The sequence below is a fragment of the Methanolacinia paynteri genome, from assembly GCF_000784355.1.
Lineage (GTDB): Archaea > Halobacteriota > Methanomicrobia > Methanomicrobiales > Methanomicrobiaceae > Methanolacinia > Methanolacinia paynteri.
On the sequence record NZ_AXDV01000001.1, the window covers coordinates 1 to 56925 of the forward strand.

Consider the following 56925-nt stretch of genomic DNA (forward strand, 5'->3'; position numbering starts at 1 on the left):
TTCATTATATTCTTTGTCTGTATGTGTGGCTGTACCGAAACCGGCGAACCCGTGCAGCCGGTAAATACAACCGTCTCAGTCGAAGATGCATGGGATCAGGCGGCGGTTGATGTTCTTGTAAATGAGATGGTGTTCGAATTTGAAAACGAGCAGTCTGCCGATTTCAATAATTCTGTGGTTCTTATGAAACCGGCAGTAATAATCTGCGATCCCGATGGAAACCCTCTGCATTATCTTTTTTTTGTTGGGAAAAACGGTGAAACCGTTTCTACTGTTCGGGTGAGTGCCAATAAGTCGCTTGGTAGAACCATAACCGGCATCGGTGATCTTGTTTACTACTGCGGCAATGAAACACTTAATCTGTCTGCGGAACTGGCAGGTTCCAAAACCGAATATTTCGTCTGCGGCACTCCGGTACCGGAATATGGCGAAGATTATAACGAAATGATGGTTGATGCCTGGGAAGTCTGGAACCAGTACTCTATAAACGTTCTCAACGACCTGAAAGATGCCGGGATAAATATTTCGGAACCAATTCCCGTTGATGAACGCGAAACTGTCCGTGAAATTATTTATAATAACATCTGGAAGAGGGAAGAGAGTATAGAGGAGTTCGAAAATAAATACCAGGTTGACTGGGCTTTTTGATATTAAATATTAAACTCAATCCCATTTATTTTTCAAATCGCTGAAAAAAGAACTGTCAACCGATTCCTTCAAAAGACCGTAAAGCAGCTGGTCATGATAATCCCCGCGTGCGTGCCAGTACTTCTTCCTCCGTCCTTCAAATTCAAAACCGCTTTTTTCCATGATCTTTTGTGATGCAAAATTTCCTTCGGCGGTATCTCCGTTGAGACGATAGGCGTCAGTGAATGTGAATACATAGTATACAAGGAATTCACATGCCTCTGTTCCAAAACCCTTCCCATGATATTTATCGTCAATCTGGTAGCCGATCAGGAATGCACCGGGAGAATATTCAACGGGAAGGATAGCACACTGGCCGGCGAATTCCCCGGTTTCTTTTGAACGGATTGTGAAAACAGGTGCTTCAGGAATCTTTTCATTCAGCAGGGCGGCTGAAACCGATTCGATCAACGGAGTGAAATATGCTGTTGTTGCTTCAGGAGTGTTCGGTCCGAAGAAGAGCCATCTGCAGACTGTTTCCTTTGCAAGCATCCTGCAGATGTTGTCAATGTCGTCGTGTCTTATGTATGAGACGGAGATCTTCTCCCCGGACCATTCTGTTTTCATATCCTAAAAAATGGAAATTACCTTCCAAGCTGCTTGTGAGCTCTTGCAAGATGCCCTGCACCAAGAGCACCTATGAGATTAAGTTCTCCTGCAAGAACAGCGGCAGCGATTATCTCCGCAAACTTCCTTGAATTTGCACCTGATGTTTCCCCTCCGCCTGCACACCCTAGAAGACTCAGGGCTTCCCTCTGGGTATCTAATCCTGTTCCCCCGCCGACAGTTCCTACCTGAAGCGAGGGAATCGTCACCGAAACATACACCCCTCCTTCAGCCTGTTCTACGGTTGTTATTGTATTCGAACCCTCGACGACATGGGCGGGGTCCTGCCCGCATGCAAGAAAGATTGCTGCGATAATATTTGCCGCATGAGAGTTGAAGCCGAGCGAGACAGCCCTTGCAGACCCGATGAGGTTCTTTCTCATATTGACCTCGGTCATCGTCCTGGAATCAGTCTTTAAGGTTGATTTTATCAGGTCATCAGGGAGGAAGACTCCTGCAACAACAGTCTTTCCCCTTCCTAGTATGACATTTATTGCTGAAGGCTTCTTGTCAGTACACATATTTCCTGAAAGAGCAACGAGCACAACCCCTGTCTCCTCCTGTATCTTCGCCGCTACTTTCTCGCTTGCGATTGTGACCATGTTCATGCCCATTGCATCGCCGGTAAAGAACTCGATCCTGGCATGTAAGTTTGTCCCTGTCACAAAACAGCGGATATCAAGGAGTTTTCCATGCGACGTGGTAGTCTCTGCAATCTCTTTCAGGAGAGGGATATTCTCCTCGATCCACCTTGCCGCTTCTGTAGCGTGAATGACGTTCTTCGCAGCAAAAACCGGTGCTCTCGTCATACCGTCACGCTGTATTCTGACATCCGCTCCGCCTGCGAGTGTTACTACCTTGCATCCCCTGTTTATCGATGCGATAAGTGCTCCTTCCGTTGTTGCAAGCGGGATATAAAATTCATCATCTGCATATTCTCCGTTGACCTTCAGTTTTCCTGCAACACCGACTGGAACCTGCACCGCACCTATCATATTTTCGCAGTTTTTCTCGGCGGCCCTGTCAATATTTATCGTGAAATCGCCGATCTTATCGAGTTTCTTTCCGCTCTCCATCTCTATAAAGGCCCTTCTTACCGCTACTGCGTCTTTCGGGGGCATCTCTTTCTCGAGCGAATGGAGCTTCAGCTTTCCTTCCTTCAGTCCAGAGAGATAATCATTCATATTGATTACTTATTGGTGAGGAGTATACATATTATAATGGTCTTATGGCAAAGGAAAGCCGCTGTATAAAAATTTTAAAAAATGAAGGTGAGATGACAAGAAGGAAGCTCATCGAAGAGGGGCTCCTCGACAACTCCTTAAAACCGTTTTCGGACGAGTGTCACCTCTACATTCCTGTCACGGGCGATATTCCGGGAGCAGCGACTGAAATATTTGAAGAACGGGATATTTCCGCTCCTCTCCCGCGGCATGAACTTATCGGCGGAATAGCGATTATACAGGACTGCGACAGGGATGGGGCCCGAAGACTTCTCGATTCGCGCCCTGTGATACATACGGTGCTGTATTCGGAAGGGCCTGTTACAGGGGAGTACCGGACGAAGGATTATATCGTTCTTGCCGGAAAAAATACAACGAAAACCGATTACACAGAATACGGGCAGAGGTTTTTAATAGATCTCTCAGCCGCATATTTTTCCGCCCGCCTCGCAAATGAAAGGCAGAGGATTGCTGCGATGATGAAAGACGGCGAGAGGCTTTTGGACATGTTTGCAGGTGTCGGGCCGTTTGCGATAACACTTTCAGGCAAATGTTCGGTGGTATATGCAAACGACATCAACCCTGCCGCGGTGAGTCTTCTTTACGATAACATCCGGCTCAATAAAAAGAAGAACATCCTTCCTGTGCTTGCCGATGCACGGTGTTTGGGGGGTATTTTCCCCCCGGGAAGTTTTGACCGGATAATTATGAATCTTCCAATGAAATCTTCTGAATTTATTGATATTGCCTTCAGGCTCTGCAGACCCGGCGGGATGATCCATTTCTATACTCTTCAGTCGGAGCCCGGGGAGATGGAGGAGGAGCTGGGAAAATATGAATGCGGCAAGATTTCGGAGAGGGTTGTTCGCTCCTACTCACCGTCCCAGCATCATGCAGTATATGATATCAGGGTAATTTAAGCGGATCAGGAATTCGTAAATGCATTATATCATAACCGAGAAAGTACCCCTAATGGTGATCCCAAATGGCAGATCTTGATCTTTCAGCTACAGGTTTGGATGCCTCAACGCTTGAGAGCAATTTTGAAACATTGTCTTCAGTAACTATAGAGGAGATCATCTTTGCTTTAATTGTTCTGGCCGTTGGATATATTATTGCGAAGATAATCGTAAACAGGATCGAACATTATTTTACTAAAAGTACAAAGATGCCCAAGCTGATGGCCATCAATATCGTGAAGGCCATAAAGGTATTTTTATACATTCTCGTAATCCTTTGTGCGCTCCAGGCATTAGGAATCGAAGTAAGCGTATTTATTGTCAGTATCTTTGCTTTCATCTCGATTATCATGAGTTTTGGTATGAAGGATACCATAAACAACCTTGCATCGGGCGTATGGATAGCCGCCTCGCGTGCATATGATATCGATGATGAAGTCGAGATCTCGGGAAAGCATGGCACCGTGATGGATATGAATGTCATGGCTACAGAGATCAAACAGCTCGACAATACAAGAATTATTATTCCCAACGGAACCGTGTGGAACAGCCCAATTATCAATGTCACACGCATGCCGAAAAGGCTGATTGCGGTTGAGTACGGTGTTGCGTATAATACCGTAATACAGGACGCTATCGACGTCGCCCTCAAGGTTGCGGACGACCACCCAAAGCTCCACAAAGAACCGAAACCCATCGTCCGCTTCAGGGAGATGGCCGATTCTGCCGTTGTCCTTCAGCTCAGGGTGTGGGTTGATACCGATGACTACTACCAGGCCAAGTCAGATGTTTTGACAGGAATATACAACGGCCTCAACAAGGCAGGCATCGGAATTCCGTTCCCGCAGGTGGATGTCCATATGAAAAAAGATTAATTTTTTTTAAATTTTTTTAAGCTATTACCCAACTGGTTAATGATTATTTACCCTTCTGGCACCTGCCTGAAACAACATAGATTTTTCAGGTAAAATCAGGAGAGGGAATTAAATAATTATTTTTCAGTGAGAAACTGTAGACGCTGGTGGCATAAATTATTTAATATATTATACAAAATGCCTACTTGTGAGTAAGGGGGGGCAATACCTTTCCTCAAAGGAGATGGATAGTTCATTACCGGAATTAAAATAGCCTCTAATCTCTTATCCTGCCTTCTGAAGTCTCCAATGATTGGCGCTTAGCCTGCAAAACCGTACATGGAACGGATATTAAAAAAATGTTTCAGTTTTGGGAGTTCTGGAACGTTTTTCAGCATTAAGACTCCCTTAAGCGGTCCGTATAGTTGCGCCTGTTCAATCGGATTGATCTTGCCCTTCTAAAATTAAAAATTTGCATAGGGTAAGTGCCCGGTGCTTATTTGGAAAAAAATCCCTGAGGGATTTCAATAGTCAAAATTTGAGCAGGTAAAGTAATATGCAGAATATATATTGGGTAAGAATATTTCTTGTAATCATTCTCGCTTCAGGAGTTATTTCCGGTATTTCTTTAAAAACTTATTATTTGGAAATTTTACATGATTTGCCCGAATTTGGGAATTCTGCAACATATGATCAAAACGGCTCTTATGAAAACGGATTATTTAAAATGAAGATTATATTCCAGATTCAAGAAAGCAACCAGATTCGATTTAATACTTTTTGTTTAAACTCCATTTTGAATTTTTTCCCGGATTTTGCATTTAAATCAAAGTTTTTTATTCCGTTTATCAAATTTCCATTCCTGATATTTATTGCAGTAGATCGGAAAAAAATTCTTGAAAATAAAAGACGATTTGAGATTTATACTCTCATAAAAGAAAATCCCGGTATGTATTTTAGTGAAATTTCAAGAGAAACAAATTTTAAAAAAGGAACAGTTGAGTATCATCTTAAAATGATGGAATCCGGAGGAATTATTAAGCCTTTTCCTGAAAGTGGGAAACTATATTATTTTATAAAAAACTCCCCGTATTCAAAGGAAGAAAAACAGTTAATTTTAATTTTACGTGATGAAACTCTCAAAAAAGTCATTATGGAGATTTACGAAAATCCAAAAAACAACAACAAAAAAATTGCTGAAACAATTGGTTATTCTGAATCTACGGCAAGCAAACATCTTAAATTTCTTAAAAATCATGGCATTATTGAATCAAGAACCCAAGGATGGTATACAATGTATGATATTAGTGACGAATTTCATGATTTGCTTGAGAAATATATTTATCCCGGACGCTGGGAAAAATAAATACTATAGGAAATTTCAAGTGCGCATGAGCATGGGGCAAAATATCTTCACCATACTTGACTCATTTACTATGATGAAAATCATTTAATTCCCGGAAAATATTAAATGATCTATTTTTTTTGGTTTATGATTTTGATAAAAGAACACGTCCTTTTTTTAAAGATAATACTTGTGGGACAAACTGTGAATTAGTTTGCATTTTGTCTTAGAAATAATATATACCCCTAAATTATATTGCTGAATGAGGATGGCGGAGAAGAATTTCCGGGGCTTAAAGAAGTATTCTTACAAGTGTTTTTCCTTTGATCTCCGAGTTATCAGAATTCGTTCTTATCCTCAGGAAGTAAAAGGTGAAAAAAATGAAACATTTCGGCTTAGGAAAAATTGCCCTGGTGGCCTTTATGGTCCTTGTGGCAGGAGCGGTTCTTGCAACACCTGTAAGTGCAGGTACAAATGTTGAGTTGTTAGGCTCGTTTGATTCATGGGGATATTACGTAGCTTCAACCGGAGAATGGATTGATGACTCGGGTTATGATCAGTTCAGGGCCCGTGCAGATGTCTCGGAAGTACATGGGTACGACACTACAGGCTATATGTACATTGGACTGTATGTGTCCGGTCCTGGTGGATATGGTAATATGATAAGAGTAGATAACACTTATCGGGGAAGCACAGGCTGGATAGGGACTTTAGGAGATTCATCTCAGCTCCGACAAGAGCATGATATAGAGAGCGTGCTTACGGCTTCAGGCGGAGGGACATCCGGAAGTTCAATATATACACTGACTCCTTAATCTTTATTCGTGAATGAGATATATATCTGAATCAGGGATATATCCGGTACAGGTAAAAAACTCTGAAATCAAACCATTTTTTTCAGAAAATATCTTATGGCATGAATATATTCCGATCGATTTGCACTTTGTCTGAGAAATGGCATATAATGTCGGATTATAAATTGTCCTTAAGGCGGCAACAGCCGGAATCTGAAGTGGTAATATTATGAAAAAAATGAAATTGGTCCTTTGCCTTTTACTAGTACTGATTCTTGCGGTCACGACTTCAGGATGTACTCTCGAATCAGAAGGACCGCTGGTCACGGAAACACCGGCGTCTCAAAATATACACCAACAAACCACTGTCGGAACTTTTTCACCTGAGAACTCTTCGATTAAGGTGTCATGGCCTCAAGAAGAAAATCCCGTTCCTCCTTACAGAGAGGAAGAGATGGCAAAAATTGTAGAGGAGGCAAAACAGGAAATAATCAGGCTTTTTCCTAATGTTGAAAAGAATACACTCGACAACTTTTCATGGGGCTCTCAATTTTATGGTGGCTATAGAGCGCCTGCAATAGTTTTTTCAGACGTTTTAGAATCTTCTGATAGCGATCAAAGAATTTTAAATATAAAGTATGACCCGGAAAGGAGCACAATATGTACCTATGTACCTAATGTCACCAACTTTTACCTGGATGATGAAATTGTTATATCTGCTGAAGAGGCGAAAGAACGTGCACTTGAGTTCTACAAAAATGCAATGGGCGATGACTATGAGATTCATAAGGACAACCTCATAGTCCTAAGAGACGACGGGGAGGTCTTGAATTCGGTTTTTCTTAACATGGAGGTTTATACTACCTATAAAGGAGTAGTTTATAATTATGATCATGCCCGGATAGTGTATGATATGCGGTTTGATAGAGTAAGGGATTACCTCAATTATCAAAGAGATCCCGAAATCCTGTCCCGGATCACCACATTGTCACCGACTCCGGATATCTCTCTTGATGAAGCAAAAGAGATACTTGAAGAGCGTTTAAAGGAGAACAGGAGTGGCAGCAAGGTTAACATTGAATACTGCCAACGTTATGGTTACTATGAGTTTCCATACCTTCAGTGGCATGATCAACCCTACTTTATGGATATAGAAGGCGGTTCTGTTACAAGTCCGTTAAATCTAATTTGGGAACTTCCTTTCACCACAGAGGATGGAAAAATGTATTATGGAATTATCGATGCACATACCGGGGACATTATAGATGTCCGGGAGCAGTCCTAAACCATATATAATCTTTTTGAAAACCAAATCTATTCCTACTTTGTCAGAGAAATCAGATATAATATCACCAGCTTATTTTGAATAACAAATTCTTCAAATCAGTTTGGTAGGTAGAATCCAGCGCTGGCAACAAATCTGTACCTGAATATCCTTTTTATTCCTCGGGGTGAGGAAAATCAAAGCGTAAATTTTGCCGGTCATCATTTCCATTTAAAATAAATTTTATTGCCTTGGCTGATCAGAGATCGCATGGGAGATTAATATTCAAAATAAGCCTGTAAATATCAGAATAATAGACGAGGGATAAGGAATTGAAGTATACAAAATATTGAACAAAATTTCGCCGAGGACGGTTTGGGAGGTATTCCCTGAGTCTGTGAAGCGAACTTGCGCAAGGGTTGCCTTAAAAAAGAGAAGTCTCAAATGAAAAATGAATTTCATATTTTTTAATTCAAAACAAGAATCTGCAAGTTAAGGAAGGCGGCGAAAGTCACCCAGATGATGTATGGCACCAGAAGATATGATGCGTTTTTGTCGACCCTGTAAGAGGAGACGATCGTCAGAAGAATGAAAATCCATAGTAGTATTATGCATATGAACCCTGCAAACGGATTTTCAAACCCGAAGAAGAGATACGACCAGCCGAAGTTCAATACAAGCTGAATAAGGAAGATCGAAACTGCGATTCTTACTTCCTTTAATTTCAGGTCTCTGGCGAGAAGGAGGTACAGTGATATGCCCATCAGGATATACAGGATAGTCCATACGATACCGAAAACAAATCCCGGCGGTGTTAGGTCCGGTTTAATAAGTTCTTCCGCGTACCAGGTTCCCTGTCCGGTTTTGGTAAAAATAGATCCAAGCCCGCCTGTTGCCAGGCAGACGAGGACAGACCCTGTAAACAGGAGGCCCTTTTTTATTTTTTCATCGTTCGGATTTGGTACTGCTGAATGATCTTCCATATCGCCCTCTCTCCTAGGAGGGGATATGTTCAATATTAATATTTTATTTTAACGGGACAAATTTCGTCCCATATACTATCATGCCCGAGTCGCCGTCTGCAACAATCTTCCTGAACGTTGCCCTGACCGGCATCCCGATCTCCATATCCTCGATGTCGCACACGACCGGGGCTGTCATCCTGGTGCCTTCCTCAAGCTCGATTATTGCGATTGGATATGGTGTTTCGTAATCGTAGGGTGCACTTGCAGTCCTGATGATCGAAAAGGTTACAACCTTCCCCGTGCCCTTGAACTTGTGCTCCACCATCTTTCCGTCTCTCCTGCACTGCGGACAGACAGTCCGGGGTGGATAGTAGTAAGTGCCGCATGTCTCGCATTTCGATCCGATGAGATTATATCTCTGCGGCTGTTTTCTCCAGAAACGTGGGACTGACATTAGTTTACCCTCCTGAATATGTTTGTAACGACCGTAGCACCCGTTCCGCCTACGTTATGTGTCATTCCGATCTCGGCTCCTTCAACCTGCCTTCCTGTGGCTTCCCCGCGAAGTTGTTCGACGACTTCGCAGACCTGCTTGATTCCTGTTGCGCCGACCGGGTGTCCGCATGCCTTCAGGCCGCCGCTCGGGTTTATCGGAAGTCTTCCGCCGAGTGCCGTTTCGCCTTCTTCGGTCATGATTCCCGCCTTTCCTTTCTCGCAGAAGCCGAGGTCTTCGATTGCACAAAGTTCCGCTATAGTGAAGCAGTCATGGACCTCTACGAGATCGATATCCTTCCTTTCGAGTTTTGCCATCTCAAAGGCACGGTTTCCTGCCGCGACCGTTGCATCGAGTGTGCTGATGTCGCGGCGGTCGTGAAGTGCGATCGTGTCCGTAGCCTGTGTCGATGCAAGCACCTTGACAGGAGAATCGGTGAACTCCTTTGCTCTTTCAAGCGGACAGAGGATAACCGCTGCCGCACCGTCGGTAACCGGTGAGCAGTCCATAAGGCGAATCGGATCTGCCACAAGCGTTGAGTTCAGAACCGTATCGATAGTGATCTCTTTTCTGAACTGCGCGATAGGATTCCTTGCACCGTTGTAATGGTTCTTTACGGCAACCTGTGCGAGTTGTTCGCGTGTCAGGCCGTAGCGGTTCATGTAGTCCCTTGCGATCATTGCGTAGAGCGACGGGAACGTAACCCCGTAGATGCCCTCCCACTCGCGGTCGGCCGCACCGGCAAGAGCATCTGTCGTAACTCCTCCGTCGACATCTGTCATCTTCTCGACTCCCGCTGCAATTACTATATCGGACATGCCGGATGCAACCGAGGTGTATGCCTGCCTGAATGCAAGTCCGCCGGATGCACAGGCCGCTTCGGTCCTTGTTGCGGGAATGTGCCTTGTAGATGCAAGACCTACCGCATCTGCGATGAGGGCCGAGATATGCTCCTGGAGGATAAACCTGCCGCCGCTCATGTTCCCGACGAACATCTCGTCGATCTGGTTTCCGTCGACGTTTGCGTCTTCAAGTGATTTTATACCAGCCTCAACGCACATCTGCCTGAACGACGAATCCCATTTCTCACCGAAAGTAGTGAGACCTACTCCGATTACTGCTACTTCTCTCATGCTGCCCTCACGATCTTGCCTTTGTGTTTTGCATAAACTGCATAGTCGACATACTTTTTGTGGTTGAGCAGATCCTCTACCGAGGGAGCTGCCTTCCTGTTGATGAGCGTCTCGATTTTATCTGTCACTGTTATATCGAATGCATCGCTGCCGGAACCGGATCCGTATGATGTGACGAATATCTTGTCACCCGGTTTTGCGATATCGAGCGTTGCCGAGAGTCCTACCGGTACTGCTCCCGAATAGGTGTTTCCGAGTCTCGGGACGGCGAGGCCGGGTTTGATCTGTTCGGATGTAAAGCCGAGCATTGCCGATACATTTCTCGGGAACTTTGCGTTGGGCTGATGGAACACCGCATAATCGTAATCCGACGGTTTTGTTCCCATGTGTTCCAGCATCATCTTTGCAGCACCTTGGATGTGCTTGAAGTATGCCGGCTCTCCGGAGAACCTTCCTCCGTGGCGGGGGTAACCCTGTCCTTCACGTCTCCAGAAGTCCGGAGTATCAGTTGTAAAAGAGCATGTGTGGTTAATCTCTGCAATCGGGTCCTTTTCACCGATTACAAATGCGGCTCCTCCTGCCGCAGCCGTATACTCCAGTGCATCTCCGGGGGCACCCTGGGCGACGTCGGCTCCGATTGCGATGCCGTATTTTATCATGCCGCTCTTTACAAGGCCCATGCATGTCTGGATGCCTGCCGTTCCCGCTTTGCACGCGAATTCGTAGTCCGCCGCTGTCATGACCGGCGTTGCGCCGATCGCCTCGCCGACTGTTGCAGCGGTCGGCTTTACCGCATATGGATGCGATTCGCTGCCGACATATATCGCTCCGATCTCGTCGGGGTTTACGCTTCTTCTTTCAAGGGCGAATCTTGCCGCATTGACTGAAATCGTAAGCGTATCCTCGTCAAGATCCGGGACAGCCTTCTCCTTAACGCCGAGACCTGCTGCGATCTCGGCTCCGTTTGCTCCCCATACCCTCGCGATCTCTTCGGTTTTAATCCTGAATCGCGGGATATAGGCACCGTATGTAATAATTCCTACCATGGTTCATCTCTTAGTATTTTAATAATCTCGTCAATTCCGTTTTCAGTACACAAAAGGGTGATCCTGTCCTTTTTTGCAAGTTCGGGGACAAGAGGATTGATTTTTTCCGGAGTAATTCCCTGGAGTATGACGCATCTCGGCTTAAACGGTGTCACCCTGATTGCAATCATGGGGGACTTTCCGGTAGATACGTTGGTGAAAATCAGGGCTCGTTCTGTACTCCACCCGTAAATTTTGTTGAATTCGCTCGAAGACAACTGAATAATTGCGTTAAGACTGTTGACAATCGTGTAACCGTAGATCTGGTGGTCAAGATCCCCGTTGATAAGTGTGCACCCGATGGAATCGCAGAATTTGTCGAGCTTTATCGGGGTGTCGTAATCATGCATATCGTAGATTACATCATCGTCAAAGTCGGAATAGAGGATGTTGGCGTACTTTTTCATGAACTTTCCGCCTGAATCCTCATCGATCGAGAGAATTGTCTCGACAATCTTTCCGACGACTGCGGTACCGGGGCTTTTTCTTCTTCCTCCTTCATAATCGGAGATTACGGAAGGCGATACTTCCAGCCTCTCGGCAAGAAGCCCGGGGGGGATATTGAAATTCATCCTCCATTTTTTAAGAGCCTCGCCGGGAGAATCCGAAAGGGTGATCTCACCCGCCATCTTTTCCGCAAGACGGTTCCGCAGCACGGATTTCATAGGTATTATGGTGATCTTTTCATTAATATAATTAGCGAATGCCAATTCGTCGATTCACGAAATCATATGAACTCATGAAAACTCATATATGGTATGCATATCAATTTTGATATTGCAATGATAAGTAACGACGACCTGATGACATTGAAAAAGATCGCTCTCATGGGCGGTCTGAAATCCCAGGTCTGCCTCTCTTCCCAGGCCATGGGGGAACGGCTTGAGATCAGCCCGCAGACGGCTTCAAGGCGCCTGATAAGTCTGGAAAAAGAGAAATTAATCTCAAGAACGATCCGTCCCGACGGCCAGTATATAAGGATAAATGAATCCGGCGAAAAGATCCTCAGTGGTGAGTATTTTGACTATTGCAGGATCTTCGAGAAGACAGACGTAAGCTATCTGCTCCGGGGCGAAGTCATTAGCGGGCTTGGCGAGGGGCGCTATTATGTCAGTATTCCTCATTACATGAAGCAGTTCAGGGACAAACTCGGCTTTGAGCCTTTCCCCGGCACGCTAAATCTCCGGCTGGATTCTGCCAGTCTTGAGACGAGAAAGGAGCTTGAGAAACTGGAATGGGTGGAAATTGAGGGATTTGTCGACAACGACCGGACATTCGGGAGCGCAAAATGCCTCCCGTGCCGCATAGAAGGATCGGCATCGGCGATAATTGTTCCCGGAAGAACCCATTACCCCGACGATATCATAGAACTGCTCTGCGAACACGGCCTGAGATCAAAACTCGGACTGAAAGATGGCGACAGAATAAAGGTTGAGATAACAAATGATTGAAAAGGCAATAGAAGCGATGAAAAACGGGGAGATTATCCTCATATACGATTTTGACAGCCGCGAAGGCGAAACAGACTTTGCAATAAGATCGGACGCCCTGACAAGAGAGGACATCTGCAGGATGAGAAAAGATGCCGGCGGTCTGATCTGTACGGCAATTCACCCGGAAGCTGCGGAGAAGATCGGGCTTCCTTTTGCAAGCGACGCCCTGAAGGAAACAGGCTTTGCCGAGAGGGATGGTGATATCCCTTACGATCCGAAGAACCATTCGTCATTCTCGATATGGGTCAATCATAAGGATACCTTCACCGGAATAACCGACAACGACAGGACTCTTACTGCAAACCGTCTCTCGGACCATGTAAAGAGTGCAATGAACGGCGGTAAACTGAATTTCTCTTCAGAGTTCAGGACTCCCGGCCACATGGCTCTTCTCCGGGCAAATGAGAAGCTGCTTGACCAGAGACGCGGACAGACCGAATTGTCAATTGCCATTGCTGAATTCGCAGGAGTCACACCCTGTGTAACAATCTGCGAGATGCTCGATGATAAAACCGGTAAGGCTCTCTCGAAAAAGGATGCTATGGAGTATGGCAAAAAACACAATCTGGTCTTTGTAAGCGGCGATGAAGTCCTGGAATACTGGAATAATAATCATTAAATATAATCAGTCCAAACAACTATCCTATAATTTTTGGAAAAGGGGGATTTTGTTGTCGGAAATGCAAAATAACAATCAATACAATCTTATTTTTAATTGTCAAGTGTTACTATGACATTATCTTCTCCCGGGGACTTTATGGATTCTGCAGATCGGGTGGTGTCGATTTTTTCCGGCCTCAGGGAAGAGATTGTAGTTGTTGTCGATCTTTCTTCCATGAAGATTGAAGGAGCCAACGACAAAGCTCAAAATTTGCTTGGATACGATTTGCAGGAACTTTCCTGCCTGAAGCTGTCCGATATAATAGCATGCTTCGGCACTCCTGATGTCGCAGGCCGGGAAGAGGAGTTGTTTTCAGGCAGAAGCTATTTTTCGGAATTTATATCAAGTAACTCAGGGAAGATCCCGGTATCCTTCTCCTTAAACAGGATTGAGACAGGCATTAAGGAATACGGGGTAATTATCGGCCGGAAGATGCCTGTTGGTTTGGAAACGCCGGGGGACACGGATTTTTCGCTCGCCAGTTTTATGAAGGTTCTTGACTCAATCAAGGAAGCCATTGTTGTTGTCGACCGGAATATGAAGATCAGGCTCTACAATGCTCCTTTCAGGTTCATGGCCGAAAAGTTTGACTACAGGAATGAACTTATAGGGGCCTCGCTTCACGATGCTGCGGATTTCCTGACCGGAAAGCTGTCCCTCGAATATAAATATGTATTCAAGTCCGGGAAAAGACTTGATACGTCTGTAAAGAAAAAATTCTCTTCCAAGATGCTGTGGTATGAAGTGGTGAAGTCGCCGTTCATAGTCGACGGTGAGGTCACCCATGTAATTTCAGTTATAAGGGATATTACAAAGCAGCAGGAACTTGAAGAGATGAAAAAGGAGTCCATATTCCAGATTGAAAAGAATATGGAGCAGTTTGCCATATTAAATGATCATATCAGAAATCCGCTTCAGGCCATAGTAGGCCTTGCTGAACTGGATGGCGGAAGCAACTCCGAAAAGATAATTGAGAATGCCCTTCAAATCGATGCTATTGTAAAGGAGCTGGATTCCGGGTGGATTGAATCGGATAAAATCCGGGAGATGCTACTCCGCCATTATGGTCTGAAGATTAAGAGAAGGCCGAATGTCAGCAGTCCTATCGGGATGCTGACCGTAGTCGGAAAAAAACGGAATGAAAAGTCTGATAACGATTAAATGAAGCATTACCCTTTTGAAATCATAATAAATCACAGGGAGGTTAATAGCAGCAGGATTCGTATAAGCCCCGACTGCAGGGTATATGTAACCGCTCCCCGGGGTGCCGATATTGAGGCATTGATCGATTCAAAAGTTGAATGGATTATGAAAAAGATCGGCGAACTGGATCGGCTGGCTTCCGAATATCAGACGGGTGACGGTAGTTTCATCTACAACGGCAGAATGTGGCACCCGGTCTTCTCCGAATCACGTCCTGTCACTTTCAGCTGGCCTAATATCCATTATCCTTCTGTAGAAAAACTTCGAAAAGCTGTTTCGCAGGAACTGAAAGAGGATATTATCCATCGCCTCGATCACTATTCAAAAAAGATGGATGTCGAATATTCAAGGGTTTCGATAAGGAACCAGAGAACAAGGTGGGGTAGTTGTTCAGGGAAGGGGAACCTGAATTTTAACATCCGCTCGATGGCGCTCCCGGAGACTATAAGGGATTATCTTGTCGTCCATGAGCTTTCACACAGGATTGAGATGAACCATTCTCCTGCTTTCTGGAAGAAGGTCTCGGAGTATTACCCGGGATTCCGGCAGGCTGAAAAAGAATTAAAGGCCTATTGGATTATAATTGCAAGGAGCAGAATATGGGGTTCGCTTCTTGGCTCTCAGGATATCTGAGACTTGGCAACTCCATTAACTTAATCTATTAATCTTGCAGTAATCAATCATATTGAAAGGGGATTGTAATGACGGGGTACAACAGAGACGTAAGGAAATTCGTTTCACCGGAGTTTATTACCGGTATCGGAGCAAGGAAGTTCGCAGGAAGATATTCCTCTAATTTTAACCTGAAAAAAGTACTCATTGTAACGGACTCCTGTGTCAGAAGATGCGAATGGATCTCCCCGGTTATGGATTCTTTATGCGATAATGGAATTGATTATGAGGTCTTTTCATCGATAACCGAAAACCCCAGCGTTGATGAAGTCATGGACGGTTCCCGTGCCTTTAGAGATTCCGGCTGCGAAGGGATTGTCGCTGTCGGCGGAGGGAGCGTTCTGGACTGTGCCAAGGGAATAGGCATCATTGCCGAGAACAGCGGGCATATATCCGAATATATCGGCATCGATATGATCCGAAATCCGATGCCCCCGCTAATCTGTATTCCTTCTACAGCCGGAAGTTCGGCTGATGTCTCGCAGTATGCGGTTATATCGGACCGGGAGCAGCGAACAAAGAACCTTATAATCTCCAAATCTCTTGTCCCTGATCTCTCTCTTCTCGATCCTGAGCCGCTATCGACTCTTCCCGGGGATATTGCAAGAAGCAGTGCGATGGATGCGCTGATTCATGCAATGGAAGGTTACTGTTCAAACGGTTCATCTCCCGTTACCGATATGTTTGCTATGAATTCGATCGAAATGATCGCAGAAAACATAGCTCCTGATTACTGGAATGATCCGGACAGGCGTTTTAAAATTATGATCGCGAGTCTCTATGCAGGCCTGTGCTTTTCCAATGCCGGTTTAGGCCTGGTACATTCCATGGCTCATGCATTAGGCGGATGGACCGGGATGAATCACGGATTAGCATCGTTCATTGTGGTACGTGATGTGATTAAGTACAATATGGAGGCAGCACCTGACAGATACCGTAAAATCGCCGGTTATTTTGGGACAGATACGGAGAGACCACCCGGTGATTCATCTGTTCCGGATATTATCGTAGACGGGATGATGGAGATGTTCGGTTATGATGAAAGACCGCCGCTGTCCGGTCTCGGTGTCTTAAAGGAAGACATCCCCGAACTTGTTCAAAGGACAATGAACGATCCCTGTATTGCGACCAATCCCCGGATACCACGTAAAAATGATGTAGAAGAGTTATATCTCAATCTTTTGTAAAAGAAGCCTGAATTAAAGCAGATCAAATTTTTTAATCAATTGAGATCTTTTTTATCAACAATACACATATAGTCATATATGCAGCCCTGCATGCCGGGATGAGATACCATGAGTGATCCTGAATACGATCAGTATGACGATTTAAGGAAGAAGATCCTCGGTCTTGGAGATTCATCTTTCAGGAAAACATATTATCCTGTCCTGAGGCACAAGCAGATGGAGCTTGAGCGTTTCCGTATAATTCTCGATCATGTAAATGACATGGTGTTTCTTATATCATTTCCCGAATGCAAAGTCGTCGATTTTAGCCTCAGGGTGGCTGAAAAGCTTGGGTTCCGGCCCGAGGAGATCACGGGAAGTGAGATTTCGCGATTTCTTCATTATGATTCAGGAAAACCCGTTTCGCTGCATGAAATGAAAGACAAGGCCGAAAGAGTACTTATCAGGGCTGAGATCGAGTGCAAACAGGGCGAAAGGATTCCTGTCGAGGCAGACCTGAGTTTTACAAGTTATGGAGATGAGGTCTATTGTGCGGTGATTTGCAGGGATATTTCCGAGCGCATCCAGATGGAGAAGATGATCTTCGAATCGGAATCCCAGTACCGGACGACAATAGAGGCGATCACCGACGGTATTCTTGTTGTAAACTCCTCGGGGCGATCGATAATCTGCAACAGGGCCTTTAGGGATCAGTACCTGCGTTTTGCAGGCAGGGTCTTTTCACCTAAAATAAATGCAAAGGATTTTTTCAGGAATATCGGGCTTTTTAAGGATGACGAACTGGATTCATTCATGAGTTCGCGTGATTTTGAAGAAAAAACCGGCAAGATCCTCATGGGTGATAAAATGGCGGTGCTGAAGGTCCGGAAGATGCCGATATCCCATGAATTCAGGCACGGGCTCTCTGTTCTGATCCTGAGTGACATTACCCAGAGCACAGTTCTTGATGAGATCAGGAGGGACGTATTCCATCAGCTGAATCACAATATGGAGCAGTTTGCCATACTTAACGATGAGATAAGAAATCCCCTTCAGGCACTCCTTGGAACAATAGAATTAGAAAATCCAATGCTTGCCGCTGCAATTCATCCCTTCATCAGCGAGATAAATACAATTGTTCGAAGACTTGATATCGGCTGGCTCGAGTCCGAGAAGGTACGCGGAATGATAAAAAAGCATTACGGGGTTTCTGTTCTGGACAAGGAGGAGATCGGGGACGCGGTATTATACCTGAAAGAGTTCGGGCATGATGAGGGAATGATCCTTTGATCCTTTAATCCGTCGAATCATCCTGGGGCTCTTTGCATCTCCTGATAAGTATCTGTTTCATAATATTTCTCGAACTGCAGAAGCCTTCTCCCGAATATCCTTCTATTCTGACAACTTCTGCGAAGATGCCGTTCTCTTCGAGATCGCATTTGAGTTTGTCTTCTTTGAAGAACTGGTTGAAGCCGAGGGTTATGATATCCGGCTGAATCTCCCGGATAGGCTCGAAGATGTCCGTAGTCGATCCAAGCCTCGCGTAATCGACCGGCTTTAAAGACTGCACCATACGGAGGCGCTGCTGTTCGGGGATTACCGGCTTCGGTTTGTGCCTGACGTTTTCATCCCTTGCAACAATCACATGAAGCTCATTGCCAAGTTTACGCGATTCTTCGAGATAGTGGATATGCCCCGGGTGCAGGATATCGAATGTCCCGGTGGCGACGACTCTCTTCAATCTACCACTTCCACGCTGCAGAGGCTCCCGTTCGCAAAGAAGCACCTCCAGTCATCTTCAGTATATGGGGCTCCGATTATGATATGATATTTCCCTACTGCAGGGAAGAACCTGAGGTCGGCATCCGAAGGCCTTATCGCACCGCTTGGGTGGGAATGTGCGCTTCCGGCGATTCCAGTGCCAAGTGGCATCATGTCGGGCTGATATCTTGCACTGCTGCTGCCTGTGATCGTGCCCGGTGCGAGTTCAAATTCGTCTATAGTATCCCCGTTTTTTATCAGCAGGGCTAAAAATTCGGAAGGGTGACTGCTTTTGCCGAGTTCGAGTAGTATCATGAGCAGTTCTCGCTTTATTTTTATGTTGGGCATCTGTCTATTGATATAGACTATCAGGAAAGATAATTCTTTCAGATCGAAGGCCGGCGGAATCAAAATGTTTATCCCCTGAACTGGTGAGGATAGTTCATGTACTCTAAAATTCTGGTGGCAATCGACGGGTCGAAGCCTTCTCTCAAAGCTCTCGGGAGAGCAATTGAGATCGGGAAGTGCTGGAACTCCGAGATTCATGCCGTATATGCAGTAAATCCCGGAATATACGGAACAACTGTTGTGGACCCGGCGATAGGAGTGTCCGATCCGGGTTCTGAAAGAATATTCAACATGCTCCAGGAAGAGAGCAAAAAAATTATTGAAGATGCAAAAGGCTTCACGGGGGATCAGGGTTACGATGTAAAATACCACGAAAAGCTCGGCGATGCAAGAAATGTCATACTGGATACAGCGAAGGAGCTGGGTGTCGATCTGATCGTCCTCGGTTCGACCGGTAAGGGAATGGCGAAACGGCTTGTTCTCGGCAGCGTCAGCTCATCAGTGGTCTTTCACAGCCCTGTATCAACCCTTGTTGTCCGTGATTCCGGGGAAAAGAAACAAAAAAGTAACTGAACTGGAACTAAAATGGTCCGTCCTGTTCATAACTCCTGTTGAATTTCAGTGCGAGCTCCGCTTTGTAGAGCTCCTTCCCAAGATACGCGGCATGGTCCATGAGAGAAACCCTCTCCTCTTTCAGGAGCATGTGAAATATCTCTTCCCATTTTTTTCCTTTAACCGCTCTTCCTTTGTGGACTGCAAAGATAAACCCGTCCTCTATTCCTATTCTTATATTCCCGGCAGGATCGAATACGAGTTCGTCTGTGATCCCGCCTGCTTTGTTACAGGTTGTATATGAAAGGGGCAATTCATGACGTCTTCTTTTCTCTTTTATACAGAACAGATCGATCCCGAGGTCCTTCGGGTACGGCCTGTTCGATGCGAGAACCATCATCTCGCATGCACGCCTCATCTCCCTGACCGAACCTTTTGTCTTGTCCGAGTGCTCGCTTGTGAATACGATCGATGCTCCTGCCTCCATCGCAAGTGCGGCCAGAAGTGCGTTTGCACCAGGGGAGTCGGCATCTATCAGCTCCACGACATTTCCCGCACCGAAAAATATTGGGTGCCCGCATGGGACAAAACCTGATAGTGACTGAAGAAGTCCGGACCCTGCAGGCTGCAGGAGAGGATCGGCGACGATCCTTTTGATCCCTGCTGCCCCGGCCATCTTTATATTCTCTTCAAGAGTGTTTTCATTCGGGACGATCACCGCGGCAGCACCGGCTTCTGCGACCTCTTTTCCTACAACGGGAATATTTCCATCGTGAAGCGAGAGTATCAAATCCGCATGGCCCAGTGCGGCTCTTATCAGTTCGGGATCCTGTGTGTCTGCGGCAAAGATGGTATGTATCCCGGATACTTCCTCAAATACCCTCAGGACATCCTCCGGTGTTGCATCGAACCCGAACCCGAGATCGATGATGTCGGCACCGGATTCAATGAATTCAAAGACTATGTCGCGGAGATTATCTGTCTTATGCGCATCCATGATCTCGGCGAGAACTTTCATTCTCGATCCCCCGCCGATCCGTAAATTGCCTATATAAAAATCAGGTTGGGACCTCTCTTCTGTCTCACTGATCTTCGAATATGCCTCCTCTTTCTTTTTTGAAGCGATCAGTTCGTCGGCAGGTATCGTTCGTGAGAGTTCAAGTTCGTCGATATGGCCCAGGATCAGTTCGAGATCTGCGGCGTGCCGGGGTCCGAGGTATACAGGGGTGCCGAATTCATCCTCTACCCCTGAAAAATCCGCCGTGCACATGCCGGAAACAATCACCATATCGTATTTTACTTTACTTCCTGACAGGATTCCTGAAAGTTTTTTAGGTGCGAGGAATGCGGCGATCTTTCCTGCAACGGCTACATCGGCCCCAAATCTTTCCGCGGCTTTTTTTACCACCGGATATGCAATCTCGCCTGTCGGGAGGAGTATGCGCATACCCCTTGAATTAATATGGCAAGGGAGAAAAATACTACTATCCGATGCTGAAATGCGACCTTCATGTGCATACGAAATATTCCCGCGACGGCGAGAGCAGTGTTGAGGATATTATCCGGATGGCGGAGAAACGCGGTCTTGATGTAATTGCCATTACGGATCACGACACTGTCGGGGGAGCGAAGTACGCACAGACAATAAAAACCGATATTCTGGTAATCCCCGGGGTCGAGATCTCGACAAAATCGGGTCATCTAATTGCGCTCGGCATAACCGAAACCGTTCCTGCGGGTCTTGATTTTTATGAAACCGTCGACCGTGCAAGGGCAATGGGAGCGTTTTTGATCCTCCCGCATCCTTTCCACCAGTTCAGGCATGGTGTGGGCACCAGGCTGAAGGATGCCATCGGAGCCGTTGATGCAGTCGAATCATTCAACAGCCGCTATATTATAGGATCTGCAAACAGGAAGGCGGAGAAGAAAGCAAAAAAGTTCAAAAAGCCGTGTGTTGCAGGAAGTGACGCCCATAATGCGAGGTTTATTGGGTACGGTGTGACGGTTGTAGATTCGGAGAAGGATATGCAGTCGATATTCGATGCAATATCCGCCGGCAGGATCTGCATTATCGGGAAGATGACTCCGCTTAAAAGCTATACCGGGCAATCTTTAAAGAACACCAAGCGAAAGATCGTCAGGAAAGTCAGGCATAAATGAGAATTGCATTTCTTGTATCGTATATAGGAACGAATTTTTACGGTTCCCAGCAGCAGCCGGGGATAAGGACGGTCGAAGGGGAATTTATCGGAGCATGTATCGATCTGGGGCTTTTTTCCGGCTGGAGAGATGCACGCTTCCAGTTTTCAGGAAGGACCGATGCAGGTGTGCACGCAAGATCCCAGATCTGCGCTTTTGATACAGATTATCCCGAGAGAGCAGTTTCGGCAATAAACAGGAAACTTCCCGGGGACATCAGGTGCAGGGGATGGGCCGGGGTTCCGGAAGGATTCAATCCGCGTTTTGAGGTTTCGGAGAGAGTCTACAGGTATTTTTTCCCTGATGGGAATCTTGACCGGGGTAAGATGTCGCTTGCTGCCGCATGTCTCCCCGGAGTACATGATTTCTCCCGTTTCGCCCGTGTCGAGGGGAAAAACCCCGAGAGGAAAATATTCTCGGCAGAGTTAATCCCGGATAAGGAAGGGGTAATCTTCGAGATTCGCGGGGAGAGTTTTCTCTGGAATATGGTCCGGTGCATATCACATGCCCTTTGGCTGGTGGGAAGCGGTTCCGAGCCTTCGGATATAATTTCAGACGCACTATCAAATACGGGAGGGCCCCGTTTTCCCGCTGCACCTCCTGAAGGTCTTGTCCTTTGGGACTTAGTTACGGATCTGGAATTCGCTCCAATGGAAGGTCTTGAGAAGAGCGACAAATTCCTTGGCGATTTCAGGTGCAGGCATCACCAGCTTTTGAAGGCCGCTGAGTTTTTGGGAGAGTGAATATTTTTTTTGGAGCGAGAGAGGACGCTTGCCCTTCGTTTGTCTGGCCGGGAGAGAGTAAATTAGGATATTTTTAATCAATGAACAAAACTGTTTCAATAATTTAGGTGGGAACGGGTTTCAGGAGCAAAAGGGGATGCTCGTCCATCCCCCTCCCTTTTGAATCACAGTGAATATTTTTCCAGTGACAACCCTTGCGCAAGTTCGCTTCGCGAACACGCCCTGACCTCAGGGCTTTGCGCTATTGCGATAACCCGGCCTGGATGCTACCCATCCGGGAACTCTAAAGATAATTTTCATGAAATGAACCGGTGACCGAAGGTCGCCGTAGGTTTCGAAAGGGCGAGAGCCCTTCGGTTGCCTCGGCCGGGGGAAAATAATTCCAAAATGCATATGGTGACCAAAGTTCGCCAGCTCTCTCTGGAGCAAAAGGGGGATGCTCGTTCATCCCTTTTGCGACTTATCGCCATGAGGGGGAGGGTAACAGGGAGGGGGAAACCTCACTCTCCCTTAAAATTTTATTTTAAAACTCATGACGAATACAAACTCAATAAAAAAAAGAAAATAAAAGGTTAAGTCGTGATGATATCCACTCCGGAAGGCTTCATAATGGATATAAGCCATCCGGGGATCGCCTGTGATGTCTTCAGGACTACCTTGAAATCATCCCTGTTTGTTACGACGCCAATATATGTTGCAGTGACTTCGTAATCGGCATCATAGATAGGCATTCCGAACATCGTGATTATTACATGTTTTGCCGGGAAAGTCGTCGATTCACCCAGAGAGATAGTCCGCCTGTCGTTGTTGATGGAAAGGGTTACTGCATTTCCGCTGCTGATCGCCTGGACGGGAATGGGGCCGAAGTCGATCTTCTGGCTGTCGGGAATGAGTACATCATATGTCCCGGTATATGAGAGCGGGTAACCGTATGCATCGAGAACACTGTTTCCGGTAATCAGGCTGACGTATCCTCCCGCTGCGATTAGAATCACAATAATAATAATCCCGAGAGCGATCTTTCCTCCGTGGCCCTTTTTCGGAGCTTCAGCCTTCTGCTGGGCGCGAACCTCTTTTTCGATCTGGGCTCTTTTTCTCTCGTCTTCGAGCCGGTTTCTCTCTTCCTCGCGGGCCCATTCGTCCTTTTCCTTCTTCTTCCTGGCTTCCTCGGCAAGACATTCTTTTTCGGCCTGCTTTTCTGCTTCTATCTTCTCGTATTCCTTAGCTTTTTCAGCGTTTTCCTTCTCGCGCTTCTCTCTTTCGATCCTTTCGCGTTCGTCTTTCCTTATCTTTTCTTCGTCAGCCTGGGAGAGTCCCGGTTTCGGTTCTTTCTCCTCCGGTGTGTCCGGGAGCTTGACCGCCTCTCCCACCTTCTTTGTAAAACCTTCAAGTGATTTTTTGTCAGGTAGTTTAACCATGTTGTATCACCTCGATGATATTGCTCTATATGTCGAATTAGCTATATTTAAATTGCGAAAAAAGTAGTTATTCCTCATCACTTTTTCTGACGAGAAATGGTTTTCCATCTATGACTACATATTCGTCCCCTTTTTGAATGAAATGATCTGCATTCCTAAGTACTTTTTCTGCACCGTCTACAAGATATCTTTCCGGCCCTTCAACCTTAAATGATAATTTCCCGCCGATATCGATCAGGCCGTCGTCGTAGACGATATACTCCCTCTCCCCCATTATGAGGTGGCGGGCGCCGGTCATAGCAACTTCAGCACCGTCGATCAAAAAATGCTCTTCCTTTTCGCAGGTATATTCATAATCGGCCATCAGGGAATATTCGTCCTTTTTTGGGAGTTCCTCCTCTTTGGATGGTTCATTCAGTTCCCTGTCATAGGCGCTTCTCTTTTCGGGGTCCGATAGCACCGAATAGGCGGCAGATATTTTTTCGAAAAGCTGTTTTGCATTCGGGTGCGTCGCCGTGTCCGGATGATATACCTTTGCAAGGCTGCGATATGCTTTTATTATCTCATCAGATTCTGCGTTTGCATCAAGACCCAGCACTTCGTAGTAATTCTGCGCCATCTGATTACAGGTATGTCTGCTATGAATTATTTAACAGGGTGCTGATATCAAAAGCCAAAATATCATTATAAATAGTGACAGATTATTACAGAGGTTTTTTAATTGGCAGAGATACCGGATGATGAGTATATTTTAAAGACCACGTCCGCCTGTGCCGGGTGCAGTATCCCTCTCTGTCTCCGGTATATCACAAAGGCGGCCGGTCCCGATACGGTACTGGTGATTCCTGCATGCTGTACAAGTGTTATACAGGGTTTGTATCCTAATACCGCGGTTAACATTCCCGTATACAATGTTGCTTTCGCCTCGGCGGCAGCAGTTGCATCAGGAATGAGCGAGGCTTTCCGTGCGGCAGGAAAGAAGACAAACGTCATCTGTTTCGCAGGAGACGGCGGGACGGTGGATATCGGTATCCAGGCCCTCTCCGGCGCACTTGAGCGTGGAACGGATTTCTTATACGTGTGCTACGACAACGAGGCATACTCAAATACCGGTATGCAGAGATCGGGTGCGACTCCGCTCGGTGCGGCAACGACAACGACGCCGGCGGGAAAGAAAGAGTTCAAGAAGGACCTTGACGCGATTGTAAACGCACACAACCCGGTATATATGGCGACCGCGTGCAGTGCATATCCGCTCGACCTTTACAACAAGGTGGAAAAGGCACTCTCGATCACCGGGCCGAAGTTCATACACATTCTTGCACCGTGTCCGCCGGGATGGAGATACCAGTCCGATAAGACGATCTCTGTCGGAAAACTTGCAGTGCAGTCGGGCATGTGGGTTCTCTATGAGCGTGAGAACGGAAAGATAAGCCTGACCGGGGCATCGAAGGCTGCTGCAAAGAAGAGAATCCCCGTGGAAGACTACCTTAAGGCACAGGGAAGATTCAAGACCGCCTCAAAAGAGGAGATCTCCGAACTTCAGCAGGCGGTCGAAAATAATTTCAAAAGGATCGAAAAGGAGGTTGACGGGACATGCTGAATGTAGGAACAGGCAATAAGGCAGTGGCACTTGCGGTTAGAGATGCAAAACCCGGTGTAGTCGCTGCGTACCCGATCACCCCTCAGACCGAGATAGTCGAAGAGATTGCGAACCAGGTGAGTTCCGGAAAGCTGGGTGCGAGGTATATCCCCGTTGAGTCCGAGCACTCTGCAATGGCCGCCTGCATCGGTGTTGCCGCGACCGGCACAAGAACATTTACCGCAACAAGTTCGCACGGTCTTGTCTACATGTGCGAGATGCTCCACTGGGCGGCCGGTGCACGCCTCCCGATCGTTATGGCGAATGCGAACCGTGCTCTCGGTCCCGGCTGGAATATCGGCGCCGAACATTCGGACTCCATGTCCATGAGGGACTCCGGGTGGCTCCAGGTATATGCGTCGACCGTACAGGAGGCATACGATGCGACGATAATCGCGTTCAGGATTGCAGAGAATGAAAACGTTCTGCTCCCTGTGATGATCAACCTCGACGGTTTCCTCCTGACCCACGTCACGCAGGGATTCGAGACTGTCGATCCATCCGGGTTCCTGCCCCCCACAAACACCCCACACGCCATCGATATCAATAATCCTGGCGGCTACGGGACGCTCACCGCAAACACCGACCACTACAAGTTCCGCCACGACATCATGGTCGGAATGAAGAACTCCGTAGCAGTTATAGAAGATGCCCAGAAGGAATTTGAGAAACATTTCGGCAGGAAATACGAGATGTACGAGGAGTACATGACAGAGGATGCCGAAGTCCTTGTAATTGCGATGGGAACAATAGGCAAGGAGATGGAGGTCGCGGTCGACAAACTTCGTGAAGAAGGAGTTAAGGCGGGTTCAATCCGGGTTCGCTGGTTCAGGCCGTTCCCTGACCTGAGGGAAAAATTCGAAGGGAAAGAGATCGTCGTAATCGACCGCGATTACTCGTTCGGCTTCGGCGGAATTCTTGCCAATGAACTCCGTGCGAAGACCTGCTGCAACCCTTACAGCGTCATCGCCGGCCTCGGCGGCCAGGATGTCACATATGACGATATCGCCGGGTTTGTCCGGGACAGGAAACCTGGCGAAGAGTTCTGGTTCGGGGTGAGCGAATAATGTACGAGATAAGGCTTCATTCAAGGGGCGGGCAGGGTGGTGTAACAGCCGCAAAGATCCTTGCTCATGCTGCATTCCTCGACGGTAAATATGCAACTGCAACTCCTCTCTATGGTGCAGAGAGGCGCGGTGCACCTGTGGTTTCGTTCATCAGGATCGATGACAAGCCTATAAAGGTCTATTCGCAGGTAAGAAACCCCGATCTTGTAATTGTTCTCGATCCGGGAATCATGAACATGGTCGATGTTATGCAGGGCATCCACAAAGACGGCAAAGTCCTGATCAACAGCCCGCATAAACCGGAGATGGATGGTCACAAGGTCTACAACATCGATCTTACGGGGATCGCATTATCTCTCGATCTCGTCGTGGCAGGAAACCCGATCCTCAACACCCCTCTTCTCGGGGCTCTTGCAAAGATCGGCCTGGTATCGAGGGAATCTGTCAGGAAGGCGATATCCGAGGCGTTCTCGGACGAGAGGAACGGGACAGCAGCCCTTAAGGCGTACGAGGAGCTGGTAATATGAGTGCAAAACTTGCAATATCGAGACCTAAAGAGGGAGCCGCAGGAAAGACCGGCACCTGGAGAACTTTCAAGCCAGTAGTCGACAGGGAACTCTGCAACAAGTGCGGAAACTGCGAGAGGTTCTGCCCCGACGGAACTATCTCAAAAGAGTTCGAGATCGATCTCGAGTTCTGCAAAGGCTGCGGAATCTGTGCCGATGTCTGCCCCAAGAAGGCCATAAAGATGGTCAGGGAAGAATAGGCAAAAAAATCCTGGAATTAAATTATAATCAATATTTTTTCGTGAAAGCTGTGGCGGCTAATTCTGCTCTCCCAGCTGTTTTTCTATATCGTTGCGGATTTTTTGGATATCTTCGAGAAGGAGGCGGAGTTTTACAGGATCGTTGACTTTCTCCCTTGACAATCCTTCACCGACAACTTCGTCATCAAGATACCTTATACCCCAGAACCCAAGTACCTTTAAAACGATAACCAGTTTATCACCCGCTTCCGTAAGCGAATATTCGACCTTCGGAGGAACTACCGGATATACTGTTCTTGTAATAATGCCGTCACGTTCGAGTTCGCGAAGCTGCTTTACCAGCATCTTCTCGCTGATCGAGGGCAGTTTGTGTAATATTTCACTATAACGCAGTTTTCCGTCTCTTAATACAAGAACGATCAACAGTTTCCATTTTCCCCCGATTACATTGACTGCCGCTTCGACCCACGACCAGTATTCCTTGTTCTTTGCCATTTCTGACTTTCATTTTGGTTAGTATGTGATAAAATGGTGCGTATGGTGTATTAATCCGGAGAAGTCGATCTGTATAACGCATCCGGCTTGACAGTCTGAAATGTCTGCCGGGCGGAAGGAATACAGGATGAATACAAAATCTACAAATAATCAGCAAAATTCCAACTTTGCCGAAGGGGGCGGCAGGAGGGGTATACAATATAAATGGGTCGCACTCTCGAATACGACCATCGCAATGTTCATGGCAGCGGTGAACGGGAGCATCCTCCTGATCTCCCTGCCGGCGATCTTCAACGGCATCAATATAAATCCCCTCACTTCGTTCCAGTACCTTCTCTGGATTCTGATGGGATATGGTGTGGTGACGGCGACGCTGCTCCTTAGTTTCGGGCGTCTCTCCGATATGTACGGACGTGTCAGGCTTTACAACATAGGCTTTGCAATATTTACGGTGGGTTCGGTCCTCCTCTTTTTTACACCGGATACGGGTGACGCCGGGGCGATTGAACTGATTGTCTTCAGGTTAATACAGGCGATAGGTGCGGCGTTTATATTCTCGAACAGTGCCGCGATACTCACCGATGCATTTCCGCCTGACGAGCGCGGGAAAGCGCTCGGCCTCAACCAGGTGGCAGCTATCGCCGGCCAGTTTATCGGCCTCATTATCGGCGGGCTGCTGGCTGTGTTCAACTGGAGGTATGTCTTCCTGATAAGTGTGCCGTTCGGGGTGATCGGTACGATCTGGGCATTTTTAAAACTCAAAGAGACTGACTGCCGGGAAAAGAGGCCCCAGAAGATCGATATATGGGGAAATCTGGTATTTATCGGAGGTCTGACGATTTTCCTGATCGGCATAACCTACGCCCTGATACCATACGGGGATTCGCCGATGGGCTGGGGAAGTCCGTTCGTGATCGCCTCTCTTGTCGCGGGCTTCCTGCTGCTTGTCGCATTTCCGTTTATCGAGATGAGGGTGGAAGATCCGATGTTCAGGATAGATCTCTTCAGGGTCAGGAATTTTGCATTCGGCAATGCCGCCGGTTTTCTCTCCGCCCTTGCCCGCGGCGGAGTGATGATAATTCTGATCCTGCTTCTTCAGGGTATCTGGCTGCCACTGCACGGTTACAGTTTCGAATCTACTCCGTTCTGGGCGGGAATATACATGCTGCCGCTCACGATCGGTTTTGTTGTGATGGGGCCGATCTCAGGCATTCTCTCCGACAGGTACGGTGCACGCTGGCTGAGTACAGCGGGAATGGTGCTGGTCGGGATCTCGTTCCTGGTTCTTGCAGCACTCCCGTATGACTTCGATTACCTGCCCTTTGCTCTGGCTCTGCTTATTATGGGTCTTGGAAACGGACTGTTCGCATCCCCCAATTCGGCGGCCATCATGAATTCGGTAGGACCCGGCGAGCGTGGTGTCGCTTCCGGAATGATGGCAACCCTGATGAATTCGGGCTTCGTTCTCTCGATGGGAATGTTCTTCACGATCATAGTTGTGGAGCTTACCAAGGCGTTTCCCCCGGTGCTGACATCAGCTCTTACAGCCGCCAATGCAACATCGCTCATCGCCGACATGAGTGCGATACCACCGACAGGAGCCCTTTTCGCTGCGTTCCTGGGATATAATCCGGTGGAGATGATCATTGACGGGCTATCGCCTGCACTGGTTGCAAACATAGCGCCTGCAACGATTGCTACCCTGACAAATACGGTCTGGTTCCCGACGACTCTCGCGGAGGCGTTCATGCCGTCGCTCGGTTTGTCGTTCTATATCGGGGCAGCACTTTCGTTTGTCGCCGCAGTCCTGTGTGCGATGAGGGGCAACAAATACATCGAGGAGCTCGACAACGCACCGGGGAAAGACTGATGTCTTCAATCCGCAAGGCGTATCTGATGAGAAGATAAATCAGGATTAAGACCGGGTAATGAAGGAGATATAAAAATGGCAGGTAAGTTGTTTGGCAAAGTTCTGATTGCAACGGACGGTTCGGAGAACAACAGGAGTGCTCTTGAGGAGGGCATAAAAGTCGTTCGTGAATGCGGGGGTGCCGGTTACGCGGTTTATGTTATCGACTCCCACACGCTGTCCACGTCCTCGGCCGAGATCCCTGTAGGCGATGCCTGCGAGGTTTCGATGGACGAGGCGAAGAAAGCGTTCGATCTGCTGAAGTCCCTGTCTGGAGATGTTAAGTTTGAGACGAAGATCCTTGACGGCAGACCGGGAATGGAGATCGTGAAGTTTGCCGAAAAAGAAGGAATAGACCTGATTGTTATCGGCACGAAGGGAAAGAAGGGGCTTGAGCGGCTGCTTTTGGGAAGCGTCGCGGAAGAAGTGATCCGCTCTGCTACCTGCAAAGTGCTTGTCGTGAAATGATTTTTTCTTTTTTTGGGCCTTGGAGAAATCCTCTAAGGAAATAGCGACTGAAAGATCGATCATATAGGAACTTAATTTTATTTTACCACAAATCTGACAATTGTAAAATGCTGCGGAGATACAACTGTCCAGATGGTCCTGACCAGGATTACCGCCTCGCAATTTCTGAAGTAGTTTGCAACTTTGCACACGTTTGTACAAACTTTGCACAAAGATTTTGCAAACCAAATAACTGCAATAAAGAGATTTTTCGAATAATTACTCAAATATCTCTATTTTATCATTTAGTTTGCAAAAAAACTGAAACCACACAGAAGCCGACAGCAGGATCTATGCAAAAAGCGTCCTGTGTGTGTACCGGTATTTTTGTGCAAACTAGAGCAATAATAATAAAAAAAATTATTATATGTACAATAATTTGAAAAATATCTTAGAATTTCGTTTTTTTAATTTGCAAAACTTTTTGCAAATTGTGCGCAACGTTGTGCAAAGTTGCAAAAATAGATCCTTTAGAACCATCATGACAGAACAAGAGGCTAAAGCACGAAAAAAAATTGATAGGTTTTCTACGGAGCGTTTTTTGTAGTGATTTTATACTTTTGAGGGCATAAGCCCATTCGGGGCAGCCCCATGCTCAGTTCGCTTCGCAAGTTCCGCGAACTTTTGCAAAGATGATAGTACGGCCTGGACGCTACCCGTCCGTGTAGCTCTAAAATTTAATTTCATGAAATGAACCGGTGACCGAAGGTCGCTCTCGGTCTCGAAAGGGCGACAGCCCTTCGGTTACCTCGGCCGTGAAAAAGTAATTAGCTAAAGTTTGGAGCAAAAGGGGATGCTTGTCCATCCCTTTTGCGACTTATCGCGATCAGGGGGATGGTTATAGGGAGGGGGTCCCCTCCCTGTATTATAATTATTTTGTAAAAACTCCAGACAGAAGCTAAATATATCATTGAAATTTTATAATGAATCATCTGAAAAAAGAGTCAGGGTGTATCGCAATGGATTTTCCAGAACAACTGAAATCGTTTACTGCACGGATTCCTAAACTTTCGGAAAGCATTTTTACTGAAGAAGCAACTAAAACAGCTCTTGTAATGCCTTTTCTGAGTATCTTGGGTTATAACGTCTTTGATCCAACAGAAGTAATTCCTGAATTTACAGCAGATCATGGGACTAAAAAAGGAGAGAAAGTTGATTATGCTGTATGTCTGAACAACCAGCCTGAAATATTGATTGAGTGCAAGGCACTGGGTTCAGATTTGAACAATAATCAGGCGTCCCAGTTGTTCAGATATTACAGTGTCACGAATGCCAGAGTTGGTGTTTTGACGAATGGGGTAAAGTACAGATTCTTTTCAGATTTGGATTCTCCGAATAAAATGGATGCCAAACCATTCTATGAAGTTGATATGCTTAATTTAAGAGAAAAGGATGTTAATGAACTTAAAAGATTCACAAAAGAAGTATTTGATCCAAATGATCTAACATCCATTGCAATTTCTTTAAAGTACACAAATGAAATTATACAGATTCTTCAGGATGAGTTGAATTCTCCTTCAGATGAGTTTGTAAAATTTTTTGCACGCCATGTCTACAATGGTCAAATTACAAAAAATGTTCTTGAAAAATTCAGATATATAGTTAAAGATGCCAGAAACCAGTTCATCAACGAAAAAATTAACAGTCGCCTTAAGATGGCAATGTCTGAGACAAAGCCTGAGGAAAAGGTAGTGGAAGCTGATTCCGAGGATGAACCTGAAAACGATGACGGGATATTTACCACCGTTGAAGAATGGGAAGGTTTCTATATTGTTCGTGCCATCCTGAGAAGTATTACTGATGCGAATCGCGTCAATCTAAGGGATACAAAAAGCTATTGTGGTGTATTGTTTGATAATAGCAATAGAAAACCAATATGCCGCTTGAGATTTAATTCAAAGCAAAAATACCTTGGAATTTTTGATGAAAATAAAAAGGAACAAAAAATTCCAATAAATGATCTGAGCGAGATATATGATCACGCAGATGTTCTAAAGAAAACCGTTGAATTTTACGATTCTGCCTAAAATGAATTATTTAAGAAATATATTCTTTTAGCTTGAAATTAAAAAACGACACGCCCCCAACAGGACTCGAACCTGTGACATTCTGGTTAACAGCCAGACACTCTACCAACTGAGTTATGGAGGCAGTACTTGCACTGTTCAACGTGCCTATAGATGTTGATTTTTCCGTTATTAAATATTATGGATTTAACTTTCAGTTGCAGCCTTAATCTTTTTAAGGAGAGCAATTATTTCGTCGGTTTGTGTGTCGAGATTCTTCATAAGTTCGGCTGCCTTCGGGGTCGCGACAGCACCCGCCGGGGACGCCTGGATGTACCCCAGCTGCTCCAGGACCTTGAGGGAGTATCTTATCTTATGGGAGGGGATCTTCGTTATCTCCGAGAGTTTCAGGATGCCGATCGGCTGGTGCTCCGAGACTATCTTTATCACCTCTATATGCCTAAGGACGATCTCTGTCTCGGTCTTAAGTTTGTTCAGCAAACGGGTGACCCCCTGGAAAAATTTACTCCTGTTTCATAAGCCATGCCTTGTCCTTTTTATAGTGGCTCCTGAATAATACGGCCATAACCGCCGCCACGATAAGGCACAATACTCCTATTGCAATGCTGTAAAACGGGATCAGCCCGAAAAAGGCCAGAATGGCGACTGCAACAAGTATGACGATAACATTCAGCATTATCGTCAGTTTCGCGAACTTCATCTTGAATATCTTTTCCGCAGATGGATTCATTGCATTAAATTGTTTGGCATCATCTCGTAAAATTACTTGTGTATCAAAGGTGAAGTATTCAGGGAACAATATGGAAGACCCAATCGACAAAGCACTTGAAAGGGCCGGCATGGCGGCATATCTCGCTTATGCCGATTCTTCCAACCCGGATATGATGTATCTTACGGAATTTCAGGTAAACGACCCGCTTGTATATCTCAAAAAACGTGGCGAGGGAGGCGTTCTGATCGTCCCGCAGATGGAGTACGACCGCGCTCTTCAGGAATCCCGCTGCGAAGTGATAAACCGTGGCGATGCCGGATTTTTCGACGACCTCGAAAAGCACAAGGACGGGCTTTCGGCGATGGCGTCGATGGTGTCCCGCCTTGCAGGAGACGGCATTCTCTTATCGCCGGATGTCCCCGTATCTTTTGCAAAAAAGATCGAAACCTTCTGTGGGACTGCCGTTGACGAGGGAACAGTCTCTGAGATGAGATCCGTGAAGACCCGGGCCCAGGCGGACAACATCAGGAAAGTCCAGAAGACAACCGAAGAAGCGATGGAGCTTGCCATCTCGCTTATAAAAAATGCCGAATGCAAAGACGGCGAATTGTATCTCGGGAGCGAACCCCTCACATCCGATTACATAAGAAACGAGATGCACTGCTTCTTCTTAAGGAGGGGGCTTGTCGCAAGCGATACCATAGTATCCTGCGGGAAGGAGACCGCAATCCCGCACTGTATCGGCAACGGGGTAATACTTGAAAACGAGCCCGTTGTCATAGACGTATTCCCCTGTGACTCGAAGAGCGGCTATTATTCTGATATGACGAGGACGGTAGTAAGGGGAGAGCCCGATCCCGAGATCGAGGCGATGTATTCATGCGTCAGGGAAGCAAAAATACATGCAAAAGGAATGATTGCCGAAGGGCGGACCGGAAAAGAGATCCACGAATATGTAGTGAACTTTTTCGACGAGAACGGCTATACTTCAGGGAAGGAAGGCTTCATTCATAGTCTCGGCCACGGGGTGGGGCTTGCAGTTCACGAAGGGCCGTCACTTTCGCCTTCCGGGGGAAAACTCGTCGAAGGAAATATCGTAACCGTGGAGCCCGGTCTTTACTATAAAAAGATCGGCGGGGTAAGGCTGGAAGACATAGGAATGGTTACAAAAACCGGATTTGATTGCTTTACAGATTATCCGGAGGATATCAGAATATGATCGATGATGAAATATTAAATAAATATCTTGAAGCAGGAAAGATAGCGAAAGAATGCAGGGAATTTGCAGCAGGGAAAGTAAAGGTCGGCGCCAAGATCCTGGATGTTGTCGTCGAGAGCGAGCAGAAGATACTGTCAATGGGTGCCGGAATTGCATTCCCCCTGAATATCTCCCTCAACGAGGCCGCCGCTCACGATACCGCCTCTCCCGGTGACGAACGGGTCTTTAAGGCCGGCGATGTCGTCAAGGTTGATCTTGGGGTCCACATAGACGGGTACATCGCCGATACGGCGGTTACCGTCGATCTCGGGAAGAACGATCTCCTGGTGGAGGCCTCGAAGGCCGCGCTTCATGCGGCAATCGATATGGTCCGTCCGGGAGTAAGAACTGGGCAGATCGGTGCAGCAGTCCAGGCCGAGATCGAGAGCCGCGGGTACCGCCCCGTGGCAAACCTTACAGGCCACGGACTTGGTCAATACCTGCTCCACGGGATTCCGACGATCCCCAATGTCGGTATGCAGGGCGGGACAGAGCTCGAGGAAGGTATGGTCTTCGCAATCGAACCCTTTGCATCCACAGGTTCCGGGATTGTCTCGGACGCATCCCGTACCGAGATCTACAGCCAGATCTCGTCGCGTCAGATCAGGCTTCCTTCCGCAAGAAAGCTCATGAAAAAAGTTGCCGAACGAAACAGTCTCCCGTTCTCCAGGCACTGGTATTACGAAGAAAAATCCGATCTGGCGATTGCCCAGTTGGTGAAGCAGAATATCCTCAGGGGTTATCCTGTACTTCATGACGTGGCAGGATCGCTTGTATCCCAGGCCGAGCATACGATGATCGTTACGGATGACGGGTGCATTGTAACGACTGTTTAATATTGTATTACAACGAATAATATTAAATTATTTTTTCAGTTTTCAGGATAATATAGCGTGAGATAATATTATCCCGTTTGAGCAGTAAAATATGATGTTGTACATATGAATGCCGACGACAAGGAACTGGCGATCGATATTCTTGAGTTTCTCATAACCGCGGATATTATCAATAAAAATGAAGAGCTCACGAAACTCGACCTGCCCAAAAAATACTGGAAATTTTTCGGCACCGGCGACTACAATACGGATATTGACAGGCCAATAACAATCGGAGAGTCCCTCATCAGCAAGGTTTGCATTGCTGACAATGCAATAGAAATTGTCAAACAGAACCCCTTCGTCAAGTTCGATGAATTCGGGAAGAGGTTCGGAATCACTACGCTTGACGCCGCAGCGGCATGGTTCCTCCGCCAGGCCGGGAAAGAGCGGATAATGAGAAATCCTGTTCTTGCCCGTTATTATGAGAAGGCCGGAGATGCCGGTATATCCTATAAAGAATCCCTTGAGAGCGTCCCTCGGTTCATCGATTCGAAGGAGTACCTTGAGGCGAAGGTAAACCATATCATCGGTGACGACGAGGAGCTCAAGGCGGCACGCGGGCTTATCATCATCAGTTCTCCCGAAGAGATCGAATATTCGCTCGACGATCTGGTCTGTACTCCCAAACAGGAAGAAGGGATCAAAAAGATCGAGATTGCACTGAAGAACAGGGAGTTCCTTAAGGAAAGAAGGATATTCGAGTTCGGAAAACTCCTCTTCGTCGGCCCGCCGGGAACAGGAAAGACATCGCTGGCTCTTGCAATGTCGAAGGCGCTTAAGATGCCGCTGCTCGAGGTCCGGCTTGCAATGGTAACATCGCAGTACCTTGGCGAGACTTCGAAGAACATCGATCGTATATTCGATATTGCAAGGAGACTTTCGCCGTGCATACTGTTTATCGACGAGTTCGATTTCGTTGCCAAGAGCCGCGTGACCGAGGACAACGGTGCTATGAAGCGTGCGGTCAACATGCTCCTTAAAAATATAGATACGGTCAGCTTCGTCAGGAACGGCGTGGTCCTGATTGGTGCGACGAATCACCCTGCCCTCCTCGACGAGGCGGCCTGGAGACGTTTTGACGATGTCATCGAATTCCCGCTTCCCGATTACGAGATGAGGGTTGAGATCCTGAAAAAGATCACCAGCACTCTCGACTGCACCTGTGATTTTGAGGAACTTGCGGCAGAGACCGAAGGCTTTTCAGGTGCCGATCTCAGGATAATGATAAAGGAGTCCATAATCTCTGCTCTTATGAGGGACAGCTTCGAGCTTTCCGAATTCGATGTGGAGCAGGGTATGGGCAGCGTCCGTGAAAGGGACACGATTCGCCAGAGCGCCTCGATATGAAGATAACAATTCTCGGTACCGGCGATACTGTCGGAACCCCCCGTGTGGGGTGCGACTGCGGGGTCTGCACCCTTGCAACCGAAGAAGGCCGTTCACGTCTCAGGACATCTTTTTTGATCGAGAATGAAGGAAAAAATATACTAATAGATACATCCCCCGATTTAAAGGAGCAGCTGATCCGGACAGGTGCGCCGAAGATAGGCGCTGTGCTTTGGACACATGCACATTACGATCATATCGCGGGATTCAACGAGTTCTACAGGGTGCAGGACTTCCCGCCTGCATATACGCCTGAAAAAGTGATGGATGATATCTCAGGCTTCTTTCATTTTTTGAGATTTAAGAAGAACATCGTCGAACCGTACGAGCCTTTCATCCTTTTCGGGATGGAGATCACGTTTGTTACAGTCAATCACCCCCCTATAGACACCTATGGGATTGTAATCCGTTACAACGGGAAAAAGATCGGTTACACTTCAGATACGAACCCGAACCTTCCTGAAAGGACGGTGAAGGAACTGATGAACTGTGATCTTCTTTTCTTAGACGCCCTGATGCTCCCTGACGTCCACATCGGAAAGCACATGAATATAGCCGAAGCAGAAGACCTTGCACAAAAACTCTCGCCGAAAGAGTACTATTTTGTCCACATGAGCCACAGGATTCCTATGTCATACCCGCACGCCGCCACGGATTTTATGACATTCGAGTTCTGATTTTTGTGGCTGATTCGACCAATACTTATATACTCGTATAAAATCCAAGAATATGGGTACCTATGGAGATAAAAGTAATAGAACTAAAGGACGATCTCGCACGCATAATGTTTGTCGGGGAAGGGCATACCTTCATGAATGTACTTGTGGATGAGATTCTGAAGAATCCCGAAGTCGATGTCGCAAACTACAGCAGTGAGTTCCATTTTACAGATCCTGTACTTCTTGTAACTACAAAGAATGGTAAAAATCCGCTCGATGCAATCCGTGAAGCTGCATCTGCAATTTCCGGCAATTGTACAGGGCTTATTGAGACTCTTAACAATTCCTGAAAAAAAATATAAAAAAAATATTATTTTCTGATTGGTTCCGTAAAGGCGATAGTGCCTGCAACTCTTGTTATCTTCACCCTGACCTTCTGGCCCGGTTTCGTATTTGCAACGTAAAGCGTATATTTGCCGACCTTTGCAACGCCGTCTCCTCTTTTGGAGAGGAACTGGATCTCGGCATCGATCTCTTTTCCTTCCTCGACAAGATTTGCGGTTGCGTCTCCCCTGGCTCTCCTCTTCCTTACAGGTCTGTGCCCTCCGCATGCATCGCACCTGAGCATCATGATCCTTCCGTCTTTCACGAGCCTTGTATCGGGTTTCCCGCACTCTGAACAGATCACGTAATCTTCGGTATACTTATTCACAAGATCTGCAATAAGATCGCGATCGAATTTTCCGTTGAATATTGCACGGTTCCCGTCTATCTTGCCGGCCGTTCCAAGCTCTCCAAGCAGGTATTTCATAACATGGTCGGGCTCTCTTCTGAGGGTGGAGACGATATCGGAAAAATTTTCAAGAACCGTTGTTTTCCCCTCAATGTACACCCTGGCTTCGGGTACCTGAAAACGTCCCTCATCACCGGAAGTCTCCGTGATGTTGCTGTATGCCTTTTCTAAAAGGGCTTCATAAGGGTCTGTCATGTCTAATAATATTGATGCTTTAAATAGATATAACTCACTTTGCTGACCTCCTCCCAGGCAAAGAATAAAAATTCGAATCTGCAAAAGATTGAATATCACTTCTGAACTTCGTTTAGACAGGGGAAACAAAACATGTACTTTTAATGGTAAAAAGGAACAATACATCCGATAGTTACCTTAGGAGGAATTATTTTTGAAGGTGATGGAGCCGTTTTTGGAAATAATCGGTGAAGAGTCCGGCAAAAAGGATATTTCTTATCTGGCTATGATCGGGCTTGTCATTTTCATGGTCGTGCTTTCCGAAACTGCTCTGGTCTTTACAACCAGCGGTCTTTTTCTCCTTTTGTCCAATCTCTTCTATTTCCCGCTGATCTATATAAACATGAAATGCTATGAACGGGGCCTTGCAGTCAACTCTGCTTTGGGTGCAGTATATTTTATAATATCCCTGTTTCTGGTTCATTTCGATGTTGTAGATATCCTGATTGCATTCTCAATGACAGTGACATATATTGCGGTCGGGATCAGCATAGCAATGATATCAAAGACGAACAATGAGAATAAAAATATCCTGATCGACAGCATCAGCAATTATGAAAATTTCTTCGAGGAGATCCAGGATGCAGTTCTTGTCTACAATTCTTCAGGGGAGATTCTCGGCGTCAACAATGCTGCATCAAGATTATTCGGCCTGGAAAAGAAGTACCTTACTTTTCTTAAAATTGAGGACCTGGGGAATTTCATTGAAAAGGATGATCTGAAAAAAGCGTTCTACGATATCAGCCCCTCCAAAAGCGGTTTTACGGATACCCGGCTGAAACAACAGGGTGGGAATACAATCTATGTCGAAATTCTCTCGAGCGCTGTAGATCCGTCAAAAGGAATTATGAGGGCTTATATCCGGGATGTCACCTCCAGGGTTGTCGCAGAGGAGAAGATCCATGATAGCGAAGCGCGGTACCGGCACCTCACAAATCAACTGCCCGAGATGATATTCGAGCTGGATACCGATGGAAATTTCACATTTTCAACACGTTATTCTATCAATCTTGCCGGAAAAACACCTGAAGAACTTACAGGCGGGATGAAGTTCTGGGACATTCTGGTTGAAGATGACAGGGATCGTGCCCGTAAAAATCTGGAATGGTTCTATAAAGGGATGTTTCTGGGCGCAGTGGAATACAGGCTGGCTAAACCCGACGGTGCCGTTATTCCTGTTATGGTTCATTTCAGCTATGATTTTGACGACAACAGTGCGGTGCAGGGGATCAGGGGCCTTGCTATGGATATCAGCCAAAGGAAAAGGATGGAGATGGCCCTGCGCCGAAACGAAAAAAAATTCAGAAGTCTGTTTGAGAATTCAAATGACGCTGTTATCATATTCGACAGGGACGGCTATATAATCGATATAAATACACGTCTTTGTCTTATGCTGGGCATAAGGAGGGATGAGGCAGTTTCCCAGACTCTTGAGTCCCGTTTTCCCGTGCCCGAATGGGGCAAAATATCGCAGATGTATGAAAATTCATCATCCGAAGGTGTCTGTTTCGAGTCCCGGATGCAGAATAAGGAAGGATCATTCATCGATGTTGAGATAAGCTCCGGGATAATCGATCCCGGAGAAGGCCTTTATCAGGCGATCCTAAGGGATATATCCGAAAGGAAGCGTGCCGAAGCTGAGCTTGCCCTCAGCAGGGGCAGACTCAACCTGGCAATAGAGGGCGCCGGAATGTGTGTTTGGGACTGGGATCTGGAGAAAGACGAGATGGTCTTCGAAGGCAAGTATGAAGAGATGTTTGGCCTTTTGAACGGGAATGATAATAGTCACGGCGCTATATGGAGGGAAATTCTCCAGGAGGAGTTCTATACAAAGATTATGGATCTGTATTCCAACTGCAATGACCCGGAGAAATCAGATCCGAAATCCGCACAATTCGAATCCGAGTATAAATTCAGGACATCTGCAGGGACATACAAATGGATAGTAGTTCTCGGCAAAGTCGTGAAATGCAGTTCAGACGGGAATCCTATACGGATAACCGGTATAATGCAGGATGTATCCGATAAAAGAAGGTCGCAGAATGCATTATATGAGGCAAATAAAAAACTCAATCTTCTCTCCAGTATAACCCGGCATGATATACTGAACCAGATCGCCGGCGTCAGGGGATTTACCGATATCCTGAGCAAAAGGCTTCCTGAGAAAAACTCAGAACTTCTGCATTACCTTGATATGATCAAGAAGGCCACATCCAATATCCAGGAACAGATTACTTTTACAAAGGATTACCAGAATATCGGCGTAGAAAGTCCTGCCTGGCAGAACCTTGAAAAGGTTATCGAATCTTCACGCTCAAAAGCCCAGCTCAGGGATATTGCGTTCTTCAATGAATGTCATGGCCTTGAAATTTATGCAGACCCGATGATTGAAAAGATCTTTTTCAACCTGCTGGATAATGCCATCCGCCACGGCGGCAGTGTAACCGAGATTGATGTGAAATGCAGAAAAAGCAGGAATTTCCTCTTCATAATTGTTCGTGACAACGGGACTGGTGTACCCGTCGATCTTAAGGAAAAGATCTTCGATCATGGTTATGGCAGCAATACCGGACTCGGGCTGTTTCTTGTAAGGGAGATTCTCGGGATTACGGGTATGGAGATTAAAGAGGTGGGTGAACCCGGAAGCGGTGCGGTATTCGAGATAAAAATACCCGCCGATCATTTCAGACAGATCGGATAGAGAGAACCCGAATGCCGAAATGGTATAAATAGGAAACAAATTTTAACTTTCGGGTAGACAGCCTATCTGTTAAAATATTTCAATGAGGGATTGGTAAATGCACGATAAAAAAATTCTCGTAGTTGAAGATGATGCGATAATTTCCGAACTTATCATGTGGCGGCTGAAGGATCTCGGTTATGCCAACTGCAAATTTGTTTCCTCGGGAGAAGAAGCTGTTGAGGAAGCCAGGGCGATGTCTCCCGATCTGATCCTGATGGATGTTACACTTGACGGCGATCTCGACGGAATCGATGCAATAAAAGAGATCAAGAAGTTTATTCCCGGAGTGCCTTTCGTATATCTGAGCTCGCACATGGAGAACGATATAATTGAGCGTGCTCTTGAAACAAAGCCTTCGGGTTATATAGCAAAACCTTTCGAGGACTTTGAACTCAGAATGGGAATTGAAATCGCTCTCATGAAATAATATACCAAAATCGAATTTTTACATGAAAATCGCGTTGTGATTTACATGAAACAGTCAATGAAACTTTTGTTTCATAAACGTTTTTAATCAATATTATCTCGTCTGAAAACCAGATATTTCTGCAGTATGCTATCGCCCTGTGATGAGGAATATATTGAAAAGAAGCTCGGGAGGAAACTCACAGCTCTTGAATACGCATGTTTTGAAAACCTATGGAGTGAACACTGCTCTTACCGCTCCACGAAGCCTCTGCTGAGGACACTCCCGACCGACGGAGAAAACGTTCTCCTCGGCCCCGGGGACGATGCGGCAATCGTGAAATTCTCCGATGAGATCGCACTTTCAATAGGGATGGAGTCGCATAATCATCCAAGTTACGTGGACCCTTACGACGGTGCCGCTACAGGGGTTGGAGGAATCGTCAGGGATATCATCTCGATGGGTTCAAGACCTATTGCCCTTATGGATCCTCTCTTCTTCGGTGAGATATCGGGCGAGAAGAACAGGTACATCTTCGAACATGTAGTTGCAGGTATCGGTGATTACGGAAACTGTATAGGTGTCCCTGTGGTGAGAGGAGATCTTGTCTTTGATAAAAAATATGCGGGGAATCCTCTTGTTAATGTGGTCTGCGTAGGAATCGTTCATCCTGATAAATTCCTTACCGCCCGCGTGAAACAGCCGGGAAGCAGGCTCGTCCTTTACGGGTCTTCAACAGGCAGGGACGGTCTCGGTGGAGCGTCGTTTGCATCCCGCGATCTCTCAGAAGACTCGGAGGCCGAAGACAGACCGGCAGTTCAGGTGGGCGATCCCTACACGGAAAAACTCCTTATCGAAGCGACCCTTGAACTTGCCGAAACAGGAAAGATTCTCTCGTGCAGGGACCTCGGTGCAGCCGGGCTTGCGGGGGCATCTTCCGAGATGTCGGAGACCTTCGGTGCAAGGCTCTATGCCGACAGGGTTCACCTCCGCGAGGAGAACATGAACGAGGTTGAGATCTTCCTTGCAGAATCTCAGGAGAGGATGCTTGTCGAGGTCAGGCCTGAGAATGTTGCTGAGATTACCTCGATAATTGAGAAGTACGATCTCAAATGGAGCGATATAGGTGAGGTCACCGAGGAGAAGAAGTACGTGATATCGTTTAACGGCGAGATCGTGTGCGACCTTCCGATCGATCTCCTTGTCGGCGGGGCGCCTGAGGAGGCATGGTCCGGGAGTTCCTATAATATTACGAAGGAGTATGTTAAACCGCGGGCTTCACTTAAGGAACTGTGCCTGAAAGTCCTCTCTCACCCGGAGATCGCAAAGAAGGACTGGGTAAGCCGCCAGTATGATCATGACGTTCAGCTGAGATCTGTTTCTGTCGAGGGAGGTGCAGCATGCCTGAAACTCGGTGATGCAGGATTGTATCTTTCGTGTGGGTGTTCCCCAAGGCAGATCTTCCTGAAGCCGTATGAGGGGACGGCCAATGCAGTGTATGAGAATGCCGCGAACCTTGCCGCGATGGGAGCAGAACCGCTCTGTATAGTGAACTGCCTGAATTTTGCAAGTCCGGTTCATGACGATGTGTTCTGGCAGATCAGCGAATCGGTTCGCGGCATGGGCGATATGTGCCGCAGTCTCGGAGTTCCTGTTGTCGGCGGTAACGTTTCCCTCTATAATGAGAGCGATGAATTCGGAACCCAGATCCCTCCGACTCCCTGCATCGGTATGGTAGGGAAAGGTGCTGTTAGAATTTATACTCCAGCGTCTGCCGGGCAGAAACTCGCGCTGATAGGGAAATGTGAAGGCGGCATGGGCGGCTCACTCCTTGATGAAATTACAGGTTGCGGCGGAGAAGCCCCTGCTATTCCGGACACTTCTGTCTTGGAGCTGGTAAGATCCCTTGTAAATATGGGTAAGGTATCGTCTGCAACCGATATTTCACACGGGGGTCTTCTGGCTGCGGTCGTGTCCTTTGCCGGAACTGCCGACCTGAAACTTTCCGGTGATCCTGTTGAGACGCTCTTTTCAGAGAGTTATGGTCGCTTCCTTGTGGCTGTTGATAATGAAAAAAGTCTTGAAGGCATCGAATACGAGATGATCGGAACTGCCGGTGGGGATTCGCTGAAGATCAGGTTCGGGAATGAAGATCTGGTTCTTGAAAGAGCTGAGATTGAATCTGTGCTGGAATCGACTACGAAAATAATGCGATACTGAATTTCAGTCTTTTTTTTCTTTTTTATTAGTGCCCTTTTTCAGAGGCAACCCTTGGATAAATTCACCTTTTTTTTACTATCTTGCAAGGTGACCTAAGGTCTCCGTAGGTTTCGAAAGGGCGACAGCCCTTCGGTCGGCAACCCTTGCGCAAGTTCGCTCCGCTTTGCTTCGCGAACACGCCCTGACCTCAGGGCTTTGCGCTATGGCGATAGCCCGGCATGGACGTTACCCTTTCGGGTAGCCTCGGCCGGGGGAAAACAAAATCGAAGATGGATAAATCCATGACTGAGTGGTGCAGGATTTTAAAAAAGAGAGAGATCTTTGCTATTGATTTTTTGTGAAAGGTGACTAAGGCTGTTCCGGGTTTCGAAAGGGTAGTTAACCCTTTGGTTGCCTCAACCTGGAATAAAATCTTGGATCAAAACAGGCGGAGTTTGTTTGGAGCCAAAGGGGATGCTTGTCCATCCCCTTGGCGACTTATCACCATGAGGGGGAGAGTAATAGGGAGGGGGAATCCTCCCCCTCCCGAATTCTAGTACCAAATCAGTTTACAATTCCGCCGCTTTAATCATCTCATCAATCTTTCCGGAGTCTTCGGTCTCCTTCTCGCTGAAACCGTACGTACCAACCACATCCATCCCGGCATCTTCGAGTTTTTTTCTGAGGATGTTAAGCGTCTCTCCTTCCGAACCACGGTAAGTGGCGAATGCAACGGCCTTTTTGTCTTCTCCATCTTTGATTATGTCCAGTCCTGCATTGACCACAGGTGTCGGGTGCCCTCCCCATACGGGTGTTCCGATGACTATTGTGTCGTAGGCCGCGAGATCGATATTTGTAATGCCGATCTCGTCTCCCTGCTGCATCAGTGCTCTCTTTATTCCGGATGTATACATTCCGATTTTGGAGTACTTTTTCTCCGGCTTAAGTTCGAGGATGTCGGAATCGGTTTTTTCATGGATATACTCGGCGACTCTTTTTGTATTTCCGGTCTCCGAATGATATACGATCAGGCTTTTCATAGGTTATTCTCGGGCGCTTCCGATTAAAATGTTATTGCATAATGCTATGCAAAAGGTAAAATATGAGAATCCTTTATTCTGCGTATCCCGGATTTTGATGAAAAATGTAGATTTTGCTCTGTAGTTGCTTCTGCTTAAAAATCTTATAAAATGTGGCTGAATTTAAAATTTATCTAAAATTCAGGGTTTATTTTTAAAAAATCAAAAACAGGTTAACTTCATAAATATTATATCATCTTCAAAAAATAGTTACAGGGATTAGATACGATCACGCAACCTGTATGAATATGTTGCGGGCGTATCAGAGATACCTGTAATGTTATGATCGAAGAGGTATATTCGATGGATCTCCCGGATACACAATCCACTTTACCAGAGGTTCGCATCAACCTGACAAGGGTCGGTGTGAAAAATGTCAAAAAGCTTATTGAAGTAGCAAGGCCTGGCAAGCGACCAGTAATTTTCATCTCCAATTTTGATGTCTTTGTAGATCTCCCGAGCAGCCTGAAGGGTGCGAACATGTCTCGCAACTTCGAGGTTATCGATGAGGTTCTCCAGAAGGCAGTCGAAGGAGAGGTAAAAGGCATCGAGGATGTCTGCAACTCGGTCGCACGAAAACTCCTGGATCACCATGAATATGCTGACAGGACAGAAGTCCTGATGACCAGCACCTTCATGGTAAGACGCGAAACTCCCGTATCAAAGACCGAATGCGATGAGGTTGTCAAAGTAGTTGCAAGTGCGGTTGCGAAGCGCAACAACGGAAAACCGATTATCAGGAAGAGTATAGGGGCCGAGGTTACCGGAATCACGGCATGCCCGTGTGCACAGAACATCATGAAAGAGATCGCCCAGAATAAACTTGCCGAACTCGGAATCGAGCAGGAGAAGATCGTCGAATTCCTTGATGCAGTGCCTATGGCGACCCACAACCAGAGAGGTCAGGGCTTCCTCAGCATTGAAATCGACGATGACCAGTGGGTCGATCTTGAAAAGATAATAAGCGTCCTGAAGAACTCGATGAGTGCAAAGATATACGAGCTCCTGAAAAGAGGCGATGAAAGCCATGTTGTTTTTTCAGCCCATAAGAATGCAAGGTTTGTGGAAGACTGCGTCAGGGAGATGGCGAAGAGCGTTCTGACAGAGTTCGATTTCCTTCCCGGGGATTCGCTTATAACGATTCGCCAGACGAATGAGGAGAGCATTCATCAGCACGATGCATATGCCGAGAGAAAGGCAACCATAGCTGAACTTAGAGCAGAGATCAACGAGTCGTTCTGATCGGACCCAAACGGCGTGGTCTCACAAAAATCCACCTTTCTCCTTTATTTTAACCCTTGTTTTGCTCCCCCAATGTGTGTTTATTGATATTTGTTGTTACTTTCGCTTAGATTCGTAATACGACGCCAATGCAACAACGAAAGTTATTTTTAAGGACAAAACTGAAATTACCAATTAGCGTACTGAGTTTCATGTACGTGTGTTGCAATAAACAAAATGTGTTTTACACCAGTATAGCCATTTGAACAAAATTTATAAATGAGGCGATAAATTTGTCGAAAGTTGTAGAGGTTTCCCCAACCACAAGGCATGAGGGTCACACCAAACTCGTTTTAAAAGTCAATGATGACGGAATAATCGAGCGCGGTGACTGGCTCAGTATTACACCTGTAAGGGGTATCGAGAAACTCGCAATTGGAAAGACAATGCACCAGGCACCGAAGATCTCTTCACGTGTCTGTGGTATCTGTCCGATTGCGCATACTCTTGCAGGTATTGAAGCAATGGAGGGTTCCATCGGCTGTGAAATTCCGGACGATGCATACCTCCTGAGAGTTATATTACAGTGTGCAAACAGACTGCACTCACACGCACTGCACAACATCCTCACTCTGCCTGACATGTACCTGCCCGGTACAGATGTTCACATCAACCCGTTCACGGCAGAAGAGCCTGTACGCAGTGTTGCACTGCGCATCCAGAAGCTCCGTGAGATCGGTCAGACATTAGGTGAGATTGTAGGCGGCGAGCCGATTCACCCGTCCAACCCCCGTATCGGTGGTATGTACAAGAACATCTCACCCCGTGCAAAGGCGAAGTGCTACGATCTCTTAAAAGAAGGTAAGGATCTTGCAAGAGAGCACATGGAGTTCATGATCACGGTTCTTAAGGACTGGGATGCACGTCCAACTGCATCAGTTGCAGCAGGATATGAAGTCGAGAAGACCGAAAAGTTCGGTTTCCATGACCAGGGATACATGGCAGTAGACCCGCTCTACGCAAGCACAAACCTGGATGCAGAACCCAAGTGGTACCCCGAGCGCTGGACCGAGGTCCGCCCCTGGGACTGGTATATGGGCGAGCAGGAGATCACACTTGACGATCCAAACTACCCGAACCATGCAACCACACCTGCCGGAGGCAAAGCCTGGCCGCAGATGGAAGCATGCACAGCTGTCCCGATGTACGACGGAGCACCTGTTGAGGTAGGTCCCCGTGCACGTCTTGCAATCTTCCGTAACTATGACAGGAAGGGAGCAATGGGCCTGCAGATCGCACGCCAGATGGAATACATGGACTGTTTCTACAGTGCAATCGAGGCATTAGATGCACTCGACACATCAGGAAGCGTAATTGCAGACGAGATCCCGCAGGGAGACGGCTCGCTCGGATGGGCAGCAAATGAAGCCCCGCGTGGAGCCGACGTACACCTTGCAAAGGTAAAGGACGGACGCGTCCAGTGGTATTCGCTTCTCGTACCGACAACCTGGAACTTCCCTGTATGCAGCCGTGCACTTGAAGGAGCACCCTGGCAGCTTGCAGAGGTTATTGTTCGTGCCTACGACCCATGTGTGTCATGCGCTACACACATGATGGTGGTCGATGAAGAGAAGAAGGTAGTGGCCCAGAAGCTTGTTCAGTGAGTGTATTGTTGATGTCTGACTGGTATGCCGAGAATATGATTGTCGGGTGCGGAAACCCGCTTCAAACGGATGACGGTTTCGGGCCGGCCGTAATAGCCGAACTTAAGAAACTCTCTCTGCCCGACAATGTGAAAATCTTGGATGCAGGGCTCGCAGGTCCGCATTATCTGTTTACGCTTATGGCGCAATCGGATATTCCTGTAAAAAAGATGGTAATACTGGATATTATGAACTTTGGAGGAGAACCCGGAGAGATCACGAGAGTGACACCTGATGTTTTGTCGCCAGGTGCCTATACTGATCCTCATTCATGGGGTCTTCGCGAACCGTTGCAGATTCTTGCGGAAAAGACGGATATCGTTATATTCGGATGCCAGCCGGAGAGCATTGACATATCCCAGATGGATAATGAGGCTGATGAAGCTGAATTCTGGGTCACTGAAAGCGTTAGAAAGGCCATTCCGAAGGCGATGCGCCTTGCGCTTGCCGAAGTAGGGGTGGATTATGGGACTACTATCGCGTCTCAAGGAAATCTTCAAAGGGAAAGAGCAGGAAGCTGAAAAACCCGGAAAACCTGCAGCCGGAAAGGCCGCAGCCGGAGCCAAGCCTGCGAAAAAGCCCTCGGATGTGAAGGTAGAACAAAAGCTGGAAGAAAAAATTAAGGAGGAAAAGCCTGTGGTAAACAAAATTACCGTTGGACACGTTCACATGTCCGGATGTACCGGATGTCTTGTGTCACTTGCAGATAACTATGAAGGGCTGTTCAAGATTCTCGATGACTACGCAGATCTTGTATACTGTCTTACACTCGCTGATGTAAGGCACATCCCGGAAATGGATGTAGCCCTTGTAGAGGGATCTGTATGTCTTCAGGACGAGTGCTCGGTCCGTGAGATTAAAGAAACCAGGGAGAAGGCAAAAGTTGTCGTCGCCCTCGGTGGATGTGCAGCATATGGAAACGTTACAAGATTCTGCCGCGGCGGTCAGTGGAACCAGCCCCAGCATGAATCGTTTGTGCCGATCGGCGACCTGATCGACGTGGATGTATATCTCCCGTCCTGCCCACCAGGAGCAGAAGCAATCAGAAACGTCTGTGTCATGGCATACCTGCTTCTTCAGGGAACTGACGAGCAGAAGGCTCTTGCAGCAGCGTACCTTACGCCGCTCATGAACCTTGCAAAGCGCGGAACAGAGGCCTGCGGATGCGACCTCATGTATGATATCATCAACCAGGGTCTCTGCATGGGCTGCGGTACATGTGCAGCATCATGCCCTGTCCGTGCCATCACGATGGAATACGGAAGGCCCAACATCGACCGTGAGATGTGCATCAAATGCGGTGCATGTTACGCACAGTGCCCACGCAGCGAATTCAGCTTCGATGTAATCAACCAGTTTGAAGGCATCATGGAAGCAATTGACGGTGCAATGGGAAAGGGAGGTGAGTAAAATGGTTCTTGGAAATTACAAGACAGCAGTCTCGGCACGTGCAGCAGATGCTGATATCCTTAAGTGCTCACAGGACGGAGGAATTGTAACACAGCTCTTTACATATGCACTCGAAGAGGGCATTATAGACGGAGCTATCGTAGCAGCCCCCGGAGACGAGCCCTGGAAGCCCGAGCCCATCGTTGCAACAACGAAGGCAGAGCTTCTTGCAGCACGCGGCACAAAATACACGATCAGCCCGAACATGATGCTGATCAAGGAAGCAACCCGTTCATACGGTCTCGACAAAGTCGGTATCGTCGGAACACCGTGCCAGATGCAGGCACTCAGAAAGGCACAGCTCTATCCTATGGCAATGCGTAAGGTACCCGACAAGATTGCTCTTGCAATCGGTATCTTCTGCATGGAGAACTTCCCGTACATGGGTCTTGAGACAATCGTCGAGGACCACTGCCAGACAAAGATGGAGTCTGCAGTCAAGATGGACATCGGAAAGGGCAAATTCTCGGTATACACCGAGCGCGGAGCGCTTTCACAGATTCCGCTCGCTGCAACACACAAGTACGAGCAGCCCGGATGCCACGTATGTCTTGACTACGTAGCAAATCTTGCTGATGTATCTACAGGTTCAGTCGGCAGTCCCGACGGATGGAGCACAGTCTTTGTCCGCACAAAGAAGGGAGAGGACGTCTGGTCCAAGGCAATTGCCGCCGGTTACTTCGAGACAAAGGATATTGCAAGCGTCAAGCCAGGTCTCGACCTTGTCACGAAACTTGCAACAGGCAAGATCGACAAGAACAAGAAGACTCTCGAAGCACGTGCAACCCTTGGTGTCAACAAGGGCCTGCGCAACCCATACATCTAAATTTTTTTCTATTTTCACAAAATTCGTTGATTTGATTTAGTATTTCTCTATCATAAGCCGATTATGCCAATTATGTCAATTATTAATTCCAGTTGAACGAAGATTTCGATATAAAACAGGTACGGCTTTATAGAATAATCAATCAAATAATTCCATTGAGGAATTTTATTATGGTGATGATTCTTGTAACCGATGATTCTGCCTTTCAGAGGAATATTATCATATCTATATTGAAGGATCACGGGTATGAATACAGGGAGGCAGCGAACGGTATTGAGGCAGCTGAAGCTGCCTTAAAGTACAGGCCGGATCTCATTCTTCTTGATATCTATATGCCCGATTCGGGAGGATTTGATTTTATGGAGGAAGCGGGCAGACTGGAACTGGACATTCCTGTGGTTATCCTGACTTCCGATATCCAGGATACGACCCGGGAAAAATGTCTTGAGCTTGGAGCATCCGGTTTTCTCAACAAACCAGTTGTAAAGGAAGACCTTTTGGAAAAAATTTCAGATCTTGTTCATGTAGGATGATATGATGAGCTATGCGATCACGGAGAGTGATATCGATGCATTCCGGGAACTGATTAATATCGGACTTGGACGTTCTGCCGGAATACTGAATAAAATTACCAGATCACATGTCACTCTCAGCATTCCTGATGTAAAAATAATACCTGTCGGCAGACTGGATGAAATTCATAATTGTGATACAGACGGGGAACTCGCCACTGTAAGCCTTGATTATTCCGGTTCTTTCTCTGGAAGAACTGCTGTTGTTTTCCCCCAGGACAGCGGTGCAAAACTTGCAATGGCTGTCACCGGCGAGAACGAAGGTTCTCCTGAACTCGATGCTATGAAAGTCGAGGTCTTAAAGGAAGTTGGAAACATCCTCGTGAGCGGAGTGATGGGGTCGATCAGCAACGTCCTTAAAACCAGTTTGTCGTATTCTATCCCCGTTTACAGCGAGTCCGAGATTGAGGATCTCATCAGGAGCTGCAAGAAATTCACTGAAGAGTTTATCATAATCGGACGTGCGAATTTTATAATCAGGGACCTTGAGATATCCGGGAATATCATTATGATCCTCGAGATGGGCTCACTGGAGCGTCTGCTTAACAGTGTACGGAATGTCAATGGCTGAACGGGGCTTACAAGATGAATATTCCTGAAGATTTTGGTGTACTGATCAACCTCCCCGTAGGTGTCTGCGCAGTCGATACCAATTTAAATATAAGGTTCTGGAATCACCGGCTGGAGTTGTGGACAGGTTTAACTATGGAAGAAGTCTTCGGCAGACCACTGACGGAGTTGTTCCCTCATCTTGAAGACGACTTTTTTCTGGATAGATTAAATGATTCGATATACCGGCATATCCCCCAATATTTCTCTTCCAGCCTTGGTTTGTCGATAATCCCCGAGGATAAGGCGTCCGGAAGGTCGATGGAGCAGAGGACTTCAATCGTTCCGTATCAGCGTGATGACGGAAGTGATGAATATGCACTTCTTATTATCGAGGATATCTCCGACCTGAAAAAAGAGGTCGAGGCTTACCGGAAGATGAAGGACCGTGCCATAATAGCCCTGAACGAGCAGATAAAGGCTGAAAAGGAGGTATTCGAGGCTAATGGCGAGGCTGATCTATATCTTGAAGTAATGTCTCATGACCTGAATAATTACAATAACATAGTGCTCGGTTATGCATCCCTTCTTGAGCACACCGATGACCCGAAGATTCAGAAATATTCTAAAGGAATTGTCCTTGCGGCAGAGAGGAGTTTTCAGATTATCCAGTCTGTCAGTGCTGTCAGAAAGTTAAAGGCATCTTCATCTTCCAATGTTCCGGTCCTTCTCGATAATGCTGTAAATGAAGGAATGAAGCGTTATTCGCATGTTGATATAAGCTACAAGATCACAGGAGCAAAAGTTAAGGCCGGGAGCCTTCTTCCTGAGGTATTTGCCAATCTCTTCGGGAATAGTTTGCGCAACGGCGGAATGGATACAAAAATTGCAGTTATCGTCGAAGATCTGGGTGATCGGTTTCTTATCCATATCGATGATAATGGACCGGGATTATCCGTCGAAGAAAAAAATTCAATCCTGCACAGGGATGAAAAGGAAGGCAACGAGTATCAGTTAAGAAGTACAGGGCTTCAGTTGTATATCGTCAACAAACTTCTCGAAAGATACGGTACATATCTGACGATAGGCGAATCGTCTTTTAAGGGTATAAACGAAGGTTCCAGATTTTCATTCAGTCTTAAAAAAGGATAAATTAATTTTTCCAGATGTCGACGGGATCGATCTTTGCATCGATTATCAGATCAAAGTTGAGAATATCCGTCCATTTCTCTTTTTCGAACATGCTCATGAAGCAGATTCCTGCAGCTTTTGAATTATATTTGCCGATTGTCTTCTTTACGTCATCAGCCGATACGGGGACATTGGGCATGGCAAGGCCGCCCATAATCACGACGAGCGAAGGATCGATCTTTTCAGGTTCGCCATTGGCCTGCAGGCCCACATTTTCTTTATTTTCAAGGGTAACAGCTTTCTTTTCGTCAAGAAGAGGTACGAAAATAATTTTGCACCCAAGATCTCTCACTGCATAACCGAGAAGCTCTACAAAAGGCGTACATGTTCCGGGACACCCGTAAAACACAATCTGGTCTTTTTCATTCAGTTCAAGCGATTTTATAAATTCCTTGAACGGCCTGAGCATTCCTGGAACGCCTCTTAGTGATTCGACTTTCTCCATATAATATGATTGGCGGAACCACTAAAAGGGTTTTTTTATCCCATTATCCTGAAAAGCAAATGAAATTTTTTACGTAAGCAAGAATTATACATTGTAACTTTTATATTATTATTAAGGTTATGGGGATTGGTGTTCGTCATGGGAGTGAGGGATTTACCGGCCTGGAAGCTGCACTGGTTCTTGTGGCTTTCATCGTAGTTGCAGCCGTGTTTTCATATGTCATACTAGGTGCAGGTTTTTTTTCGGTTCAAAAGTCGCAGCAGGTTATATACTCTGCAGTAGAAGAATCCTCGTCGCCTTTAATCCTTGAAAATCCAATTTATGGTCTTAAAAATGAAAGTTCAGGAAAAATAAGTTCTCTTGTAATGACTATAGGTAAGAAATACGGCACCGGCAATCCTCTTGATATATCCAAAATGACCGTTATATGGTCGGATGAACATAATGTTGTAACTATACCTAAATCAGATCCGCTTTATTCTGATAATCCGGCACCCGGCACATGGGGTGTAACCGATAAGCAGGGTGATCCTGAATTCCCGTTATATCTTGAGAGCGGTGAGTATGCGACCATCGTAATCAGCCTGTCCCCCGAAAATGAAGTGTCCGGAAGGAAATCTTTTTCATTTGAGCTTATAACGACCGGCAATACCCTCTCTTTCAGCAGCATCGTGCCACGGAAGATAGACACGGTTACAACTCTTTATCAAAATAGCTGAACCGGGTTAATTGGCCCGGATCATATGTACTGGTAAGCAGCTACGACTCCGAAGATTAAAGAAATGATGATGCTTACCAGTGCGATCTGGAATGACCCGTCATTTCTCCGGTACATCCTGTTTAGTTCGCCGTCCCTTGCTTTGATCAACCTTGAGAGCTCCTTAAGCTTCTCATTGATATGATACTGGTCGTTTTTTGCAAGGAATATCGTGATGTCGTTCAGTATGTTTCTCTCAAGAGGCGGAAGGTCTGCAAAAGGTGCCTGGATGTCGTTTTCAGAGATAATTTTGTCCAGAATCTTCTTCCATTCCTGTATCTCGCTTTCGTTTGTAGTTTGCGGGATAATCTTTTCGTCCTTTGACAGAAGGGCTATAAGGTACTCCCTCATATACCTGGAAAGCCCGTAACGGTAGTTCATATCTTCGTCGCTTAATGAGGCCGTAGCTTCGTAGATATTTACGATATCATCCAGTGTTTTTATCGACTCAAGCTGGAATCCTACTGTTAAACTCCTGAAGAACCTTGTTTTGAATTTTTTCTCCTGCCTGATATCGTCCCTGTCCCGTACTCTTCCCGACTGCCGTCTTTTGACCATTACGAGTGCTGCAATGATAAAGATCAGGTAAATCGCGAGGAAGAGGATTATGATCTCCTTAGAAGTCAATATCATACCTAAATACTCCCAGTAATTGTCTATTTGGATCAGGTAATAACACTATTTAATTGGTTTTTCTTATGGCGTTTAGAGAAGGGAATTTGTTAAATAGTATCTGAGAGATGATCATTTAAATGCAGAGACTGCCCGATTTCGGATTATTGCTGATCTATTTTATTATTCTGATTGTGGCAGTATCCGCGATTGCGGTTTTCTCGACCCTGATTGGAGTACTGATTGTCGCTGCAGCCTTTGCAATTGTCCTTATGCCTGCACAGAGGTACCTGGGACTGAAGATGAGGGCCGGGATCTCTGCCGCGATTATCACGACCCTGGTTGCGGTTTTTATAGTTGTGGCATTCTATGTCACTGCTGTTGTAATAATCAATGATTCCGGCTTTTTCCTCAATATGATCAAATCCATAACTGCATGGCTGAACTCTCTTCTCTTTAACATCAAAGCTGAACAAATCTCCGGAACTTTTGCCATCTCTTCTGACATCTTTCTCCAGATCCTTGAAAAAACAGAAGACTGGTCATTGCAATTGCTGTCTATGGCACCCCAGATTATAATGAAAACTTTCATTCTTTTCCTTTCAATGTACCTCTTTCTTGTATTTGGGGATAATATCCACTCGGATTTTATATCTATAATGCCGCGTTCAGTGATGCCGTCTATAAAAATCTTTGAAAAGTCGATAGTCGACATGCTTTATGCGGTGTTTAATGTTCATATTGTAGTCGCCTTTATAGTGTTCATAGCCTCATTTCCTGTATTCTACATCCTCGGCTATGATCATATCCTTTTCTTTGCAGTCCTTTCTACTGTACTCGCTCTTATTCCTGTGCTGGGGCCTGTGGTTATGATCGCCTTCCTTGCCCTGTATGCGATCTCTATCTCGGACTGGCAGGGCCTGGTAATTATTATTGCCATTGCATGGCCTCTGCTTTGTGCCATTCCCGACTGGTGGATCAGGCCGTTTTTGATGGGGAAACGCACAAAAATAAGTGGTGTTATTATGTTCATTGCCTTCTTCGGTGGAATAATGGCTATGGGCGTGGTCGGTTTCATCATAGGGCCTGTGATCGTGGCGCTGGTTATTGCATGCTACAGGATAATTATTGCAGGTCATGTCATTCCTGCAGATCCGGTTCCCCGTGATTCAGGCAGCTGAAAGTTCTTTCTTTCGTGAGCGCCTGGCGGACTGAATTTAATTTCCAAAATTATTAATATTATTCTACCCTTTTTAGAGGTAGGTGAAAAATTATGGATTGGCTTGGTGCAACAGCACTTTTAATCGGACTTATTCTTGTAATCTTCGGTATAGGGCTCACTTTTTCGATAGATGCCGTTCAGATGATAATCGATAAATTCCTGGGGCTTTTAGCTTTATTGATTGGAATTATCCTGATGGCAGGCGGATATATGCTTATCCGCGAACAATAATCATTTTATGCCGAATTCAAAATAGCTATATGCTTATATTCAAAACTCTATATTTGGTATAATTAACCTGATTGTCATCGATGACTGACATGCATCCGGTTGTGGAGAGTAAATGTGATCAAGGTACTTCATGTCGACGACGAGCCCGCACTTGTTGAAATAACAAAGGGTTTCCTGGAGAAAAGCGGTGAATTTGAGGTTACTACCTTTACCTCTGCAGTTGATGCAATAAAAGATCTTGAAACTACATCATATGATGTTCTGATATCCGATTATGAGATGCCCGCTCTTGACGGGATCGAATTTTTAAAACGTCTGAGAGCAAAAGGAATTGATACTCCTTTTATTATCTTCAGCGGCAGGGGACGCGAGGATGTCCTGATAGAGGCCATTAACAACGGTGCCGATTTTTATCTGCAGAAGGGAGGAAAACCAAAGGCCCAGTTTGCAGAACTTGAAAACATGATCCGGCAGTCTGTCAGCAGGAAGATGGCCGAGAAGGAACTCAAAAAGAGCGAAGAGCGCTATCGTGCCGTTGTCGAAAGCCAGACAGAATTGATATGCCGTTTTCTTCCGAACGGAACAATAATCTTTGCGAATGATGCCTTCTGCAATTATTATGGTATTGCATATGATGCACTTATAGGGCATAAACTCAATCACGATGTTCCTGAGGAAGAGATTCCTTCCTTAAAAAGGCATTTTTCAGATCTGACTCCTGATGATCCGATAGGGGATGTTGAACACAGGGTTATTCTTCCCAATGGCGAGGTTCGCTGGCAACAGTGGAGTGACCGGGCGATCTTTGATGATTCCGGAAAACTCAGCGAATTTCAGTCAGTTGGGAGGGATGTCACCCAGCAGAAGCTAATGCAGATCGATCTCCAGGAGAAGGTGAATTATGTCCAGGCTTTAATGGACACTATGCCTGCTCCGGTCTTTTATCGCGACACCAAAGGCATTTATCACGACTGCAATCGTGCCTTCGAGGAGTTTGTTGGCCTCCCAAAGGAAAAGATCAAAGGGATGACGATCCATGAATTTTTCGACAAGGATTTTGCCGACCATTATGCAATGCGTGACCAGGAGATCGTCAGGAATCCTCATATACAGCAGTATGAGTATGCTGCAAATAACAGCAGAGGAGAGATTATCGACGTTCTGTTCTCCAAGACCGCAAGGTTCGCAGCCGACGGGACAGTCGACGGTATAGTGGGGGTAATTGTCGATATCAGCGACCGGAAGAAGATGGAGAGGGAGCTCAAAAAAGAGTTCAACTATGTCCAGGCCTTAATGGACACTATGCCTGCCCCGGTCTTCTACCGTGATACCAAAGGCGTTTATCATGACTGCAACCGTGCCTTTGAGGAGCTTGTCGGACTCTCTAAGGCCGAGATTATCGGCAAGACGATTCATGACTTTTTTGAAAAGGATCTTGCCGATCACTATGCAATGATGGACCAGAAGATCGTCGATAACCCGCATGTCCAGCTTTACGAGTATGAAATAAACAATGCCAAAGGTGAGAGATCCGATGTCCTCTTCTCGAAGACCGCAAGATTCGCCGCTGACGGTACTGTCGACGGCATAGTGGGAGTTATCATGGATATCAGCGATCGGAAGAAGATGGAAAGAGAGCTGATAGAGGAGGTAAACTTCGTCCAGGCATTGAAGGATACCATCCCCGCTCCGGTCTTCTACCGTGACGTCAACGGGATATATCATGACTGCAATCGTGCTTTCGAAGAGCTGGTAGGGCTTTC

General features: G+C 46.5%; 61 protein-coding genes and 1 tRNA gene (1 of these 62 only partly in view). 42 read left to right on the forward strand and 20 right to left on the reverse strand.

Features of this window, described 5'->3' with window-relative positions; genetic code table 11:
• Nucleotides 1–648: hypothetical protein (locus METPAY_RS00005; RefSeq protein ID WP_048148007.1), on the forward strand; the 648-nt coding region annotated here is incomplete at its 5' end.
• Nucleotides 649–663: 15 nt separating this feature from the next.
• On the opposite strand, the gene METPAY_RS00010 is transcribed toward METPAY_RS00005, so the two are convergent.
• Both METPAY_RS00010 and hmgA read right to left on the reverse strand, forming a co-directional pair.
• Entirely contained in the window at nt 664–1254 is a 591-nt protein-coding gene (locus METPAY_RS00010; protein ID WP_048148009.1) for a GNAT family N-acetyltransferase, read from the reverse strand.
• 17 nt (nt 1255–1271) lie between these two features.
• Nucleotides 1272–2477 carry a hydroxymethylglutaryl-CoA reductase (NADPH) gene (gene hmgA / locus METPAY_RS00015; protein ID WP_048148011.1) on the reverse strand — a complete coding sequence of 402 codons (1206 nt, stop codon included), beginning with the start codon at nt 2475–2477 and terminating at the stop codon, nt 1272–1274.
• A 44-nt stretch (nt 2478–2521) separates the two neighbouring features.
• On the opposite strand from hmgA, the gene METPAY_RS00020 reads away from it, so the two are divergent.
• From METPAY_RS00020 to METPAY_RS00040, 5 genes are all read left to right on the forward strand, one after another.
• Nucleotides 2522–3436 carry a class I SAM-dependent methyltransferase gene (locus METPAY_RS00020; RefSeq protein WP_048148013.1) on the forward strand — a complete coding sequence of 305 codons (915 nt, stop codon included), beginning with the start codon at nt 2522–2524 and terminating at the stop codon, nt 3434–3436.
• A 65-nt stretch (nt 3437–3501) separates the two neighbouring features.
• Nucleotides 3502–4350: a mechanosensitive ion channel family protein gene (locus tag METPAY_RS00025; protein ID WP_052418594.1), complete on the forward strand. Its 849-nt coding sequence runs from the start codon at nt 3502–3504 to the stop codon at nt 4348–4350.
• Between the two features lie 535 nt (nt 4351–4885).
• The gene (locus tag METPAY_RS00030; protein ID WP_048148015.1) at nt 4886–5695 is read left to right on the forward strand and encodes a winged helix-turn-helix transcriptional regulator; all 810 of its coding nucleotides are present in this window, start codon (nt 4886–4888) and stop codon (nt 5693–5695) included.
• A 359-nt stretch (nt 5696–6054) separates the two neighbouring features.
• Nucleotides 6055–6489 carry a hypothetical protein gene (locus METPAY_RS00035; protein ID WP_048148017.1) on the forward strand — a complete coding sequence of 145 codons (435 nt, stop codon included), beginning with the start codon at nt 6055–6057 and terminating at the stop codon, nt 6487–6489.
• 208 nt (nt 6490–6697) lie between these two features.
• The gene (locus METPAY_RS00040; protein ID WP_048148019.1) at nt 6698–7753 is read left to right on the forward strand and encodes a PepSY domain-containing protein; all 1056 of its coding nucleotides are present in this window, start codon (nt 6698–6700) and stop codon (nt 7751–7753) included.
• Between the two features lie 446 nt (nt 7754–8199).
• Here the strand turns inward: METPAY_RS00040 and METPAY_RS00045 are convergent, their stop codons facing one another.
• Genes METPAY_RS00045 through METPAY_RS00065 form a run of 5 tightly spaced genes read right to left on the reverse strand, consistent with a single transcriptional unit; the run spans nt 8200 to nt 12073 of the window.
• Nucleotides 8200–8715: a TspO/MBR family protein gene (locus METPAY_RS00045; RefSeq protein WP_048148021.1), complete on the reverse strand. Its 516-nt coding sequence runs from the start codon at nt 8713–8715 to the stop codon at nt 8200–8202.
• A gap of 43 nt (nt 8716–8758) precedes the next feature.
• Nucleotides 8759–9151 carry a Zn-ribbon domain-containing OB-fold protein gene (locus METPAY_RS00050; RefSeq protein ID WP_048148023.1) on the reverse strand — a complete coding sequence of 131 codons (393 nt, stop codon included), beginning with the start codon at nt 9149–9151 and terminating at the stop codon, nt 8759–8761.
• Nucleotides 9151–10323 (reverse strand): thiolase domain-containing protein, encoded by a 1173-nt coding sequence (locus METPAY_RS00055; RefSeq protein ID WP_048148025.1) that lies wholly within the window; start codon nt 10321–10323, stop codon nt 9151–9153. Before METPAY_RS00055 ends, METPAY_RS00050 begins: the two co-directional genes overlap by 1 nt.
• Nucleotides 10320–11369: a hydroxymethylglutaryl-CoA synthase gene (locus METPAY_RS00060; protein WP_048148027.1), complete on the reverse strand. Its 1050-nt coding sequence runs from the start codon at nt 11367–11369 to the stop codon at nt 10320–10322. The genes METPAY_RS00055 and METPAY_RS00060 overlap by 4 nt, the downstream gene beginning before the upstream one ends.
• On the reverse strand, nt 11363–12073 hold the full coding sequence (locus tag METPAY_RS00065; RefSeq protein ID WP_048148028.1) for a transcriptional regulator: 711 nt from the start codon (nt 12071–12073) through the stop codon (nt 11363–11365). The genes METPAY_RS00060 and METPAY_RS00065 overlap by 7 nt, the downstream gene beginning before the upstream one ends.
• A gap of 93 nt (nt 12074–12166) precedes the next feature.
• Here METPAY_RS00065 and METPAY_RS00070 point away from each other — a divergent pair, with 93 nt between their 5' ends.
• The 6 genes from METPAY_RS00070 to METPAY_RS00095 all read left to right on the forward strand — a co-directional run bounded on the left by METPAY_RS00070 (nt 12167) and on the right by METPAY_RS00095 (nt 17893).
• Nucleotides 12167–12859 (forward strand): DUF120 domain-containing protein, encoded by a 693-nt coding sequence (locus tag METPAY_RS00070; RefSeq protein ID WP_084600624.1) that lies wholly within the window; start codon nt 12167–12169, stop codon nt 12857–12859.
• Nucleotides 12852–13520: a 3,4-dihydroxy-2-butanone-4-phosphate synthase gene (gene ribB / locus METPAY_RS00075; RefSeq protein WP_048148031.1), complete on the forward strand. Its 669-nt coding sequence runs from the start codon at nt 12852–12854 to the stop codon at nt 13518–13520. Before METPAY_RS00070 ends, ribB begins: the two co-directional genes overlap by 8 nt.
• Before the next feature lie 138 nt (nt 13521–13658).
• The gene (locus tag METPAY_RS13955) at nt 13659–14723 is read left to right on the forward strand and encodes a PAS domain S-box protein (protein ID WP_052418595.1); all 1065 of its coding nucleotides are present in this window, start codon (nt 13659–13661) and stop codon (nt 14721–14723) included.
• The gene (locus tag METPAY_RS00085) at nt 14724–15398 is read left to right on the forward strand and encodes a M48 family metallopeptidase (RefSeq protein WP_048148033.1); all 675 of its coding nucleotides are present in this window, start codon (nt 14724–14726) and stop codon (nt 15396–15398) included. It abuts the gene before it with no gap.
• Between the two features lie 68 nt (nt 15399–15466).
• A complete protein-coding gene (locus tag METPAY_RS00090) occupies nt 15467–16624 on the forward strand; it encodes an iron-containing alcohol dehydrogenase (RefSeq protein WP_048148034.1) in 1158 nt (385 codons plus the stop codon).
• Nucleotides 16625–16732: 108 nt separating this feature from the next.
• Nucleotides 16733–17893, forward strand: a complete 1161-nt coding sequence (locus METPAY_RS00095) for a PAS domain-containing protein (protein WP_048148036.1) — start codon at nt 16733–16735, stop codon at nt 17891–17893.
• Nucleotides 17894–17897: 4 nt separating this feature from the next.
• On the opposite strand, the gene METPAY_RS00100 is transcribed toward METPAY_RS00095, so the two are convergent.
• Nucleotides 17898–18344: an adenylyltransferase/cytidyltransferase family protein gene (locus METPAY_RS00100; protein ID WP_048148037.1), complete on the reverse strand. Its 447-nt coding sequence runs from the start codon at nt 18342–18344 to the stop codon at nt 17898–17900.
• Nucleotides 18341–18712, reverse strand: coding sequence for a Mov34/MPN/PAD-1 family protein (locus METPAY_RS00105; RefSeq protein ID WP_048148111.1), 372 nt, complete (start codon nt 18710–18712; stop codon nt 18341–18343). Before METPAY_RS00105 ends, METPAY_RS00100 begins: the two co-directional genes overlap by 4 nt.
• Nucleotides 18713–18808: 96 nt before the next feature.
• On the opposite strand from METPAY_RS00105, the gene METPAY_RS00110 reads away from it, so the two are divergent.
• Complete coding sequence (locus METPAY_RS00110) at nt 18809–19285, forward strand: universal stress protein (protein WP_048148039.1); 477 nt, start codon at nt 18809–18811, stop codon at nt 19283–19285.
• A gap of 7 nt (nt 19286–19292) precedes the next feature.
• Here METPAY_RS00110 and METPAY_RS00115 read toward each other — a convergent pair whose 3' ends face one another.
• Complete coding sequence (locus tag METPAY_RS00115; protein ID WP_048148041.1) at nt 19293–20711, reverse strand: dihydropteroate synthase-like protein; 1419 nt, start codon at nt 20709–20711, stop codon at nt 19293–19295.
• A 44-nt stretch (nt 20712–20755) separates the two neighbouring features.
• Here METPAY_RS00115 and METPAY_RS00120 point away from each other — a divergent pair, with 44 nt between their 5' ends.
• Together METPAY_RS00120 and truA are read left to right on the forward strand one after the other, a co-directional pair.
• On the forward strand, nt 20756–21424 hold the full coding sequence (locus tag METPAY_RS00120; RefSeq protein WP_048148042.1) for a CehA/McbA family metallohydrolase: 669 nt from the start codon (nt 20756–20758) through the stop codon (nt 21422–21424).
• On the forward strand, nt 21421–22206 hold the full coding sequence (gene truA / locus METPAY_RS00125; protein WP_048148044.1) for a tRNA pseudouridine(38-40) synthase TruA: 786 nt from the start codon (nt 21421–21423) through the stop codon (nt 22204–22206). Before METPAY_RS00120 ends, truA begins: the two co-directional genes overlap by 4 nt.
• A gap of 572 nt (nt 22207–22778) precedes the next feature.
• On the opposite strand, the gene METPAY_RS00135 is transcribed toward truA, so the two are convergent.
• Nucleotides 22779–23624 (reverse strand): hypothetical protein, encoded by an 846-nt coding sequence (locus METPAY_RS00135; RefSeq protein WP_048148048.1) that lies wholly within the window; start codon nt 23622–23624, stop codon nt 22779–22781.
• A 67-nt stretch (nt 23625–23691) separates the two neighbouring features.
• Nucleotides 23692–24243: a DnaJ domain-containing protein gene (locus METPAY_RS00140; RefSeq protein ID WP_048148051.1), complete on the reverse strand. Its 552-nt coding sequence runs from the start codon at nt 24241–24243 to the stop codon at nt 23692–23694.
• Between the two features lie 102 nt (nt 24244–24345).
• On the opposite strand from METPAY_RS00140, the gene METPAY_RS00145 reads away from it, so the two are divergent.
• From METPAY_RS00145 to METPAY_RS00160, 4 genes are read left to right on the forward strand one after another with little or no spacing between them, the layout of a single operon-like run.
• Complete coding sequence (locus METPAY_RS00145) at nt 24346–25227, forward strand: thiamine pyrophosphate-dependent enzyme (RefSeq protein ID WP_048148053.1); 882 nt, start codon at nt 24346–24348, stop codon at nt 25225–25227.
• On the forward strand, nt 25221–26333 hold the full coding sequence (gene porA / locus METPAY_RS00150) for a pyruvate ferredoxin oxidoreductase (RefSeq protein ID WP_048148055.1): 1113 nt from the start codon (nt 25221–25223) through the stop codon (nt 26331–26333). The genes METPAY_RS00145 and porA overlap by 7 nt, the downstream gene beginning before the upstream one ends.
• Nucleotides 26333–26860 carry a 2-oxoacid:acceptor oxidoreductase family protein gene (locus tag METPAY_RS00155; RefSeq protein WP_048148057.1) on the forward strand — a complete coding sequence of 176 codons (528 nt, stop codon included), beginning with the start codon at nt 26333–26335 and terminating at the stop codon, nt 26858–26860. The genes porA and METPAY_RS00155 overlap by 1 nt, the downstream gene beginning before the upstream one ends.
• A complete protein-coding gene (locus tag METPAY_RS00160; RefSeq protein ID WP_013328523.1) occupies nt 26857–27099 on the forward strand; it encodes a 4Fe-4S binding protein in 243 nt (80 codons plus the stop codon). The genes METPAY_RS00155 and METPAY_RS00160 overlap by 4 nt, the downstream gene beginning before the upstream one ends.
• Nucleotides 27100–27156: 57 nt before the next feature.
• Here METPAY_RS00160 and METPAY_RS00165 read toward each other — a convergent pair whose 3' ends face one another.
• On the reverse strand, nt 27157–27594 hold the full coding sequence (locus tag METPAY_RS00165; RefSeq protein ID WP_048148059.1) for a winged helix-turn-helix transcriptional regulator: 438 nt from the start codon (nt 27592–27594) through the stop codon (nt 27157–27159).
• Nucleotides 27595–27721: 127 nt separating this feature from the next.
• On the opposite strand from METPAY_RS00165, the gene METPAY_RS00170 reads away from it, so the two are divergent.
• From METPAY_RS00170 to METPAY_RS00180, 3 genes are all read left to right on the forward strand, one after another.
• Nucleotides 27722–29464 carry an MFS transporter gene (locus METPAY_RS00170; protein WP_048148113.1) on the forward strand — a complete coding sequence of 581 codons (1743 nt, stop codon included), beginning with the start codon at nt 27722–27724 and terminating at the stop codon, nt 29462–29464.
• A gap of 75 nt (nt 29465–29539) precedes the next feature.
• Complete coding sequence (locus METPAY_RS00175) at nt 29540–29971, forward strand: universal stress protein (protein ID WP_048148060.1); 432 nt, start codon at nt 29540–29542, stop codon at nt 29969–29971.
• A gap of 998 nt (nt 29972–30969) precedes the next feature.
• Complete coding sequence (locus tag METPAY_RS00180) at nt 30970–32037, forward strand: type I restriction endonuclease (protein WP_048148062.1); 1068 nt, start codon at nt 30970–30972, stop codon at nt 32035–32037.
• A 51-nt stretch (nt 32038–32088) separates the two neighbouring features.
• Here METPAY_RS00180 and METPAY_RS00185 read toward each other — a convergent pair.
• The 3 genes from METPAY_RS00185 to METPAY_RS00195 all read right to left on the reverse strand — a co-directional run bounded on the left by METPAY_RS00185 (nt 32089) and on the right by METPAY_RS00195 (nt 32767).
• Nucleotides 32089–32161, reverse strand: a tRNA-Asn gene (locus METPAY_RS00185).
• A 62-nt stretch (nt 32162–32223) separates the two neighbouring features.
• On the reverse strand, nt 32224–32517 hold the full coding sequence (locus tag METPAY_RS00190; RefSeq protein WP_048148064.1) for a hypothetical protein: 294 nt from the start codon (nt 32515–32517) through the stop codon (nt 32224–32226).
• A 22-nt stretch (nt 32518–32539) separates the two neighbouring features.
• Nucleotides 32540–32767, reverse strand: coding sequence for a hypothetical protein (locus METPAY_RS00195; protein WP_048148066.1), 228 nt, complete (start codon nt 32765–32767; stop codon nt 32540–32542).
• Between the two features lie 70 nt (nt 32768–32837).
• Here METPAY_RS00195 and METPAY_RS00200 point away from each other — a divergent pair, with 70 nt between their 5' ends.
• From METPAY_RS00200 to METPAY_RS00220, 5 genes are all read left to right on the forward strand, one after another.
• Nucleotides 32838–33968: a M24 family metallopeptidase gene (locus METPAY_RS00200; protein ID WP_048148068.1), complete on the forward strand. Its 1131-nt coding sequence runs from the start codon at nt 32838–32840 to the stop codon at nt 33966–33968.
• Nucleotides 33965–34843: a type II methionyl aminopeptidase gene (gene map / locus METPAY_RS00205; protein WP_048148070.1), complete on the forward strand. Its 879-nt coding sequence runs from the start codon at nt 33965–33967 to the stop codon at nt 34841–34843. Before METPAY_RS00200 ends, map begins: the two co-directional genes overlap by 4 nt.
• Nucleotides 34844–34948: 105 nt before the next feature.
• Nucleotides 34949–36232: an ATP-binding protein gene (locus METPAY_RS00210; protein WP_048148072.1), complete on the forward strand. Its 1284-nt coding sequence runs from the start codon at nt 34949–34951 to the stop codon at nt 36230–36232.
• On the forward strand, nt 36229–36948 hold the full coding sequence (locus METPAY_RS00215; protein ID WP_048148074.1) for an MBL fold metallo-hydrolase: 720 nt from the start codon (nt 36229–36231) through the stop codon (nt 36946–36948). Before METPAY_RS00210 ends, METPAY_RS00215 begins: the two co-directional genes overlap by 4 nt.
• Nucleotides 36949–37010: 62 nt before the next feature.
• Nucleotides 37011–37280: a DNA-directed RNA polymerase subunit L gene (locus tag METPAY_RS00220; protein ID WP_048148077.1), complete on the forward strand. Its 270-nt coding sequence runs from the start codon at nt 37011–37013 to the stop codon at nt 37278–37280.
• 20 nt (nt 37281–37300) lie between these two features.
• On the opposite strand, the gene METPAY_RS00225 is transcribed toward METPAY_RS00220, so the two are convergent.
• A complete protein-coding gene (locus tag METPAY_RS00225; protein WP_048148079.1) occupies nt 37301–37918 on the reverse strand; it encodes a translation initiation factor IF-2 subunit beta in 618 nt (205 codons plus the stop codon).
• 202 nt (nt 37919–38120) lie between these two features.
• Between METPAY_RS00225 and METPAY_RS13960 the strand changes: the two genes are divergently transcribed.
• The 3 genes from METPAY_RS13960 (at nt 38121) to purL (ending at nt 43326) form a co-directional block, all read left to right on the forward strand.
• Nucleotides 38121–40658, forward strand: a complete 2538-nt coding sequence (locus tag METPAY_RS13960; protein WP_052418596.1) for a PAS domain-containing sensor histidine kinase — start codon at nt 38121–38123, stop codon at nt 40656–40658.
• A 97-nt stretch (nt 40659–40755) separates the two neighbouring features.
• Nucleotides 40756–41127: a response regulator gene (locus METPAY_RS00235; RefSeq protein WP_048148081.1), complete on the forward strand. Its 372-nt coding sequence runs from the start codon at nt 40756–40758 to the stop codon at nt 41125–41127.
• 126 nt (nt 41128–41253) lie between these two features.
• A complete protein-coding gene (gene purL, locus METPAY_RS00240) occupies nt 41254–43326 on the forward strand; it encodes a phosphoribosylformylglycinamidine synthase subunit PurL (RefSeq protein WP_048148084.1) in 2073 nt (690 codons plus the stop codon).
• 548 nt (nt 43327–43874) lie between these two features.
• On the opposite strand, the gene METPAY_RS00245 is transcribed toward purL, so the two are convergent.
• Complete coding sequence (locus tag METPAY_RS00245; protein WP_048148086.1) at nt 43875–44345, reverse strand: flavodoxin family protein; 471 nt, start codon at nt 44343–44345, stop codon at nt 43875–43877.
• Nucleotides 44346–44687: 342 nt separating this feature from the next.
• Between METPAY_RS00245 and mptA the strand changes: the two genes are divergently transcribed.
• From mptA to METPAY_RS00285, 8 genes are all read left to right on the forward strand, one after another.
• Nucleotides 44688–45626, forward strand: coding sequence for a GTP cyclohydrolase MptA (mptA, locus tag METPAY_RS00250; protein WP_013328541.1), 939 nt, complete (start codon nt 44688–44690; stop codon nt 45624–45626).
• 272 nt (nt 45627–45898) lie between these two features.
• Entirely contained in the window at nt 45899–47269 is a 1371-nt protein-coding gene (frhA, locus tag METPAY_RS00255) for a coenzyme F420 hydrogenase subunit alpha (protein WP_048148088.1), read from the forward strand.
• 11 nt (nt 47270–47280) lie between these two features.
• On the forward strand, nt 47281–47829 hold the full coding sequence (frhD, locus tag METPAY_RS00260) for a coenzyme F420-reducing hydrogenase, FrhD protein (protein ID WP_048148089.1): 549 nt from the start codon (nt 47281–47283) through the stop codon (nt 47827–47829).
• A 115-nt stretch (nt 47830–47944) separates the two neighbouring features.
• Nucleotides 47945–48718: a coenzyme F420 hydrogenase subunit gamma gene (gene frhG, locus METPAY_RS00265; protein ID WP_048148117.1), complete on the forward strand. Its 774-nt coding sequence runs from the start codon at nt 47945–47947 to the stop codon at nt 48716–48718.
• Between the two features lies 1 nt (nt 48719).
• Nucleotides 48720–49583, forward strand: a complete 864-nt coding sequence (gene frhB, locus METPAY_RS00270; RefSeq protein ID WP_048148091.1) for a coenzyme F420 hydrogenase subunit beta — start codon at nt 48720–48722, stop codon at nt 49581–49583.
• Between the two features lie 170 nt (nt 49584–49753).
• On the forward strand, nt 49754–50116 hold the full coding sequence (locus METPAY_RS00275; RefSeq protein WP_048148093.1) for a response regulator: 363 nt from the start codon (nt 49754–49756) through the stop codon (nt 50114–50116).
• Nucleotide 50117: 1 nt separating this feature from the next.
• Nucleotides 50118–50726, forward strand: coding sequence for a chemotaxis protein CheC (locus tag METPAY_RS00280; protein WP_245611484.1), 609 nt, complete (start codon nt 50118–50120; stop codon nt 50724–50726).
• A 14-nt stretch (nt 50727–50740) separates the two neighbouring features.
• Entirely contained in the window at nt 50741–51856 is a 1116-nt protein-coding gene (locus METPAY_RS00285; protein WP_048148095.1) for a PAS domain-containing sensor histidine kinase, read from the forward strand.
• Nucleotide 51857: 1 nt separating this feature from the next.
• On the opposite strand, the gene METPAY_RS00290 is transcribed toward METPAY_RS00285, so the two are convergent.
• Nucleotides 51858–52340 carry a DUF2124 domain-containing protein gene (locus METPAY_RS00290; protein WP_048148097.1) on the reverse strand — a complete coding sequence of 161 codons (483 nt, stop codon included), beginning with the start codon at nt 52338–52340 and terminating at the stop codon, nt 51858–51860.
• A gap of 119 nt (nt 52341–52459) precedes the next feature.
• Between METPAY_RS00290 and METPAY_RS00295 the strand changes: the two genes are divergently transcribed.
• The gene (locus tag METPAY_RS00295) at nt 52460–53059 is read left to right on the forward strand and encodes an archaellin/type IV pilin N-terminal domain-containing protein (protein WP_052418597.1); all 600 of its coding nucleotides are present in this window, start codon (nt 52460–52462) and stop codon (nt 53057–53059) included.
• Nucleotides 53060–53079: 20 nt separating this feature from the next.
• Here the strand turns inward: METPAY_RS00295 and METPAY_RS00300 are convergent, their stop codons facing one another.
• Entirely contained in the window at nt 53080–53730 is a 651-nt protein-coding gene (locus METPAY_RS00300) for a hypothetical protein (RefSeq protein ID WP_048148099.1), read from the reverse strand.
• Between the two features lie 119 nt (nt 53731–53849).
• Between METPAY_RS00300 and METPAY_RS00305 the strand changes: the two genes are divergently transcribed.
• From METPAY_RS00305 to METPAY_RS00315, 3 genes are all read left to right on the forward strand, one after another.
• Nucleotides 53850–54890 carry an AI-2E family transporter gene (locus METPAY_RS00305; protein ID WP_048148101.1) on the forward strand — a complete coding sequence of 347 codons (1041 nt, stop codon included), beginning with the start codon at nt 53850–53852 and terminating at the stop codon, nt 54888–54890.
• A 92-nt stretch (nt 54891–54982) separates the two neighbouring features.
• A complete protein-coding gene (locus METPAY_RS00310; protein WP_013328553.1) occupies nt 54983–55162 on the forward strand; it encodes a hypothetical protein in 180 nt (59 codons plus the stop codon).
• A 114-nt stretch (nt 55163–55276) separates the two neighbouring features.
• The coding region annotated (locus METPAY_RS00315) for a PAS domain S-box protein (RefSeq protein WP_048148103.1) crosses the window boundary (this coding region is incomplete at its 3' end): on the forward strand, nt 55277–56925 show 1649 of its 2400 nt. Its footprint extends 751 nt past the window's final position.

Bases quoted from the DNA above. Each gene is read 5' to 3' on its own strand.
- METPAY_RS00215 (WP_048148074.1), top strand. From the start codon at position 36,229: ATGAAGATAACAATTCTCGGTACCGGCGATACTGTCGGAACCCCCCGT.
- truA (WP_048148044.1), top strand. From the start codon at position 21,421: ATGAGAATTGCATTTCTTGTATCGTATATAGGAACGAATTTTTACGGT.
- METPAY_RS00285 (WP_048148095.1), top strand. From the start codon at position 50,741: ATGAATATTCCTGAAGATTTTGGTGTACTGATCAACCTCCCCGTAGGT.
- METPAY_RS13960 (WP_052418596.1), top strand. From the start codon at position 38,121: ATGGAGCCGTTTTTGGAAATAATCGGTGAAGAGTCCGGCAAAAAGGAT.
- METPAY_RS00040 (WP_048148019.1), top strand. From the start codon at position 6,698: ATGAAAAAAATGAAATTGGTCCTTTGCCTTTTACTAGTACTGATTCTT.
- METPAY_RS00170 (WP_048148113.1), top strand. From the start codon at position 27,722: ATGAATACAAAATCTACAAATAATCAGCAAAATTCCAACTTTGCCGAA.
- METPAY_RS00120 (WP_048148042.1), top strand. From the start codon at position 20,756: ATGCTGAAATGCGACCTTCATGTGCATACGAAATATTCCCGCGACGGC.
- METPAY_RS00180 (WP_048148062.1), top strand. From the start codon at position 30,970: ATGGATTTTCCAGAACAACTGAAATCGTTTACTGCACGGATTCCTAAA.
- METPAY_RS00300 (WP_048148099.1), bottom strand. From the start codon at position 53,730: ATGATATTGACTTCTAAGGAGATCATAATCCTCTTCCTCGCGATTTAC.
- METPAY_RS00155 (WP_048148057.1), top strand. From the start codon at position 26,333: ATGTACGAGATAAGGCTTCATTCAAGGGGCGGGCAGGGTGGTGTAACA.
- METPAY_RS13955 (WP_052418595.1), top strand. From the start codon at position 13,659: ATGGATTCTGCAGATCGGGTGGTGTCGATTTTTTCCGGCCTCAGGGAA.
- frhB (WP_048148091.1), top strand. From the start codon at position 48,720: ATGGTTCTTGGAAATTACAAGACAGCAGTCTCGGCACGTGCAGCAGAT.
- METPAY_RS00275 (WP_048148093.1), top strand. From the start codon at position 49,754: ATGGTGATGATTCTTGTAACCGATGATTCTGCCTTTCAGAGGAATATT.
- METPAY_RS00235 (WP_048148081.1), top strand. From the start codon at position 40,756: ATGCACGATAAAAAAATTCTCGTAGTTGAAGATGATGCGATAATTTCC.
- METPAY_RS00010 (WP_048148009.1), bottom strand. From the start codon at position 1,254: ATGAAAACAGAATGGTCCGGGGAGAAGATCTCCGTCTCATACATAAGA.
- METPAY_RS00295 (WP_052418597.1), top strand. From the start codon at position 52,460: ATGGGGATTGGTGTTCGTCATGGGAGTGAGGGATTTACCGGCCTGGAA.
- METPAY_RS00305 (WP_048148101.1), top strand. From the start codon at position 53,850: ATGCAGAGACTGCCCGATTTCGGATTATTGCTGATCTATTTTATTATT.
- frhD (WP_048148089.1), top strand. From the start codon at position 47,281: ATGTCTGACTGGTATGCCGAGAATATGATTGTCGGGTGCGGAAACCCG.
- METPAY_RS00055 (WP_048148025.1), bottom strand. From the start codon at position 10,323: ATGAGAGAAGTAGCAGTAATCGGAGTAGGTCTCACTACTTTCGGTGAG.
- METPAY_RS00115 (WP_048148041.1), bottom strand. From the start codon at position 20,711: ATGCGCATACTCCTCCCGACAGGCGAGATTGCATATCCGGTGGTAAAA.
- METPAY_RS00110 (WP_048148039.1), top strand. From the start codon at position 18,809: ATGTACTCTAAAATTCTGGTGGCAATCGACGGGTCGAAGCCTTCTCTC.
- METPAY_RS00065 (WP_048148028.1), bottom strand. From the start codon at position 12,073: ATGAAATCCGTGCTGCGGAACCGTCTTGCGGAAAAGATGGCGGGTGAG.
- purL (WP_048148084.1), top strand. From the start codon at position 41,254: ATGCTATCGCCCTGTGATGAGGAATATATTGAAAAGAAGCTCGGGAGG.
- hmgA (WP_048148011.1), bottom strand. From the start codon at position 2,477: ATGAATGATTATCTCTCTGGACTGAAGGAAGGAAAGCTGAAGCTCCAT.
- METPAY_RS00210 (WP_048148072.1), top strand. From the start codon at position 34,949: ATGAATGCCGACGACAAGGAACTGGCGATCGATATTCTTGAGTTTCTC.
- METPAY_RS00045 (WP_048148021.1), bottom strand. From the start codon at position 8,715: ATGGAAGATCATTCAGCAGTACCAAATCCGAACGATGAAAAAATAAAA.
- METPAY_RS00195 (WP_048148066.1), bottom strand. From the start codon at position 32,767: ATGAATCCATCTGCGGAAAAGATATTCAAGATGAAGTTCGCGAAACTG.
- METPAY_RS00140 (WP_048148051.1), bottom strand. From the start codon at position 24,243: ATGGCGCAGAATTACTACGAAGTGCTGGGTCTTGATGCAAACGCAGAA.
- mptA (WP_013328541.1), top strand. From the start codon at position 44,688: ATGGATCTCCCGGATACACAATCCACTTTACCAGAGGTTCGCATCAAC.
- porA (WP_048148055.1), top strand. From the start codon at position 25,221: ATGCTGAATGTAGGAACAGGCAATAAGGCAGTGGCACTTGCGGTTAGA.
- METPAY_RS00200 (WP_048148068.1), top strand. From the start codon at position 32,838: ATGGAAGACCCAATCGACAAAGCACTTGAAAGGGCCGGCATGGCGGCA.
- METPAY_RS00035 (WP_048148017.1), top strand. From the start codon at position 6,055: ATGAAACATTTCGGCTTAGGAAAAATTGCCCTGGTGGCCTTTATGGTC.
- METPAY_RS00070 (WP_084600624.1), top strand. From the start codon at position 12,167: ATGCATATCAATTTTGATATTGCAATGATAAGTAACGACGACCTGATG.
- METPAY_RS00095 (WP_048148036.1), top strand. From the start codon at position 16,733: ATGAGTGATCCTGAATACGATCAGTATGACGATTTAAGGAAGAAGATC.
- METPAY_RS00220 (WP_048148077.1), top strand. From the start codon at position 37,011: ATGGAGATAAAAGTAATAGAACTAAAGGACGATCTCGCACGCATAATG.
- METPAY_RS00160 (WP_013328523.1), top strand. From the start codon at position 26,857: ATGAGTGCAAAACTTGCAATATCGAGACCTAAAGAGGGAGCCGCAGGA.
- METPAY_RS00025 (WP_052418594.1), top strand. From the start codon at position 3,502: ATGGCAGATCTTGATCTTTCAGCTACAGGTTTGGATGCCTCAACGCTT.
- METPAY_RS00085 (WP_048148033.1), top strand. From the start codon at position 14,724: ATGAAGCATTACCCTTTTGAAATCATAATAAATCACAGGGAGGTTAAT.
- METPAY_RS00225 (WP_048148079.1), bottom strand. From the start codon at position 37,918: ATGACAGACCCTTATGAAGCCCTTTTAGAAAAGGCATACAGCAACATC.
- METPAY_RS00175 (WP_048148060.1), top strand. From the start codon at position 29,540: ATGGCAGGTAAGTTGTTTGGCAAAGTTCTGATTGCAACGGACGGTTCG.
- METPAY_RS00165 (WP_048148059.1), bottom strand. From the start codon at position 27,594: ATGGCAAAGAACAAGGAATACTGGTCGTGGGTCGAAGCGGCAGTCAAT.
- METPAY_RS00245 (WP_048148086.1), bottom strand. From the start codon at position 44,345: ATGAAAAGCCTGATCGTATATCATTCGGAGACCGGAAATACAAAAAGA.
- METPAY_RS00060 (WP_048148027.1), bottom strand. From the start codon at position 11,369: ATGGTAGGAATTATTACATACGGTGCCTATATCCCGCGATTCAGGATT.
- METPAY_RS00280 (WP_245611484.1), top strand. From the start codon at position 50,118: ATGATGAGCTATGCGATCACGGAGAGTGATATCGATGCATTCCGGGAA.
- METPAY_RS00105 (WP_048148111.1), bottom strand. From the start codon at position 18,712: ATGCCCAACATAAAAATAAAGCGAGAACTGCTCATGATACTACTCGAA.
- ribB (WP_048148031.1), top strand. From the start codon at position 12,852: ATGATTGAAAAGGCAATAGAAGCGATGAAAAACGGGGAGATTATCCTC.
- METPAY_RS00050 (WP_048148023.1), bottom strand. From the start codon at position 9,151: ATGTCAGTCCCACGTTTCTGGAGAAAACAGCCGCAGAGATATAATCTC.
- METPAY_RS00020 (WP_048148013.1), top strand. From the start codon at position 2,522: ATGGCAAAGGAAAGCCGCTGTATAAAAATTTTAAAAAATGAAGGTGAG.
- METPAY_RS00135 (WP_048148048.1), bottom strand. From the start codon at position 23,624: ATGGTTAAACTACCTGACAAAAAATCACTTGAAGGTTTTACAAAGAAG.
- METPAY_RS00310 (WP_013328553.1), top strand. From the start codon at position 54,983: ATGGATTGGCTTGGTGCAACAGCACTTTTAATCGGACTTATTCTTGTA.
- METPAY_RS00030 (WP_048148015.1), top strand. From the start codon at position 4,886: ATGCAGAATATATATTGGGTAAGAATATTTCTTGTAATCATTCTCGCT.
- METPAY_RS00090 (WP_048148034.1), top strand. From the start codon at position 15,467: ATGACGGGGTACAACAGAGACGTAAGGAAATTCGTTTCACCGGAGTTT.
- METPAY_RS00290 (WP_048148097.1), bottom strand. From the start codon at position 52,340: ATGGAGAAAGTCGAATCACTAAGAGGCGTTCCAGGAATGCTCAGGCCG.
- map (WP_048148070.1), top strand. From the start codon at position 33,965: ATGATCGATGATGAAATATTAAATAAATATCTTGAAGCAGGAAAGATA.